General features: G+C 43.9%; 47 protein-coding genes (1 of these 47 only partly in view). 8 read left to right on the top strand and 39 right to left on the bottom strand.

The genetic code is table 11. The features are described 5' to 3' along the window. Positions 1-1308, top strand: partial view of an MDR family MFS transporter gene (locus tag AC58UU_RS31590; RefSeq protein ID WP_497321473.1) — the 3' portion only. 222 nt of this gene lie to the left of the window's left edge; the window shows 1308 of its 1530 coding nt (coding positions 223-1530); the start codon falls outside the window, past its left edge; its stop codon occupies positions 1306-1308. A 67-nt stretch (positions 1309-1375) separates the two neighbouring features. Here the strand turns inward: AC58UU_RS31590 and lacZ are convergent, their stop codons facing one another. Continuing rightward, a complete protein-coding gene (lacZ, locus tag AC58UU_RS31585; RefSeq protein ID WP_497321465.1) occupies positions 1376-4519 on the bottom strand; it encodes a beta-galactosidase, LacZ type in 3144 nt (1047 codons plus the stop codon). A gap of 112 nt (positions 4520-4631) precedes the next feature. Between lacZ and AC58UU_RS31580 the strand changes: the two genes are divergently transcribed. Further along, positions 4632-5516, top strand: coding sequence for a helix-turn-helix domain-containing protein (locus AC58UU_RS31580; RefSeq protein ID WP_497321464.1), 885 nt, complete (start codon positions 4632-4634; stop codon positions 5514-5516). Positions 5517-5599: 83 nt separating this feature from the next. Further along, positions 5600-7516: a PAS domain S-box protein gene (locus AC58UU_RS31575; RefSeq protein WP_497321463.1), complete on the top strand. Its 1917-nt coding sequence runs from the start codon at positions 5600-5602 to the stop codon at positions 7514-7516. Between the two features lie 689 nt (positions 7517-8205). On the opposite strand, the gene AC58UU_RS31570 is transcribed toward AC58UU_RS31575, so the two are convergent. From AC58UU_RS31570 to AC58UU_RS31550, 5 genes are all read right to left on the bottom strand, one after another. Continuing rightward, positions 8206-9339, bottom strand: coding sequence for a response regulator (locus AC58UU_RS31570; protein ID WP_497321462.1), 1134 nt, complete (start codon positions 9337-9339; stop codon positions 8206-8208). 10 nt (positions 9340-9349) lie between these two features. After that, positions 9350-9943, bottom strand: a complete 594-nt coding sequence (locus tag AC58UU_RS31565; protein WP_497321460.1) for a chemotaxis protein CheB — start codon at positions 9941-9943, stop codon at positions 9350-9352. Positions 9944-9970: 27 nt separating this feature from the next. Beyond that, a complete protein-coding gene (locus AC58UU_RS31560) occupies positions 9971-10801 on the bottom strand; it encodes a CheR family methyltransferase (protein ID WP_497321459.1) in 831 nt (276 codons plus the stop codon). A 3-nt stretch (positions 10802-10804) separates the two neighbouring features. Continuing rightward, a complete protein-coding gene (locus AC58UU_RS31555; RefSeq protein ID WP_497321457.1) occupies positions 10805-14953 on the bottom strand; it encodes a response regulator in 4149 nt (1382 codons plus the stop codon). Positions 14954-15137: 184 nt separating this feature from the next. After that, positions 15138-15431: a hypothetical protein gene (locus AC58UU_RS31550; RefSeq protein ID WP_047673785.1), complete on the bottom strand. Its 294-nt coding sequence runs from the start codon at positions 15429-15431 to the stop codon at positions 15138-15140. Positions 15432-15594: 163 nt separating this feature from the next. Between AC58UU_RS31550 and AC58UU_RS31545 the strand changes: the two genes are divergently transcribed. Further along, positions 15595-16194: a 50S ribosomal protein L25 gene (locus AC58UU_RS31545; RefSeq protein WP_497321455.1), complete on the top strand. Its 600-nt coding sequence runs from the start codon at positions 15595-15597 to the stop codon at positions 16192-16194. An 82-nt stretch (positions 16195-16276) separates the two neighbouring features. Here the strand turns inward: AC58UU_RS31545 and AC58UU_RS31540 are convergent, their stop codons facing one another. The 3 genes from AC58UU_RS31540 to AC58UU_RS31530 form a co-directional block, all read right to left on the bottom strand. Further along, complete coding sequence (locus tag AC58UU_RS31540) at positions 16277-17686, bottom strand: PAS domain S-box protein (RefSeq protein ID WP_497321453.1); 1410 nt, start codon at positions 17684-17686, stop codon at positions 16277-16279. Positions 17687-17797: 111 nt separating this feature from the next. Continuing rightward, positions 17798-18355, bottom strand: a complete 558-nt coding sequence (locus AC58UU_RS31535; protein WP_497321452.1) for a class I SAM-dependent methyltransferase — start codon at positions 18353-18355, stop codon at positions 17798-17800. A gap of 28 nt (positions 18356-18383) precedes the next feature. Further along, positions 18384-18716 carry a hypothetical protein gene (locus AC58UU_RS31530; RefSeq protein ID WP_497321451.1) on the bottom strand — a complete coding sequence of 111 codons (333 nt, stop codon included), beginning with the start codon at positions 18714-18716 and terminating at the stop codon, positions 18384-18386. 241 nt (positions 18717-18957) lie between these two features. Between AC58UU_RS31530 and AC58UU_RS31525 the strand changes: the two genes are divergently transcribed. The 3 genes from AC58UU_RS31525 to AC58UU_RS31515 all read left to right on the top strand — a co-directional run bounded on the left by AC58UU_RS31525 (position 18958) and on the right by AC58UU_RS31515 (position 21502). Further along, positions 18958-19836, top strand: coding sequence for a pentapeptide repeat-containing protein (locus AC58UU_RS31525; protein ID WP_497321449.1), 879 nt, complete (start codon positions 18958-18960; stop codon positions 19834-19836). Between the two features lie 262 nt (positions 19837-20098). Next, positions 20099-20500, top strand: coding sequence for an NUDIX hydrolase (locus tag AC58UU_RS31520; RefSeq protein WP_497321448.1), 402 nt, complete (start codon positions 20099-20101; stop codon positions 20498-20500). A 60-nt stretch (positions 20501-20560) separates the two neighbouring features. After that, positions 20561-21502 (top strand): alpha/beta hydrolase, encoded by a 942-nt coding sequence (locus AC58UU_RS31515; protein WP_497321446.1) that lies wholly within the window; start codon positions 20561-20563, stop codon positions 21500-21502. Positions 21503-21601: 99 nt separating this feature from the next. On the opposite strand, the gene AC58UU_RS31510 is transcribed toward AC58UU_RS31515, so the two are convergent. The 20 genes from AC58UU_RS31510 to AC58UU_RS31415 all read right to left on the bottom strand — a co-directional run bounded on the left by AC58UU_RS31510 (position 21602) and on the right by AC58UU_RS31415 (position 45927). Then, complete coding sequence (locus AC58UU_RS31510; protein ID WP_497321445.1) at positions 21602-22102, bottom strand: hypothetical protein; 501 nt, start codon at positions 22100-22102, stop codon at positions 21602-21604. A 691-nt stretch (positions 22103-22793) separates the two neighbouring features. After that, a complete protein-coding gene (locus tag AC58UU_RS31505; RefSeq protein ID WP_497321443.1) occupies positions 22794-25421 on the bottom strand; it encodes a discoidin domain-containing protein in 2628 nt (875 codons plus the stop codon). A 19-nt stretch (positions 25422-25440) separates the two neighbouring features. Beyond that, entirely contained in the window at positions 25441-26940 is a 1500-nt protein-coding gene (locus AC58UU_RS31500; protein ID WP_497321442.1) for a glycosyl hydrolase, read from the bottom strand. Positions 26941-27162: 222 nt separating this feature from the next. Beyond that, the gene (locus AC58UU_RS31495) at positions 27163-28533 is read right to left on the bottom strand and encodes a sugar phosphate nucleotidyltransferase (protein WP_497321441.1); all 1371 of its coding nucleotides are present in this window, start codon (positions 28531-28533) and stop codon (positions 27163-27165) included. A gap of 32 nt (positions 28534-28565) precedes the next feature. Further along, a complete protein-coding gene (locus tag AC58UU_RS31490) occupies positions 28566-29897 on the bottom strand; it encodes a UDP-glucose dehydrogenase family protein (protein WP_497321440.1) in 1332 nt (443 codons plus the stop codon). A gap of 4 nt (positions 29898-29901) precedes the next feature. Further along, complete coding sequence (locus tag AC58UU_RS31485; protein ID WP_497321438.1) at positions 29902-31002, bottom strand: glycosyltransferase; 1101 nt, start codon at positions 31000-31002, stop codon at positions 29902-29904. 30 nt (positions 31003-31032) lie between these two features. Next, on the bottom strand, positions 31033-32175 hold the full coding sequence (locus AC58UU_RS31480; protein ID WP_497321437.1) for a glycosyltransferase family 4 protein: 1143 nt from the start codon (positions 32173-32175) through the stop codon (positions 31033-31035). Further along, positions 32144-33406, bottom strand: a complete 1263-nt coding sequence (locus tag AC58UU_RS31475) for a glycosyltransferase family 4 protein (protein ID WP_497321435.1) — start codon at positions 33404-33406, stop codon at positions 32144-32146. Before AC58UU_RS31475 ends, AC58UU_RS31480 begins: the two co-directional genes overlap by 32 nt. Next, positions 33390-34223: a glycosyltransferase family 2 protein gene (locus AC58UU_RS31470; RefSeq protein ID WP_497321434.1), complete on the bottom strand. Its 834-nt coding sequence runs from the start codon at positions 34221-34223 to the stop codon at positions 33390-33392. The genes AC58UU_RS31475 and AC58UU_RS31470 overlap by 17 nt, the downstream gene beginning before the upstream one ends. Positions 34224-34254: 31 nt before the next feature. Next, the gene (locus AC58UU_RS31465) at positions 34255-35622 is read right to left on the bottom strand and encodes a lipopolysaccharide biosynthesis protein (protein WP_497321432.1); all 1368 of its coding nucleotides are present in this window, start codon (positions 35620-35622) and stop codon (positions 34255-34257) included. Next, positions 35564-37057: an O-antigen ligase family protein gene (locus tag AC58UU_RS31460; protein WP_497321431.1), complete on the bottom strand. Its 1494-nt coding sequence runs from the start codon at positions 37055-37057 to the stop codon at positions 35564-35566. The genes AC58UU_RS31465 and AC58UU_RS31460 overlap by 59 nt, the downstream gene beginning before the upstream one ends. A 10-nt stretch (positions 37058-37067) precedes the next feature. Continuing rightward, complete coding sequence (locus tag AC58UU_RS31455) at positions 37068-37853, bottom strand: WecB/TagA/CpsF family glycosyltransferase (protein ID WP_497321430.1); 786 nt, start codon at positions 37851-37853, stop codon at positions 37068-37070. Further along, positions 37853-39202: an O-antigen ligase family protein gene (locus AC58UU_RS31450; protein WP_497321429.1), complete on the bottom strand. Its 1350-nt coding sequence runs from the start codon at positions 39200-39202 to the stop codon at positions 37853-37855. The genes AC58UU_RS31455 and AC58UU_RS31450 overlap by 1 nt, the downstream gene beginning before the upstream one ends. Continuing rightward, a complete protein-coding gene (locus AC58UU_RS31445) occupies positions 39199-40131 on the bottom strand; it encodes a glycosyltransferase (RefSeq protein WP_497321428.1) in 933 nt (310 codons plus the stop codon). The genes AC58UU_RS31450 and AC58UU_RS31445 overlap by 4 nt, the downstream gene beginning before the upstream one ends. Positions 40132-40160: 29 nt before the next feature. Continuing rightward, a complete protein-coding gene (locus tag AC58UU_RS31440; RefSeq protein ID WP_497321427.1) occupies positions 40161-40877 on the bottom strand; it encodes a sugar transferase in 717 nt (238 codons plus the stop codon). After that, positions 40846-41784: a UTP--glucose-1-phosphate uridylyltransferase GalU gene (gene galU / locus AC58UU_RS31435; protein ID WP_497321426.1), complete on the bottom strand. Its 939-nt coding sequence runs from the start codon at positions 41782-41784 to the stop codon at positions 40846-40848. The genes AC58UU_RS31440 and galU overlap by 32 nt, the downstream gene beginning before the upstream one ends. A 51-nt stretch (positions 41785-41835) precedes the next feature. Next, positions 41836-42471: a CpsD/CapB family tyrosine-protein kinase gene (locus AC58UU_RS31430; RefSeq protein WP_497321425.1), complete on the bottom strand. Its 636-nt coding sequence runs from the start codon at positions 42469-42471 to the stop codon at positions 41836-41838. Beyond that, complete coding sequence (locus AC58UU_RS31425; protein WP_497321424.1) at positions 42455-43198, bottom strand: YveK family protein; 744 nt, start codon at positions 43196-43198, stop codon at positions 42455-42457. Before AC58UU_RS31425 ends, AC58UU_RS31430 begins: the two co-directional genes overlap by 17 nt. A gap of 393 nt (positions 43199-43591) precedes the next feature. After that, the gene (locus tag AC58UU_RS31420) at positions 43592-44251 is read right to left on the bottom strand and encodes a response regulator (protein ID WP_312880255.1); all 660 of its coding nucleotides are present in this window, start codon (positions 44249-44251) and stop codon (positions 43592-43594) included. An 8-nt stretch (positions 44252-44259) separates the two neighbouring features. After that, positions 44260-45927: a sensor histidine kinase gene (locus tag AC58UU_RS31415; protein ID WP_497321422.1), complete on the bottom strand. Its 1668-nt coding sequence runs from the start codon at positions 45925-45927 to the stop codon at positions 44260-44262. A gap of 843 nt (positions 45928-46770) precedes the next feature. Here AC58UU_RS31415 and AC58UU_RS31410 point away from each other — a divergent pair. Beyond that, entirely contained in the window at positions 46771-46893 is a 123-nt protein-coding gene (locus AC58UU_RS31410) for a hypothetical protein (protein ID WP_497321421.1), read from the top strand. 243 nt (positions 46894-47136) lie between these two features. Here AC58UU_RS31410 and AC58UU_RS31405 read toward each other — a convergent pair whose 3' ends face one another. The 10 genes from AC58UU_RS31405 to AC58UU_RS31360 all read right to left on the bottom strand — a co-directional run bounded on the left by AC58UU_RS31405 (position 47137) and on the right by AC58UU_RS31360 (position 57595). Continuing rightward, entirely contained in the window at positions 47137-48006 is an 870-nt protein-coding gene (locus AC58UU_RS31405) for a sugar phosphate isomerase/epimerase family protein (RefSeq protein ID WP_497321419.1), read from the bottom strand. Positions 48007-48046: 40 nt separating this feature from the next. Further along, entirely contained in the window at positions 48047-48907 is an 861-nt protein-coding gene (locus AC58UU_RS31400; RefSeq protein ID WP_497321418.1) for a sugar phosphate isomerase/epimerase family protein, read from the bottom strand. Between the two features lie 29 nt (positions 48908-48936). Continuing rightward, a complete protein-coding gene (locus tag AC58UU_RS31395) occupies positions 48937-49995 on the bottom strand; it encodes a Gfo/Idh/MocA family protein (RefSeq protein ID WP_497321472.1) in 1059 nt (352 codons plus the stop codon). Between the two features lie 117 nt (positions 49996-50112). After that, positions 50113-51357, bottom strand: a complete 1245-nt coding sequence (locus AC58UU_RS31390) for an MDR family MFS transporter (protein WP_497321417.1) — start codon at positions 51355-51357, stop codon at positions 50113-50115. Positions 51358-51485: 128 nt separating this feature from the next. Beyond that, entirely contained in the window at positions 51486-52454 is a 969-nt protein-coding gene (locus AC58UU_RS31385) for a quinone oxidoreductase family protein (RefSeq protein WP_497321416.1), read from the bottom strand. A gap of 107 nt (positions 52455-52561) precedes the next feature. Then, positions 52562-54202 (bottom strand): sensor domain-containing protein, encoded by a 1641-nt coding sequence (locus tag AC58UU_RS31380; protein WP_497321415.1) that lies wholly within the window; start codon positions 54200-54202, stop codon positions 52562-52564. Positions 54203-54313: 111 nt separating this feature from the next. Further along, positions 54314-55066 (bottom strand): amino acid ABC transporter ATP-binding protein, encoded by a 753-nt coding sequence (locus tag AC58UU_RS31375; protein ID WP_497321414.1) that lies wholly within the window; start codon positions 55064-55066, stop codon positions 54314-54316. A gap of 12 nt (positions 55067-55078) precedes the next feature. After that, on the bottom strand, positions 55079-55759 hold the full coding sequence (locus AC58UU_RS31370; protein ID WP_497321413.1) for an amino acid ABC transporter permease: 681 nt from the start codon (positions 55757-55759) through the stop codon (positions 55079-55081). 12 nt (positions 55760-55771) lie between these two features. Then, entirely contained in the window at positions 55772-56554 is a 783-nt protein-coding gene (locus tag AC58UU_RS31365) for an amino acid ABC transporter substrate-binding protein (protein ID WP_497321412.1), read from the bottom strand. 291 nt (positions 56555-56845) lie between these two features. Next, a complete protein-coding gene (locus AC58UU_RS31360) occupies positions 56846-57595 on the bottom strand; it encodes a LamG domain-containing protein (RefSeq protein ID WP_497321410.1) in 750 nt (249 codons plus the stop codon). Positions 57596-57671 lie beyond the last annotated feature (76 nt).

Here is a 57671-nt window from a genome sequence, read left to right as displayed (position 1 = left end):
CGCAAAAAGTTTTTCATCTTTGGTGTTATCGTGTTCATGCTTGGATCCATCCTATGTGGAACAGCAAATTCGATTATAGAGCTCAGTGTCTATCGCGCTATTCAAGGTATCGGCGGCGGTGCCATGTTACCGGTTGCTTTCACGATTATGTTCGATGCCGTTCCGATAGAGAGCCGCGGTAAACTAGGTGGATTGTTCGGTGCTGTGTTCGGCATGTCTAGCATTTTCGGACCACTGCTTGGCGCTTATATTACAGATTATGTGAACTGGAAATGGGTATTTTACATTAACCTGCCTCTTGGTTTGATCTCACTTGTTTTTGTGGCCTTCTTCTATCGCGAATCCGTTGAGCATTCTAAACAAAGAATCGACTGGTGGGGCGCATTTACACTTGTTGGTGCCATCGTCTCCCTCATGTTCGCTCTTGAATTAGGCGGCAAGGAATACGCTTGGGATTCAGCATTTATCCTTGGTTTATTCGCTCTATTTGCGGTGTTAACAATCATCTTCGTCTTCGTGGAGCGTCGTGCTGCTGAACCTATTATTTCTTTTGCGATGTTCAAAAATCGTTTGTATGCATCAAGTAATGCCGTTGCCATTTTTAGCGGCGCAGCTTTTATCACAGCATCCGTCTATATCCCGATTTTCATTCAAGGTGTATTAGGCGGAACCGCTACCAATTCCGGCTTAGTTCTTCTTCCTATGATGTTAGGCTCCGTTGTAACGGCAACAGGCGGCGGTTTCTTAATGAATAAAATGAGTTATCGAGCGATTATGATTCCAACGACCTTCCTGCTTATTGTCGGAACAGCTCTCTTGACTACTTTATCGCCAGAATCACCTCGTTGGCTTGTCACGATCTACATGATTATTATAGGACTCGGCATCGGTGCTTCCTTCTCTGTATTAAGTAATGCAGCCATTCATCTGTTCGAAGTACGGCAGCGTGGTTCAGCCTCTTCAACACTGAACTTCCTCCGTTCCTTGGGGATGACGCTGGGTATCACCGTATTCGGAATTGTTCAAAGTCATGCTTTAACACGAAAATTGACGGATGTATTTGCAGGTCAAGGTCAAACCGGAACTGCAATACCAACCGGGGACTCGCATACGCTGCTTGATCCCGCGAAACGAATGGAGATTACTGCACCTGTTCTCGAGAAAATCACAACCGCATTATCGTCTTCCATCGTTCTCACTTTCGCTTGGACTATACTTCCTGCTGTCCTAGCCTTCGTTTGTGCCATCGCGATGAGTAAAGAAAAGCTGGATCCAACCCAAGAAACCGAATCAGCTATTTCTCATTAAAATAAAAAGAGTGCCACTCCAACTACAGCAATCTGTAGATGAAGCGGCACTTTTCATTTCCAATTCTTTAAATTCCTTTAAACGTGAATGAGTAGGCATAGGTACGATTGGCATACAGCGTGAACTCTGGGTGTGTTCTTGCACCCCAGCTGTCATCACCGCCGACGCCCATCTGCTTATAATTCACCCGCAGCACGACTTTATCGCTAGCTGGGAGCTTATACGTATGGTCATGAGCTTCCAACTCGGAAGGTAAATAAGGCAGAGCGTTCAATTCAACGGTAGGAAGTCCTGTAATGCGGAGTCCACGCCCGTTCGCATCTGTCAACGTCGCCCAGCGCACATCCGTTTTATTGCCGCATTCCTGAGGGCGTAAATATGGCACGAACTGCTCTTCAACGGTACCGCTGTGCAAAGCTAGTCTGGCTCCGGCAGCACGGTCCCAATAGTTCTCGTGTGGACCACGGCCGTACCAGCTCAATTGCTGGAAGGAGCTATCTAATTGGAAGAGTACGCCAATCTCCGGAATTTCAGGTAAATGAGCTCCAGGCACAAGCTCCATACGTACTTCTACTTCCCCGCTAGGCGATACCGTGTAAACCAATTGCACCTCAGAAGTTGGCTTTGTCGCTAATTCAAAGCGAACCTGCACCTCAGCGCGGCCATCTCCAATCGATTTAGCTGTCAAAGATTGCAGCGTTCTTCCACTGCCTGCCTCTTGCCATGGCGCGCAGCGAATGTGATGCTGGTTGCCGCGATCATTATCGGTATAAGCACGCCAGAAATTAGGTGTAGGACCTGTCAAGAACAGTTCACTTCCCTCGTACATGTAGGAAGTGATATCACCAGTTGCAGCATTAAATTGAAGAGAGAAGTTGCCTCCCTTAAGGCTAATTATTTCCTTAGTTGAAGCAATTTGTACAGCTTCTATAGTAGACAAGGTCGCCGCGGATTCTAGGGCTGCCTGTTCAGAATTAGACCAAGCAGCTTTACGAACTGGAAGCAAGAACTGCTCCCAAGCGATTTCATGTCCCTTCTGCGCCCAATTCGTATCTTCTTTCAGCTGTAGACTGATCGTCAGTACAAACTCATCTTTTGGCAAAATGGATTCCATATGATCTAGAGCCAACTCAATAACAGCTGTTTCTCCTGGCTTTACAGTGAATTGTCCACGCTTGGCTTCACCCACAGGCTCACCATTACGTGCGATGGACCATGTCCAATCAAACTCACTCAGATCCGTAAATAAATAGTGATTCGTCACCTTCACTTGGCCATTAGCAAGATCGAGCGCTTCGAACTTCACATTCTGGTAGCACTTCTTCACTTCATAGATCTTCGGTGATGGCGTACGATCAGCGAAAATTAATCCATTACCGCAGAAGTTGCCATCGTTCGGTGTATCTCCGAAATCGCCGCCGTAGGCTTGGTAGGTAACACCCTCTGGAGTTGTTGTTCTTATCGATTGATCAATCCAGTCCCAAATAAATCCACCTTGGAGAACCGGATACTTGTCAAACAACTCCCAGTACTTAAATAAATTGCCGCATGAATTCCCCATCGCATGGCTGTATTCACACAGAATAAACGGTTTCTTCGGCTTATTTCTCGCGTATTCTTCGATTTTCTCAATTTTGGTGTACATTTGACTTTCAATGTCCGACGCCGCATCTGATGCGCGGAAGTGGAAAACTCCTTCGTAATGTACAACTCTTGACGGATCGGCTTCACGTAAGAAGTCGTGCATTTTAATAAAGTTATCGCCACCGAACGCCTCATTACCTAGCGACCAAATCACAATTGAAGGATGGTTCTTATCTCTTTGCATCATCGAATTCGCCCGGTCCAGCACAGCTCCCGTCCATTCTGGCTTACTTCCCGGTACAGCGTCTCCTTCAACGTCCGATCCATAGGCCCATGAGCCATGTGTCTCGAGGTTCGTTTCATCAATCACATACAGCCCATATTGGTCACATAGTTCATACCAGTGCGGGTCGTTTGGATAGTGCGAGGTCCGTACAGCATTGATATTGTGTTGTTTCATGAGCAAAATATCAGCAAGCATGCTTGCCCGATCAACAGAACGGCCGCGATCCGTATCGAATTCATGCCGATTAACACCTTTGAACACAATACGCTCACCATTGATCTTCATCAAACCGTCTTGGATTTCGAATTTACGGAATCCAACCTTGCAGCTTTCCGTTTCCAGAAGCGAGCCATCTTCATCTCTTAAGCTCAAAACAAGTGTATAAAGATTCGGCTTCTCCGCGCTCCATTTTGCAGGCCGATCCACTTGGACGGAGAGCTCTACTTCCTGATTAGCAGCACCACTTACATTTACTTCTACGGAAAGAGGCTCCTTCCATAGCGGCTTCAACTCACTATCATATAAGACAGCTTCTACACGGCGTGTACCGCTGCTAAGTCCATCGTAATTCGTGACTTTTGCTTGAATACGCAGTTCTGCATTCTCGAAGGAATCGTCCAGATTCGTCAGCACCTTGAAATCTGAAATATGCGTTGTTGGCGTGCTATACATATACACATCGCGGAAAATACCGCTTAACCGCCAGAAATCTTGATCCTCCAGCCAGCTCGCATCACTCCAACGGTAAACCTCGACGTCAAGCTTATTCTCGCCATCTACCAAGTAAGGTGTAATATCAAAATCCGCAGGTGTAAACGAATCCTGACTAAAGCCCACCAAATCGCCGTTAACCCACACATAAAAAGCCGATTCAACCCCTTGAAAGCTCAGGTATACGGGTTGATCTTCCCATGCTGCCGGGACCGTAAAGCTGCGGGAATATGAGCCCACAGGGTTATACTTTACCGGAGCAAATGGAGGCTTCAAATCTTCATGGCCCACCCAAGGATAGATGATATTCGTATATTGTGGAAAGTCGAAGCCTTGCAGCTGCCAATGGGAAGGCACGGCGATGTCCGCCCAACTGCTGCAATCGTAGTCACTCTTGTAAAACTCTTGCGGACGGCCTTGCGCATTCTCAGCAAAATGAAACTTCCAAGTTCCATTCAATGATTGGTAATAATCGGACGCTTCACGAACTCCCGCTAGTGCCTCATCTTCGGACTTATAAGGCATTAATGTGGCATGAGCTTCCATGCGGTTTAATTGAAAAATCTGAGGATTATTATTCCATTCCGGGTATCCATTTACGGGCGGTGTATATACGAATTTTTTAGCCATTTCTTGAATTCCTCACTTCTATAGGGTGTATAAATTTCTTCAACTATCTTCTTATTGTACAAGACAATAATTTCTTTTAAAATATAAGATAATACGCATACCATATTAAAAAATGAAAGAGTTGAACCTCAGATCGATGGTTACCGATTACAGGAAATTTTTCCTCATTACAGAAACGGATCGGAAGCTTCCTCTCATCCTGGAAACAGTCGGTTACGAAAATGAGCAGAAGTTCTACAAGCGAGAAGAAGGCTATCCTTGCTTTCATTGGCTACAAACGATTGAAGGCAGCGGTGAAATCATCCTTGAAAGCGGATCCATCAAGCTGAGTGAGAATCAAGGCATGCTCTTGCCTGCTGGCGTCCCGCATGAATATAACATCACTGCCGCCAAGTGGTCGACGTGGTATTTAACCTTCGATGGTGCGCTCGCTGCTTCCATTGTATATGCCTTAGAGATACCATTATCCACACCAATTAGCTGGGGCATGGAAACCCCTCTCGCTAATATTCATGAGTACTACTTCGAAAAGTACCGCTACAGTCATGACTTTACAGGCATGAATGGTTCACTTGAAATTTATCAATTCCTTACTCTGCTCAAAAAGCATGGCAACGTAAATAAAAGCGCATCCTTTTCCCAAAGTCACGAGCGCTTGCTGCCGCTTTTGTTGGAACTTGAGATTAGCTTCGCATCTTCCGACGTAGGACTTGGATGGATGTCTCAGCTGCTTGGCATAAGCTCTCAACATGTCAATACATTGTTCCGCAAAGCGTTTGGCCTCTCTCCTTACCAATACTTACTGCAGCTTCGCCTACAGAAATCCAAGGAATTGCTAATCGCACAGCCTAATCAAACGGTGAAACAGATCGCCGAAGCGACTGGCTTCCTCGACGCTTCGCATTTCATCTCGACATTTCGCAAATCCGTCGGTTTGACGCCCGAAGTTTTCAGAAATCAATACAACAAAAAGAACCAATCGGAAGATTTCCGTTAGTTCGAACACCTAGCCCAAAGTCGTTTTCGTTTCAAAAAAAGCTTATGATGGTTATATATGGGTAAAATGATTGGGGGCTAATGATGAGCAGCTTACAACACGATAACCATCGTTTCTTCGAGCAGATGGTTCAGTTCTCTCCTCATGGGATGGCCTGTTTATCCTTAAACGGGTCCCTACTGAAAGTTAATCCAGCATATTGCTCGATTCTTGGATATTCGGAAGATGAGCTCGAGAAGCTTAATATACGTGAAATCACCTTTCCTGATGATTGGCTGTCCTACACGGATCAAGTTCAAAACTTGTTAGCTCGTGCGGCTTCTTCTTTTAACATGGATATCCGTTATTTGCACAAAAATGGTGACATCATATGGACATCCGTCCAACTTACTTTCGTTTGCGATACTCAAACCGGGCCGCCTCTATATGGTATCGTTCATATGACGGATATTTCACAGCTCAGGTCCATTGAACAAAAGCTTCAAGAGTCCATTGATCGGTATACCCCTCTGAAAATGCATACACATGATGCGCTCATTTCACTTGATTTGGACGGAGTTATTGTCAATGGCAATACGCGGGCACAAGAGTTATTAGGATTCTACAACAATGAATTCGTTGGAATGCCTTTTTCCAGATTTGTAGGCAAAAACAATGTGAAACAAATCCTTACCGATTCCCTACACGATGCTTCCATGGAGAAGAAAATTGATCATATTCGTCAAATCAATGGTCATATTGTTGAAGTACTGACGACCATCGCTCCCATCATCATGAACGAAATGAATGTTGGGTACTATATCATTGCCAAGGACATGACCGAACAGAAGAAATTAATGATTGAGAAGGAAACCGCTGAGAATACGAATAAAGCGAAGAGTGAATTTCTGGCGATAATGAGCCATGAAATTCGGACGCCGATGAATGGCGTTATCGGAATGACAGACCTTTTGCTACAAACGACAACGTTAGACGAAGAACAAAAAGAGTACGTAGAGATTATTCATAAGAGCGGTGAAACGCTGCTTCGTATCATTAATGACATTTTAGACTTCTCCAAAATTGAATCCGGTAAAACAGAATTACATGAAATCCCTTTCGATATACGAGACACGATATCTGAAACGTTTAATATTTTATCGACCAAAGCGGATGAAAAGCAGTTATCCACGACATTTACAATAGATCCCAACGTCCCTCACTCAGTAGTGGGTGATTCAGAACGTCTGAAGCAGGTACTTATTAATTTGGTTGGCAATGCCATCAAGTTTACGCCATTCGGTGGAATCTCCGTACATGTCAATAAACGCGTACAAGAAGATCACATCATACAACTCGAATTCATTGTAAAAGATAGCGGAATCGGCATTCCAGCTGATAAAAGGAGCTATATCTTCGAGCCTTTCAATCAAGTCGATCATGTGATGACACGCAAATACGAGGGTACTGGGCTTGGCTTAGCTATTACGAAAAAACTGGTCCGACTAATGGGCGGCGATATTTGGGTAGAACCTGCCGACGATCCAGGGACTACGATCATCTTCACCATTTGTCTCAAAGAGGATCATCATTCAGATGAATACCAAAGTAATACAAATGAAGGTATCGCGCATGCTTCCCTACACATACTTATCGCTGAAGACAATGTCATTAATCAATTCGTTTTAATTAAAATGCTAGAGAAACAGGGACATATCGTTACAGTTGCTGCTAACGGGGAAGAAGCAGTGAAATTCGCCTTAAGAGACCGGTTTGATATCATATTTATGGATCTCCAAATGCCGATCATTAACGGATTAGATGCAACCGCAATGATTAAACAAACACTCCCGCCAGAACGATGTCCCATGATCGTCGCTGTAACTGCGAACGCCTTAAAAGAAGATCGCGAAATCTGCCTCGCTGCGGGCATGGACGATTATTTGAGCAAACCGATCAAAAATAAATCCCTTCTCGATATTATCGAGACATATATGGAGAATAAACACCATTCGGGCTAACCCGCTTGGGGGAAACTTACTCACCCGTGTTTTGTTGTACGTTGTACAACTCCAAACGTATAACAAAATAAGGCATCTACGTTCCGTGAAAATCTAGTGATATCAAGTGCGGATTGAATTTCGGATGCAGATAGAAGAACTAAGGGTGCGGCCTGCCTGTGATTGGGCCATGCGACGTGCTCTGTTATCGGGGTGTTTAGCAGAAAGTTTGGTGCGAGGGCAGGTAGATAGAAATCTGTTCAAATACAGATAAACATCTGGTCAAATCCATGGATTATAGGTCGGCTAAAAAGCGAGACTCAGTGGAGTGATTTCGGCATATAAGCGGCTAATCTGAGAATCACGTGGAACGAGGAGCCGCTATTTCGGTGGTTATGCCGCTGCAGGGCCCGTACGCGGAACGAGGGGGCGTTATTTTGGTGTTTTACCGGTTTTTACACCTCGAAAGCGGGAAATAGAGGCTCCTCGTTCCGCGAAAACGTGAAATACGCGTTTTTGAGCAAAATAAGGCATCTACGTTCCGCTAATCGACATGAAATGGACGGTTGAGCGGTTTACGGGAACCGAAAACTCATACTTTCTTATGTGGACAAAAAACCGCCGCGGCGGTTTGGAGTTTCCTCATATAATAGCCATTGGAACCCCCCTGGGTTAAACCAATGCTCTCACATGATTCTTTGCATTTTGTTTTAAAAACCTTGATATATTGGCAGATGCACACGAAAAGTTGATCTTTCACCGAGAATACTTTCCACTTCCATGAGGCCATAGTGTCGCTCAATGATTTTCTGCACCGTGGCAAGCCCTAGACCGGTACCCTCGTAGGCTTTGGCATTGTCCAGTCGTTTGAAGGGAGTGAAAATAGACGGGATGTCCTCTTTTTTCATACCAATGCCATTATCTTCGATTTGAATGACAAAGGTATCCGGTTCATTTCCTTCCAATAAGGAAATCTGAATAATCGGGGATTGTTCCTTCCTACGATACTTCAGCCCGTTTGCGATAATATTCTGAAATAGTTGATACATTTGTGTTGCATCCGCTTGAATAATTGGAAGCCTGTCTTGAATGATAATCTGTCCTTCATTATGTTCAATTGTGCTGCTTAGGTCCGATATCACATTCATCACGACTTCATTCAAATCAACATTTCCGAAAGTAACCGATTTCGCGTTTAACTGGGCATAGGAGAGCAAATCGGTGATTAAGTGGTTCATCCGATCAGCAGTCGCTGAAATTTGGTTCATATATTCTTTACCTTTTGGCGTCATATCCGCACTATGTCTAGCTATAAGTAGCTCGCTCAACCCTGTAATTACATTCAGCGGATTTTTCAAATCATGCGAAACGACCTGTGCGAACTCCCTTAAGCTCTCGTTACTGCGCTCAAGCTCCGATTGAATGGCCACCAGCTCTTTATTTCTTCGATTGAGTTCTAGAAATATTTTCACTTTGCTGAGCAGAATATCGGCATTGACAGGCTTGAACAAGTAATCCACAGCACCGCTCTCATATCCTTTAAATACGCTCTGATCCTCTTTATTACTGGCTGTTACAAAAATGATGGGAATATGCTTCGTTTCCTCGTTACTTCGCAGCAGCTCCGCTAGCTCAAAGCCATCCATTTCCGGCATATTCACATCAAGTAAAATAAGCGCAAAGTCATGGCGCAGGGTATAGGATAAGGCTTCGTTGCCTGATTGGACGACATACACATCACAATGGAGCACTTGTAAAATTTTCTGCATAGCGAATAAATTTTCTTTACGATCATCAACGACTAAAATTTTTGGCGCCTGATGCCTATTTTTCTGAGTATCCATATAGGCCCTCCTAACTCTTAGAATGATGGATTCTTTCGGGAACATGTAATTGTCTCAGAAACTTTCCTATGTCTTCTAAGGACAAAATATAATCAACCTTTACAGTGTCAATTGCTGCTTGTGGCATTACAGGGAACTCCGCCGTTTCAGGGTCCTGCACAATCGTTAAGCCACCACTCTCCTTGATCGTCCTGAGTCCAGCGCTTCCATCTCGATTGGCTCCCGTTAAGACAACGCCTACACACCCCTCTTGGAAGGCAAACGCTGCACTATCAAACAAGACGTCAATCGAAGGCCGAGAATAATTGACTTTAGGATCAATGGATAGGCTTAACGAGCGATCATCTTCAATGAGCAAATGATATCCAGGTGGAGCGAGATAAACGTGATAAGGTTGAATGGTCTCTTTATCTATAGCTTCTTTGACGTGTATAGCAACTTGTGTATTTAAATATTCAGCTAAATAGCTGTCACTGCTCTCCAAAATATGCTGTACGATGATAATCGGTAGGCTGTAGTCAGACGGGAGATAGGATAACAGACGCGAGAGTGCCTTAAGCCCGCCTGCCGATACCCCCACAACAACGGCTTCCAATGGGCGCATGGGCTCACTCCCTCTCTATAACCTTTCTTACAATGGCAGCTGCTTCCTAAAAATTCTCCACTTAGAGGAGAGTGCTTCATACTGAGACTGGATCTCTGAAAACTCGATAGATTCCTTACTGCCAAGGCACAGGAAACCGCGTGGAACGAGACTTTGGTTGAAAAGCTGATAGACTTGATTTTGCAATTGCTTATCAAAGTAAATGAGCACATTCCTACAAATAATGAGATGCATTTCACCAAAGGCGTTGTCCGTTGCCAAATTATGCTGTGAGAATACGATGTTTCTTTTCAAAGCTTCCTTCATTTTGCCCATCTGATATTTAGCATGATAGTAATCCGCGAAGGAGGACTTGCCTCCGCTTTTTTGATAATTTTTAGTGAAATTCCGGATACTTTCTAACGGGTAAATGCCTTCTTCCGCAGTAGTTAGTGACTCTTGATTCATATCCGTCGCGTAAATCTGAACACGATCATAGAAGCCTTCTTCTTCCAGTAAAACAGCCATCGAGTAAACTTCTTCCCCTGTCGCACATCCGGCATGCCATATTTTCACAAATGGATACGTCTTTAGCAAAGGAATCACGATACTGCGCAGCTCAACAAAAAACTCAGGGTCCCGAAACATTTCGGTGACGGTTACCGATATATCCAGCAGCAATTGATTGGCAAACGCTTCATCATAGAGTACCAACGGAATCATATCAGATAGTCGTTCAAGACTTGATTTCTGCCTGACATAGTGCAATCTTCTCATTAAAGATGAACGGGCATAGTTACGGAAATCATACCCATGCCGCTTATAAATAGCTTCTAATACAAGATCGACTTCAATCTTTTCTGCTAGTTTTTCTGGCATTTCTTATCGTAAGAGCCAAACCCTGATTAATGATAACAATTTATCGGTATCTACCGGTTTCGTCATATAATCATTGGCTCCCCTCTCTATACATTTTTCACGGTCACCCGTCATGGCCTTTGCGGTTAAAGCGATAATCGGGAGGGACTGGAACCTCGGCATGGTGCGGATATGACCTATGGCTTCATAACCGTCCATCACTGGCATCATAATATCCATAATGACTAGCTCGATCCCGGTTTCACTTTCCAGTTTATCCAAAGCCAGCTTCCCATTATCTGCCATCACGACATCCAAGCCGTGTTTTCTTAATATTTTGGATAAGGCGAACGTGTTGCGAAGGTCATCATCCACCAGCAATATTTTGCGTCCCTTTAAGGATTCATCGGAATTACGCACCATACGAATCATTTCTTTCTGTGCTTGTGGTAGTGATTTATGAACGCTGTGAAGGAATAGAGAAACCTCATCCAGCAAGCGATCCGGTGAATTCGCACCTTTAATCACAATGCTGTCCGTAAACTGGTTTAGTTCCTTATACTCATCCTGTGTGAGCTCTTTTCCTGTATTAATAATGATCGGTGGAATGGAGCCCTCTGAATCAACAACTAACTGCTGCAGCAGTTCAAAGCCTGTCATATCCGGCAATGTTAAATCCAGAATCACACAATCAAAGGGTTGTGATCGCATAAGCTGCAGACCTTCTTTACCCGTAGAAACACTATGGATGTCAACCTTCTTATGCTTGAGCAGTTCATGAATAGCCTTTTGATTATTCAAATCATCCTCAACCACTAAGACCTGTTGGATGCGCTCTTGCAGCTTATGTTCAATTTTGTTAAAAACAGCTTCAATATCTTCCGCTTGAATCGGTTTGGATAAATAGCCGATGGCCCCGCGCTGTAAGGAGTCTGAGCTTCTATCTCGACCTGAAATGATGTGCACAGGAATGTGACGTGTTTCATTATGATATTTCAAATGATCAAGGACCTTCAGGCCGTCCATATCTGGAAGCCCCAAATCCAAAAGAATCGCGCTTGGAATATACTGCTTGGCTAATTGAAGGGCACTGAAGCCATCTCCTGCCGCAAGGCACTTGAATCCCTTTTTGTAAGACATGTCCATAAGAATTTTGGCGAATGCCGGATCGTCTTCCACAATCAAAATAACTTTGTCTTGCACGCTATTCTTTAAGTGTTCGCGATCATCAGGCAAGAACGTTTTCGCTGGTTGAGCCGCTAAAAGATGATCTTCAACCGTGCTTGCAATCAACAATTCACTTGAAATTTGCAGTGTATCGACTGCTGCAGGAACTTTTATCGATGCTATTTTTGGCTCCATCATTTCGGCGTCAGCTGCTCCTCCGAGCGGGAGATAAAGCGTAAAGCTGCTGCCTTCCCCATCGGTACTTCGCATATGAATTTCGCCGCCCAATAACTTAGCCAACTCTCTAGAAATGGTTAAACCAAGGCCCGTTCCTCCATATTTGCGACTCGTCGTACCATCCGCCTGCTGAAAAGCTTCGAATATAGCTTGCTGTTTACTAGCATGAATACCTATCCCCGTATCGGTTACAGTCAAAGCTATAGCTCCATTTTCTTCCAGATGGTTATTTTGGTAAGCCGTTCCTGTTCCAGCACGCGCGATCTCAACCGTAACACTTCCAGAAGCCGTAAACTTAAATGCATTGGATAAAAGGTTTTTCAGGATTTGTTCGGTACGCTGACCATCAGTCGTCACGATTTCCGGGATTTGATCGTCAAGATTTAAAATAAACGAAAGGCCCTTTTCTTTGGCAACTGGATTAAATTGGTAACGGAGTGACTGAAGTAAATCGTCCAGCCTCACTTCTTCCATTTGAATGTCTAATTTGCCTGCTTCCACTTTGGACAAATCCAAAATGTCGTTAATTAAAGTCAATAAATCCAAGCCGCCGCTATGGATAATCTTAGCCGACTCGATTTGATCTTCATTTAAATTACCATCTTCATTAGAGGATAATGATTTAGATAAAATCAGTAGACTGTTAAGTGGCGTCCGGAGTTCATGCGACATATTGGCCAAAAACTCCGATTTGTACTGACTCGCTTGCTCCAACTCTTTCGCTTTTTCTTCTAAGTCCTGCTTCGATAATTGAATAAAGGCATTTTGCTTTTCGATGTCGGCTTTTTGTACTTCCAAATAGTTGGTTTTTTCTTCTAGCTCCTCATTAATTGCCTGAAGTTCCTCACTTTGGATTCGCATCTTTTCTTCGGATTGCTTCAGCATCAGCGTCTGCTCTTCCAATTCTTCATTCGCCGTGCGCAATTCTTCCTGCTGTGTTTGTAGCTCTTCCGTTAACAGTTGTGATTCACGCAATAAAGCTTCCGTTTTCTGACGGCTGTTAGCGGCTTGAATGACAACGCCCAGTGTATCGGATAATTGCTCCAATAAATCGTGCTCTATACCTGTAAATGGTTTAAAAGCGGCAAGCTCTATAACGGCCAACACTTCCTCCTCGAAGAGGATAGGAAGAACGACGATTTGGAACGGTTTCGATTCCCCGAGACCTGATTGTATGTGTATATAATCGCCAGGTACATTCGATAACAAGATAGGCTTTTTCTCAAGAATACATTGACCCACTAGACCTTCCCCAGGTCGAACCCGATTGGCTACGTTCTTTCTTTCTTTAAAAGCATAACTGCCTAAGAGTACAAATTCATTGGAATGATTCTGACTGGAATGAGTCTCCTTCAAATACATAATGCCTTGACCTGCTCCGACAAGACGAGAAATTTCAGATATAAGCATACCCACTAGCTGTTGTACACTTGCAACGCCTTGCGCAAGCCCTGTCAGGCGAGCTAACTGCGTTTTCAACCAGAATTGCCGCTCATTTTCAGCTGTTGTTTCTTTTAAAGAGGTCAGCATTCGAATTAATGCCACACTCAGTTGATCTCGATCTGAACGAGGAACAATCGTCTGCTCATATTCTCCTAATGAGATGCGATCTGCTTGTGTAATGACTTCTTTAAAGCTAGCTACCATGTGATTGAAGGCTTCCATCAGCTCGCCAAATTCATCCTTCGATTGTACATCCAGATGAATATCTGTAATGCCTGTCAGAATGAGTTCCGTAGATCTCTTAAGCAGCCGGATTTGAGATAGAAGCATTCTGGAAATCAAAACGATGACCAAAAATGAGAGGATTAGAATAATGACGTTAAATATGGCCACACCAATCAACGATTGCATAGTACTCTTTTTGATTATTTCCATGCTTTGAATTAATTCTGTCGAAAGTCCATCCTCAACCTCTTTAAGAAGATCTACTTCTTGTGTCGCCACGTTGTACCATTGCTGAGAATCCATTCCTAGGGCTTTCCCAGGTTCCGCTTTTAGGACTAGTTGTACGAGACGATCGACCTCGGTAACCGCTTGTCCTTTCATCGTCTTCTGATAGAGTTGCTGTGCTGCCTCTGATGCGAGTAAATTGGATTCCTTATAATAAAGCAATTGTTCGTTCTCTAACACACCGATCTGTTCAATATCATTTAAATCAGCACGATTCGCGGAAAAAACATGAAATAATAATGCGCGCTCCCTACTCACTGCAACCTTACTTTTGGAAAATAGAATATAGGAATTAAGCATGTTTGAAATTTGCTTATTCGAGCTTATTTCGTTTGTGTTTTGCATCATATCAAAGAGACTGTTTATCGTTTCCATATAAAAGGAAAGTGTCTCATTCTCATTGGCTTTCCCTTGATCAAGTTGTGTCCTAAGAATCACCATTTGGTCTAGCTTGCTTACCGCATTATTTGCATTTTTCTTAAACTTATCACCCAAAACGGATGTGTTTAGTGACTTTAATTGCTCACGAAAAGCACTTGACTTATCTTCAGTAAACATACGTTGATCAATTAGTTGACGCGTAACCGTCTTATCTTCAAAGTAACCTGATAATAGGCTCCGCTCTTTCTGAACCTCATGAATCAGATCATTGATGTAGATTTCCGTTGTAACCAGTGTCTGCAGCCTGTTCAGATCTGACAGATCTTTCACTTTTTCATAGATGGCATTGGAGGAGAAATATAACAACCCCAACATAGGCAGTACAATCATAAGTATCAGCTTGTAATTTATTTTAGCGTTCCGAATCCATTGCATGTGGCAAGCCCTCTCTTTGGTTGAGACTATGTATCACGTTTAGTGTATATATTCTACAAATTACGACAAACCCCCTCTTTTTTGAGCGCAAAAGGAACAATAATGTGCTTGCTAAAGCATATACAAAAAGGACAGAACGATTGGGATCGTCTGTCCTTGGTAGATTCAACTATTACCGAAGAAACTAGTGGTTCGGAATAAATTCACTATGAATTTCGATCAGCTTTTGGACGAATATCTCAAAATCATTTTTACTAGAAGAAAATTTGAAATCGGTTACACCTGTGTTGAAATCAATAACCGTTAAAGCAACACGATTGAGTGGATATTCTGGAATAGGCTCAGAGGCAAGAGAAATATTTTTGAAAGGGTAAATGGATGTTTCACCGTAGAAACGAAGCACAGTTAAATGATCATCTCTTAACTCTAACGAAATTTGTTGATCTGAATCAGTGAAACTCTTCAGTGTACTCATCATTTATCAATCCTCCTCTTGTCCTCTATTTTACTATCAAATGAGGAGATAAAGAAGCCCAAAACGAAAAATTTTCCTAACTCCACCCTGTTTCAATGCACAATTTATCGGGTAAATGAGTATTAGGGCTGAAAGCCGCTCTACAAATACTATGGAGGTGCAACACATGTCTACAACGATTTTACTATCCGAAAGATCAGGTCCTGTAAAGAAGCTGCGAGCTGGGGGGCATATTCCTGCTGTGGTGTATAGCTCACGTATGGATTCCGAACATGTCACTGTCCCGGAAAAAGAAATCCGCGCATCACTGAAACGCAATCCTCGTGCCATCCTAAATGTTACCCTGCCGTCCAAAACCAAACACCCTGTAATTATCCATCAAGTCCAGAAGGATTGCTTGACGGGTCAATTGCTCCATATTGATTTTCTTCAAATTAATATGAAAGAACAGCTTGATACATCGATTGCCGTCCATTTCTCGGGGGAAGCTAAGGGCACCAAGGAAGGCGGCATTCTCCAAATAGAAACTCATGAGGTCATGATCCGCTGTATGCCGAACAAGCTCCCGGAACATCTCGCCGTTGATATTAGTAAGCTAAGTATCGGCGAACATATAACCATCGCTGATCTTAAGGTTCCCAAGCATGTTGAAGTGTTAAGTGATCCAGAAACCATTCTGGTCACTATACTTGGCATGCAGAAGCTTGACGAGGCGGTTGAACCAGTTGCAGAACAGGCAGAGGAAGCTGTCGAGTCTAAAGCATAAAGTGATTGCCATGTTGACACAGGAATAAGAAAACCGGCTCTTTACGCAGCTTATGCGGAAGAGTCGGTTTTTAGTTCTTGAACTATTTTTTACAAGGCAATTCGATTTCCACAGCAGTACCCTGATTAATTTTACTCTGAATTAACAATTGGCCTCCATGTCCTTCGATTATCCGTTTGCAAACCATAAGCCCTAAACCAGTGCCATTCACTTTTGTCGTATAAAACGGCTCCCCTAACTGGGATAACCTCTCTCCAGAAATGCCTACACCTTGATCTTCGATGCGGATCACCACACCTTGATTGATTAGATTTCGGATAGAAATTTGAATTAATCCCCCATTAGGCATAGATTCGATAGCATTTTTTAAAATATTAATTAACACCTGTTTGATTTGATCTGGATTACAATAAATGGCTGGTATGTCTGGATCCATGTCTATATGTATTTGAACGTTATAGAGATGAGCATGAGGCTGCAGAAAACCAACCACACTTTTGACAAGTCCTAGGGACGTACTCTCCATGTAACAATTCAGATGTGGTTTAGCCAGAGTCATAAATTCATTAACAACATAATTAATATGTTCTAATTCTTCTAACATGACATCAACGTAGTCGGCATTTTTCGCCTTTAGTAATTTCACAAAACCTTTCAAGGACGTTAAAGGATTACGTATATCATGTGCGATCCCAGCTGCCAATTGACCAATGAGCGACAGTTTTTCTGATCTAATAATGGCTTCTTCAGACTTTTTGCGCTCAGTGAGATCACGTATCACGGTCTGTACGACAGGAAACCCCATGTTTTTGTAGACATAAATGGAGGATATTTCGGCATCAAAAAATGTTCCATCTAATTTTTGCAGCTTTATCTCCATAAATTCCGTATAAGAATCAGACTGCATCACATACTGAAGCCGCTCCAAAATGAAATCCTTGTCACTTACACAGAAAAAATCATAGATTGATTTTCCCTTGAAGTCATCTGAAGAAACACCACCAAACAGCATACAACAGGCATCATTCACAAACTGGATCGAACCATCGTTATGCAGAGCAATAGGTTCTGGATTAAGTTTAATCAACCTTCTAAATTGTTTTTCTCTTTCTAAAAGCTCCTCATCGGCTCTTTTCTTTTCACTAATATCCCTTTCCACACCAATAAACCCAATAACAACTCCTTCGTTATCTTTCATTGGTGAGACCGTAACATTCGCATAAAAAGTAGAACCATCTTTTCTTAGTTTTAACGCTTCGAAATCCGAACTTTGCCCCCCATCTATTAAAGACTGGTATAGCCGAAGAGCATCTTCCTTATATTTATCTGGAGTCATCGGCAATACTTTCCCGATCACTTCTTCTCTTGTCCAGCCATGTAATTCTTCAAACTTCTTATTCACCTCTAACACTTTTCCATTAACATCAACGACGACAATGCCGTCTGAGGTTAAATTCATAAAGGAATCGATTAGATGTTCTTTCAATTTCAAGAGTAAACATCCCCTTACTTCAAACAAGTGATTGTAGCTAATTCGTCCCTAATGGAAAAAAACCTTTATTAATGTTGGGATATTCAAAAAATTATTAATATAAATCCATAATTATTTCCTTTTTTTTCTAGCTTCAACGGATATAAAAGTGTTTCCTAAATGTTTATTTATTTCAATTATTTCTATATCTTCTTGTCTCAGTAAGCGAAGTGTATCTCTATTCAAATGACACCCATCACAAGCTCGCTTCCAAATCGGTGATAGGAGATCTTGTAACTTCCCCACTATTTTATTTTCATGTCGAACATGCTCAAATAATAGAATTGTTCCAGTAGGCTTACAAACTCTACTAATTTCTCTAATCGCTTCTACTGGATTTGGAATCGTACATAAAACTAGTGTCCCAACCACAGTATCAAACGAATGATCTGCAAATGGTAATTGCTCAGCATTACCTTCAATGACATGGATAGGCGTTTTAGCTTCGGAAGCCCGCTCATACGAGGTCTTCCTTAGTACTGGATTCGGTTCAATTGCTATTACAGTTACGTCCTTATAGAAGCTGAAATTAATTCCTGTTCCGCATCCGATTTCCAAAACTTCTCCCTTTGCTTTTTTAATTAACTCGGAGCGAATATCTATAAATCTTTTAGTCTCCAAGGGTTTCATTAATCTATCATAATTATTAACGAACCAATTACTGCGGATAGATATCTACTCCTTCTTTTTCTTTCTTTAAATAACTTAATGACAATAAACCTATAGCAAAACAAACCATACTGACAGCCCACATTAAACCTATCGCAGCGATAGTCAGAGAGTTATACATGGAACTGGTAAAAGCCCTAGTTTCAAGTATTCTTATCCAGGTTAATGCACCAAAAGTGAACAATATCAAATGACTCAAAAACCAGCCATACCCATGTTTCTTAAATTTAATCATCAAACTAATTACTAGTACTACTACTGGAATCATAACAAATATCAAACCTACTCTTAGTAATACAGTAACCTCTTCTTCCATAAGCAAAACAAATTTCACTCCTTCTTTGAGAGCGACGCTGGCCGGGCGGCTAGTTTGCCGCTTTAGGCGCGGTTTTCGCGCTTGTCATAGACATAGATTGACAGAAAAAATATTCAGTAATACTATAATAAGATTGAAGAAATTACTCATTTTTCATACATAAAAAAAACATTCTATGACCATCCCATAGCTTTGCTGATTAAAATAGACAAGTATGAGAATATGGTGTAGCGGAAGGAGGACAACATTGTCTGAGAATCACGAATATGCAGAAACTTTAAACGGCAGGAATCCCCTCAGTCTGCAATCTGACTGCGAGAATTGCTTCGGCTTGTGCTGTGTCGCACTGCCCTATGCAGCTTCGTCTGACTTCGCGATGGATAAAGACGCTGGCCAGCCCTGCCCCAACCTGCAATCGGACTTCCGCTGCGGCGTTCACACTAACCTCAGGCAGCTTGGCTTTCGAGGTTGTACGGTTTATGACTGCTTCGGTGCGGGGCAAAAGGTTTCCCATATCACCTTCGGCGGAAACGACTGGCGTCAAGTCCCAAGTTCCGCAAAGCAAATGTTCGAGGTGTTCCCGATCATGCGTCAACTCCATGAGCTGCTCTGGTATCTGACCGAAGCGCTAACATTGCAACCGGCCAGCCCTATCCACGGTGAACTCAGCTTAGCATTCGACGAAACGGAACGCCTCACTCACCTTAGTGCCGACTCTCTCATGGAACTGGACGTGGCAGCACACCGAGCTGATGTCAATGTTCTGCTTCTACGGACGAGCGAGCTCGTGCGAGCCGAAGCCCTGCGCAAGCAGAAGAAACCCGCTGGGCGCCAGAAGGCCTACGGTCGAGGTGCCGACCTTATCGGGGCCAATCTCAAAGGTGCCGATCTCAGAGGAGCTAATTTGAGAGGGGCCTACCTTATTGCAGCTAATCTCAGAGGTGCCGACCTGAGAGTGGCTGACCTCATCGGGGCTGATTTCCGGGACGCTGATCTTAGCGGCGCCAACCTTACCGAGAGTATCTTTCTCACCCAAGCCCAACTCAACGCGGCGAAGGGCGATGGCGACACCAAGTTGCCACCGTCGCTCACTCGCCCAGCTCACTGGTCTACTTTCAAAGCATAGAGTATTATTTTATGAGGTCAGCCAGATTTTACTGGTTGACCTTATTTTAGTTAGCCATAAAGTATGGCAATCGTTAGCCCATTTCCTTGCCCATCTTACAATATGTTCTATTTCGGTATAATCAGTTGAAATTCCTTTTTCATAACTAATCTCCCGCTACTTCAATTATAGCCAACTGCCCACCGCAGCCGCCTGATCAATAAGTACACTCTTGGATTCCGTTATGCTATAATTTCAGAAAAATAAGATAAGGGAGAACTGGATGACTGCAATAATTGATAAGATTGCATGGATTTACGTGGTTAATGGTCAAATATTAAGCGCTCGTTCCAAAGGAAAAGAAACCTATTATTTACCGGGAGGAAAAAGGGAGCCCGATGAAACCGATATCGATACTCTTTTACGAGAAATAGAAGAGGAATTATCCGTTCGTATAAAGCCAGATACCGTCTTACATTTTGGAACGTTCGAAGCTCAAGCCCATGGTAAATCGGAAGGTACGCAAGTAAAAATGACATGTTATACGGCGGATTTTGATGGAGATCTGAGTCCAGCTTCTGAGATAGATGAATTAGTTTGGTTAACCTATAATGACCGGGATCGCGTATCTCCTGTTTGCCAAATCATTTTCGACAAATTAAAAGAGATGAAGTTGCTTTCATAATCCACACTTAATCTGCGTTGATTTGATTCGGTAACATGTAATACGAAAGGGTGTTTGTTGTTGATTTTGTTGTTGATCGTAGCTATAGTGGCACTGGTCTTTCTTATCCTCGTTTCCGCAAGCTTTTATTTCTATCGCGTTGCCATTGCCCGCGCCAACAAGAGCTTTTTGAACAACAATACCGATTTAGCCGTTACCACAAGCGTCGAGAATCCGTTCAGTGGCAACGAAAACTGGTGGAGAGAGCAAACAGTTGCAGAATGGAGCATAACGGCCAACGATGGATTAAAGCTCTATGCTTACTATATGACCGCTGATCGGCCGACCGATAGAACCGTCATTCTCGCGCACGGATATGCTGGACAAGCTATGCAGATGGGTAATCTAGCGCAAATGTATAAGGACACATTAGGCTTTAACGTCCTCCTCCCTGACGCCCGCGGGCATGGCCGAAGTGAAGGCCATTTTATCGGATTCGGTTGGCCCGAACGCAAGGATTACGTCCAATGGATCGATAAAGTTATCGAACATACGGGTGAGCAGTCGAAGATCGTCCTTCACGGTGTGTCTATGGGCGGAGCGACGGTAATGATGACTAGCGGCGAAGCTTTGCCGCCCAACGTCAAAGCCATCGTGGAGGATTGCGGCTATACTTCTGTCAAGGAGCAACTTGCTTACCAGCTGAAGAGAATGTATCGGCTTCCGATATTTCCGCTCCTTCATATAACCAGTCTGTTGACCAAACTTCGTGCCGGATACTTTTTCGGTGAAGCTTCTGCCCTAGACCAACTCCAGAAGTCCAAAACGCCGATGCTATTCATCCACGGTGACGCTGATTTGTTTGTGCCGACCGAGATGGTATACGAATTGTTCAAGAACGGTCCCTCGGTGAAACAATTATTAATCGTACCCGGTGCCGGACATGGCCTGGCTCGACATTCGGATCCGGTAAGGTATGACCGCGAATTAGCTCAATTTATCCGTGCGTATGTGAAGGAATAACGGGAATTCTCCAATTGGGTAATCAATAAGCAATATTGGCCACATGTTCGCGAAAAAGTAAGGAGCTGCCCGCGACAGCTCCTTACTCGTTTTGTCTCATCAGTGTACAATCTTTTTTAATAGATCTTCTACTTTTGCTTGCATGGATTGTATGGTTGTTTTTCTATATTGAATACCAAGCCGGAGTACCTTCAATTGCTGTCTTCGAGAAAGCATTCGAAAGCGGGGCTCCCTTTTCAGAAAAGTACGAATGATAGACCAGCTGTTAACTGCAATCTTATCGCGTGTGATGTAAGGAACCTCATAAGGTAGTTGTCGTTTCCTGAAACGATTAATAAGTGTACCTACACTTGCAGAAATCTTTCCTTCATCTACAAGACATACAGCAGAACTTTTTTTTGTATGCTTTTTGAGGAAATCGAAATGATGATGTCCGCCCAGGATGACGTAACCACCTTCTTTTCTGCTTTTACGCACAATCAACAGCTGCATTAGATCTTGTGCAACTTTTTTAAACTCCTTATTTCTTAGCGAGGTCTTAGCAGCGATACTTTCCGGCTTAATCTTACTTAGAGGTAGATATTGCACTGTATATCTCAACTGTACCCCTCCTCGTCACACCGTTGTTAAATGTAGTCTATTCTAAGTGTATTCTGTTAGTGCTGCGGTGTGAACTCCTGCTCATAAATGTCGCTCACTTTCTCTAGGACCTTACGTCCTTGATCGGCGCCCTCTTCGTCACATGTTGTTAAAGCTGAGCATCGCGGGGAACGAGGATCCGCTATTTCAGTAATTATGCCGTTGCAAGGCCTTTAAGCGGAACGTGGAGGCGCTATTTTGCCGTTTTCCCGGTTTTTACACCTCGAAATTGGGAAATAGCGGATCCTCGTTCCGCGAAAACGTGAAATACGCGTTTTTGAGCAAAATAAGACATCTACGTTCCGCTACAATCTGGTGATGCCAAGTGCGTGTTGAGTTTGGGATACAGCTAGAGGAACTATGGGTGCAGCTTGCCTGTGATTGAGCCATTAGATAGATGTACCCCTGTATTGGAGTATATTGTAGAAAGTTGAGTGCGAGGGCAGGTAGATAATCAAGAATATGTTCACATGTGGGTGAACATTAAATATTTGGCTACTTGGCGGAAGGAGCGGCTATACTGGAAAGTCGACACGAAATGGACGGTTGAGCGGTTTATGGGAACCGAAAACTTATACTTTCTTATGTGGCGACAAAAAAACAGCTCTCCTTCGGAGTAGCTGCCCTTCCTTCACTGTTATTCGTGATAAGCTTACGTCAAATCCGTTTTGTGACCGTAAATTTGCAGATCATGAATGGACCAATAATTCCCTGCTTTCACTGTCTGAACAATCTTTACGTATCGCGCATTTTGTGGATTGAAATTGATTTCTAGTACGCTTGTGCCAACACCCGATGCGACTGAAGTTCCCCAATTGAAGCCGTCAGTAGATACATATACCTCGTAATTCCTTGGGTAATCATTCGGTGAGTTCTCACTTCTCAGCACAATCTTGTTGATTGTGAACGAGTTCTTCATATCAATTTGATAAAATTGCCCGGGTGCTTGAGCTGTCCCTGTATCCCAGCGCGTATAGGGACTGCCATCAATCGCACCTTGAGGTTTGCCAGAACTGCTGGTTACTCCCCATTCTGCCCGGTTCAGGGCAGCTACATCGGTAGTCGTCGCCGTTGCCGCTTGCGAAACCTCTTTTGAGCCTGAAACTCTGATCTGATACGTGTATTTGTTTCCAACCAATGTATCCGTATCGGCAAAACTAGTTTCTGGCACTTGTTCAGCGATCACCTCGTAGCTGCCCTCAGCCGTACCTATTTTTCGTAAAACATCATAACTATGTGCTCCTTCTGATTCTTTCCAGCTAAGCTCAATCGCATGATTCTCAATAGGCTTTGCCTGAATCCACGCAGGTGCAATCGGTTTTACCCCATCAGTCCGCGTCAGGATATACTGCACAGCTTCACCCGGAAGCAGCGTTTCCTTGAATTCAAGCTCAGGGGCTGCTTGCAGTCCTGTCACATATGTACGAGCTGATTCATAGGTATCACCCGCTCCGAATCTTTCTCCTTCGTACAAAGCAGCTTCAGGCATAGTTACTTTGGCGTGTATTGTTTGCGTACTCGTCCCAAAATTTACGAAGTTAAGCAGAATTTTGTCCGACTTCGCTCCTGATCCTGGGAGTGCAGGCAATGTCGATGTATCCACGCCGCGGAAATAAACAAGCTTATCAGCCAACTCAGACTTGTTGGTAAGTTCGTAAACTAGCGGTTTCCCATGCGTGGCATAGGCTAGATTCAACCTTCGCATAATCCCAACCCGTGTATCTTTGTCCGTTAAGTTCTTATGAATCTTCATTTGCGCTGGGTTTTGATTATTCAAATCAATCCCCGACTCAAACAAGGAATATTGAGGATAAAAGGCAGCATGCTGCATAAACATATCAGCATAACCGATATGAGCCCTCATAATGCGATCGAAGACCGCCGATTGGGGCTGCGTAGCACCAAATTCTTTAGGATCCATATGACTATCCGAAGTTCCATACTCCGTATTCAACATTAGCTTCTTAAGACCATCCTCTGCACCTCCGAATGTTTGCAGATTTTCTAAGAAGCTTCCATCCTTATTATCGGAATACGAATTTCCGTAAGCATGCCCATTCGTTAAATCTGTCAACTCTTCTAGCTCCATTCGCTGCTCCGAATCATCTTCCCATCCGTCGGGATCTCCACATTTGAACATGCCAGACGAGGTTTGATTTCTACATGATCTAATGTTGTACTTAGGTGCATATGCCCAGCCGGGAGCCACTGTTTTCACATGAGGAGCAAGCTCAGGAAGATGGGTTTTTAACCACTTCGCAATGGCTAGATTCACCCCTTTGGAGCGATTGAACAAGCCTGGTTCATTATCAATCTCATAGTATTGAAACATGGACCCATACTGTTTCACATAATCCAATAATTTATTCTCTGCATCTGCAGGTAGTGTGCCATCTTCTTTCAGCTTAATATTTCCTGTATGCAGATGAAGAGCTACTGCTTCAGTATTGTAATCGCGTAGGGTTTCGTAATAAGATTTGATCGACGAACACCCCATCTTCACATCTGTCGCACAATCTACCCTCATCACATTGCCGCTGTAGGCGATTCCTAACCATTTCAATACATAAGGAAGGTGCCTTACTGCTCCCTGATCATAGTAGAATGACAGATTGCTTACCTTCGTACCGGATTCCACATATCTCCCATGAATCGGTTCTTCAGCAGGTGAAGATAGCGCATCAAGTGCTAGGTAATCCCATTTCCACCAAAGAAATTTATTCTCATCTGCCGTACAATACAAACAGCCTAAGGCTGACAGCTTCAATTCGTTATTTCCCAGCTGCAGCTGCTCCTTAGGAATATAAAGCTCATATAATTTCTTATACGGGTAAGAGCTTGTTGTCCCCCCGACTCCAGCAATCTGAACGATGCCAGAAAGCATCTTGTTGGAGAAAACTGCCATCTGAGGAATGGCTTTATGAGCATCCAGAATTCGAACTCGGAAATGAACACCATATTCAGGTATTTCAGCTAACGAGAAGTTGATCGCAAAGGTAGGATTCAAGGATTTATTAAGACCTTGAGGCACCGTGTCCCAAGCATCCGCATGCTTCAAGTTGGGCGTTACGGTGTAACTGCTCTGTCCCGCGCTATCGTTTCCAAATTCAAAATAGGAATCGTTCTGATTGCCCAACATCCATATTTGATTGCCAATCTGATTGGAAGCTGTCATCTCGTTTACAAAATCTGTTTTTGCCGATGCATTGTAGTTATTCGAAGCCGAGGTCAGGATCAGTAAGATCAACAAGGCAGTTGGTACAATTACATATCTCATCATGTTAGATACCTCTCAACCATCAAGGAAGTAATAGGACACTCGCGGGAATAATTTCTTTCAATTGGGACGGGCTCGTCCACATGACTTTAGCAACAGCACCATTCGTATTATCATAATATTCGACTTTCAAATCAACAGGCACGCCAGCGGTTAGTGCTATGGTTCCGGATCGTTCCACCCAGCTTTGATTAAACCAACTATCAATTACCAACACGCCATCCACCCAAACTCGGATGCCATCGTCACTTAAGGTTGAAATCTTATAGGTTTCCGTATATTTGGGCTTAAGTTTACCCGTCCATCTCACGGAAAACGTATCTGCTTGCATAGAAGGAAATGGAGCCGCTGTGGACCAATTGAAATCAATCTTGGCATCTTCCTTCGTTTCCTTCAGCGCGGTCAAATCCTTATTATCGTAATATTGCGCTCGCAACCCGTATCTCTCATCCTGTAAGACAGGTTGTTGTGAGATAGGTGCTTTTATAGGTTGTAGAGATTCTCTTGTCAGTAATTTGGAATTCGTATAGAAGGATTCAATTTCTTGTAGGTTATTATTTTCGGCCAGCATTTTGCCCCATGTCATCAGATAGGCCCATTTGGGCTGCTCATTCAAAATAGTGCTACTAGGCAGCTCGCCATTTTCCCCCACGGCTACAGGCTTACCATTAGCCAATTCAACAATTTTGGTGTAATAATCCGAATGGTAATCATTGTCATAGATATCAACGGCGAGTACATCCACCTTATTTTCTCCAGGATAAGTGGCTGTATACGAGTCAGACCATGCATTCGGTGCATTCGGACTCCACACCCAAAGCAAGTTATTCAACTTATGCACATTAACGAAGCGATCGTACATGATATTCCATAATGCAGGGAAGTTGCTCTTCTTGCCCCACCAGAACCAATTACCATTCATTTCATGATAGGGGCGCCATAAGACAGGAACACCTGCATCCCTAAGTTTCCCTAAGTACACGGCAGCTTTATCGAGATCTGCAAGCAATTGCGCATACTGGGGAGTACCTGGCGTAACGTACTTATCAAAATCGGCTTGGCTCATTTCCTTCTTTACATTCGACCAGCAAAAGCATGTTCCAGGAATGCTTTCATGAAATGATATCGTTACCAGACCGCCAGCCTGGTTCCACGCAATCGCACTATTAACCACCTTTTGTCTTTGATCTGCCAATTGACTTTCTGATTGATCCATAATAGCACCGAATTCATAACCATGAAGACCCGGATATTTACCAGTCAAGCCTTTAACTTGATTCGTCCATTCATCCGGGCTTTCTAGGTAATCATGCTGTCCGCTAATCATGCTTACACCCGAAATAGCATACAAATGCTGCAGTACTGCCTTAGCTTCGTACGTTGCTTGTGAGTTGATAGGAACAACTGACGCATTCGTTACGTTCGGGTTAAGCAAGAAATTCGGTGCTAGCAAAGAGAGTAGAAACAATAAGGAAACCACCTTCTTACGCACACCCACCTTTCCAAAAAAATCGATCATCATCTTTCCTCCGGTATCGTAGATTGACACAATGAACCCTGATTTACGTTCCATTCACGCGTGTTCATCATGCTTAATCTACCATACAGGTCATATATTAGATTTGTATAAGCATTATATTAATGTTTTGAAAGTTTTTCCAATTTTAGTTATGCTTTCAAACAAGGAATCGCCTTCCATTCGCCAAAGTCGAATAGAAGGCGGTTCGTTGTTTCAAAACAAATCTTAAATAAATTGGTGAAGGGGGATATCCTTCCATGCCATACAAATACGAACCGTGTCTTCTTCAACTAATTCGGATCCGCTTTGGACCTCGATAAATTCAACATCCGTTATGGCTCGAATGCTGTGCCTAGTTCCATCTGGAATTCGAACGACATCACCAGGCTTCACTTGATAGAGCTTGTCATTAATGACAATATCCGCAACGCCGCTTATGATCGTCCACACTTCACTGCGTTTATAATGCAGCTGATAGCTTATATTTTTACCTGCATGGACGAGAATCCGTTTGGTCAGCACCTCATTATCTTCCGCATATTTGACATAGTCAATCACGCGATAACGTCCCCACCTGCGCTCCTCATACATCGGACGGTGTTCAATTTTATTCATAACTTCCTTAATGCGAGGACTTTCCGACTTACTCGTTACTAGAATGCCATCAGGACTGACAGCAATGACGGCGTCCTTAATCCCAATCACCGTAACTGGAATGTCTAGCTCATTAATCAAATGGGTATTCTCGGAATCCTCAGTCACGATGCCCGTTCCGATTTGGGATCGACTCATTTCCTCTGTCAGTGTATTCCAAGTGCCAAGGTCTTTCCAATAGCCGTCGTAAGGTACGACAACACAGTTAGCTTCCTTCTCTACAACTTCGTAGTCAAAGCTAATTTTCGTTAATCTATAATAGTTTTTAAGCATTTCTTCATACTGAATCGGGATGCCCTTCTCCACCATGACTTCGATGAGATAGCCTAGTCGGAAAGCGAAGACACCGCAGTTCCAAAGCGCCTTCTGTTCAATCAAGGCAGCTGCTTGTTCACGATTCGGCTTTTCAGCAAAATGGTTAACGTGAAGTGCTTCTGACCCTTCTCTACGTTTGTCAGAGGGAACGATATACCCGTATTTCTCAGACGGAACCGTTGGAACAACGCCCATTAGTGCCAAATTCGCATCCGTTTCGTGCAGAACATACTCTAGCTGTTTGATTTTCTGAAAGAAAGCCTCATCGACATACGGATCTACAGGTAACACCGTAATCACAGTGTTCAGGGGCAAACTTTCGACATCATACATATAAGCAGCAGCAAGCGCGATTGCAGGGAAGGTATCTCTTCTCTCAGGCTCGACAATAAGTGGTGCATCGCCACCCAATTGACTAATGATCATCTCTACCTGGGAGCGGTTCGTCGCTAAGTAAGCATCATCGCCGAGGCCCGTATTCTGCAGTTGTCTCCATACACGTTGAACCATGGATTCGCTTCTGCCTTCAGCATCTTCAAGTACCCTTAAGAATTGCTTAGATCTGGAATCATTGGACAATGGCCACAGTCGTTTACCCGACCCGCCGGAAAGAAGAACCAATTTCATGAATACCACGCTCCACTCGGTTTATTTGACAATTATCTAGCCAGCGCTTTTGGACGGGATGCCCCGATCAAATCAGGTCTTCCTACGGAATAATATTTGAGTCCAGTTCCCTGAACCTGCTCTTTGCTAAACACATTGCGACCATCAATAAGAATTGGCTGCTCCATGACAAAAATGAGCTGTGACAATGGGACCACTTTGAATTCTTCCCAATCCGTAAGTAAACAAATGGCATCGGACCCCGTGGCTGCCTCCAGGGCATTCTCACACCACTGAATCGCCGGATGGTCGATGCGTTCCTTAAATTTCTCCATCGCAATCGGATCATACAGCTTCAGGCGCGCTCCAGCACGAATCAGGGTTTCAACGATTTCGATGGAAGGCGCATATCGAATGTCATCCGTGTTCGGTTTAAAAGACAATCCCCAGATGCCAACAGATTTGCCGCTAAGCTGACCGAGGGACGCCTCCAGCTTGGAAATCACCTTATAACGCTGCGATTTATTCACCTCGACAACCGACTTTAACAATTGAAACTCATAGTCGACGTTACCAGCAATTTGAATCAACGCGTCTGTATCCTTGGGAAAACAAGAACCCCCGTAGCCGATACCCGCACTCAGGAAGGAAGAGCCAATTCGCTTATCTTGCCCCATTCCTTTGGCTACCTCGGTGACATCTGCGCCAACTTTCTCACAAATGTTCGATATTTCATTAATAAAGGAAATTTTGGTCGCTAGAAAAGCATTAGAAGCGTACTTGATCATTTCCGCGCTGCGAATACTTGTAACGAAGATTTGATCAGTAAATGAACGGTGCAGCTCCGTGAGAGGTGCGGCTAAGTTTGGATTTTCAATCCCGAGAACAATCCGATCCGGATGAAGGGTATCGTCGATCGCCGAGCCTTCACGCAGAAACTCTGGAATCGATACGACATCGAAAGACTGCAACGTATTCATGGCAATAATCATTTGAATATGCTCGTTCGTACCAACAGGAACGGTGCTTTTCGTTGCAATGATTTTATAGCTATTCATCGCCTTCCCGATTTCCATGGCCGCTTGCTCGATATACGCCAGATTAGCCTCTCCATTTAGTAAGGAAGGTGTGCCTACCGCAATGATAATGAGTTCGGATTGGCTGATGGCTTGTGCCAAATCAGTGGTAAAGGCCAACCGACCGGCATTGAGATTCTTCTCCATCAGTTGTTCAATACCAGGTTCATAGATTGGAGATATCAGGTTTTGCAGCTTTTCAATTTTCTGTTCATCGTAATCCACACAGATTACGTTATTGCCCACTTCAGCGAAGCATACCCCGGAAACTAACCCCACATACCCCGTCCCGATTACTGCAATATCCATACGATTAATGCCCCTCTCTGAATTGTTGGTAGGCCTTACCCATGTAGTCTTTTAATTTATCCATGAATGTTTTCTCATCAAATTTCTGCGCGTGCTGCACGATTTGCCTTACATCCCATGCATGGTTTTCCACTTCCTGAATCGCAAGCAGCAGATCTTCTACCTCTTGCCGTTTGAAGAACACACCATTCACATGAGGCACAATTGTATCTAGCGCACCTCCTGCCTGATAGGCAACAACGGGTCTTCCAGCAGCATTTGCTTCCAGCGGTGTAATGCCGAAATCCTCCTCACCAGGAAAGATTAACGCTCGGCACTGCGCCATCATTTGAGTGACCGAACCGTCATCCAGCCTTCCAAGGAAACGGATATTCCCTTTGGCCATTGCCTTTAGCCTCACCATGTCGGGTCCTTCTCCAACGATGTATAAAGGCAGTCCATTTCGATTAAATGCTTCTACCGCCAGATCAATTCGCTTGTACGAAACAAGTCTCGATACAATTAAATAATAATCATCAATGGAAGATGAGCTGTGGAATCGCGACGTATTAATCGGCGGAAAAATAACATCGGAATCACGTTGGTAATAATTACGAATGCGATTTTTTACGACGGAGGAATTAGCTATAAACTGATTCACGTTAGCCGACGTTTTTTGATCCCATTGCTTAAGCCTATCGATATAGATCTTCAAGAGTCGCTTCATCACACTTGAATTGGTTTGGCGTTCCATATACGTGTCATAATCCCAAGCGAATCGCATCGGCGTATGGCAATAACATAGATGAAACGTTTCCTTCGGAACCTGAATACTTTTCATGAAAGCGCTGCTTGAGCTAAGCACGATATCGAATTCTCGGAAATCAAAATCCTTAATCGCAAACGGGTATAGGGGGAGCATTTCTTTAAAATGACTTTTCCCACCGGGCATTTTTTGCAACCAGGAGGCCCGTATATCCGCATCTCTTAGCTCATCTAGCAGCCGATTATTGCTAAACATGGTCGTATAGATGGGAGCACTCGGGTACATTTGGTGAAAGACCTCAACCACTCTTTCGGCCCCGCCCATTTGAACCAAATAATCATGCGCGATTGCTATTTTCATTTGATCCATCCTTTATTTACTAGCGGATAATTACGAGTTAGCAATTAAACCTGCATAGTAATGAGTGATTTGGGTAACAGTTCGTTCGATGACAAAATGTTGTTCCACGCGTTTTATGCCATTCTCACTCATTCTGCGCCGTACCTCTGGATTCTCCAGCAGGTAGCGAATGGAATCGGCAAGCAAAGCGGGGTCACCGGGCGTAATGAGAAGTCCCGTTTCGCCATTTACAACCGTTTCTGTCGGACCGCCTTCATTAGAAGCAATTACGGGTAAGCCAGCCGCCATACCTTCTACAATGACCTGACCAAACGGCTCAGGGGTTATTGAAGTATGAACCAGAAGGTCCGCTTGCTGCATTAATGTTTGAATGTCATCCACATGTCCCAATAAGGTGACATTGTACAGCTTGTCATCTGCCATTTGCTGTAGCAGCTGCTGCTTATACGCGTCTTCCCCGAACAAGGCATCCCCGGCTAACCAGAACTGAACCTGCTGATCGGGTAGAAACGACTTGGCCGCTTCAAGTAAAATATGTTGGCCTTTCCACTCCGCCAGCCTGCCAACTAGCAAAACAACGTAGGGCTTCATCCACTTTTTCTCTACAGCAATCCCTGAATTCTTCGTTTTAGCGAAAGCTGAGTAGACAACTAACGTTTTTTTCGATTTCGGCAAATGCAGAGCATTCAAGGTTGAATTAGAATTCGCTATGACGCCGTTTGGCAGCAAGCGGGACATCCATCGTATCGCCTGAGCGACGATCGGTTTCAGGTACGGAACTCCGATATGGTCCCGGATATGCCAGATGAGAGGAATACCTGCCAATTTAGCAGCTACAGCTCCATAAAAAGCAGATTTCAACGAATTGGTATGTACACAGACGACTTGTTCTGCTTTCAATAATTTGGAGAGCCTCTTCCCATAGGTGAGAAGCTCAAAAGCGGCCGATACAGCTTGCAAATTAACTGCATTCCGATTGCGATTGCGTACCTTATCACTTAAAGGCAAAACGCGAACGTCGATACCTTTGTCTCTTAACCGGTCTACGAGCATACCCTCCTCGGCCACAATGACTAGTGGGTCTACTTCGTTTCCTAGATGGGTAATAATGTTATACAGTGCGACTTCTCCTCCGCTCCATCTAGCGGTATGATCCAAATAAGCTACCCTCATCCTGTTCACGTCCTCCTTTCTTCCCAGTCGTTACCTGACGATTGCCGCCGTAAGTAACCATATGTTGATCGATTACGTGATTAAATACACTATCTACCTGTTTGGATACACGATCCCAGGTATAATTCTCCAACACATGGCTTCTACATTGCTCTGCGGTAGGCCACATTTCACGGTGCCGCAATAAGCGAATTAAACCAGAAGCCATATCTTGGCTGCTTTTACCTGCAAACAGCATATCTGGTCGGTATTTCTGAAGAATTTCACGATTGCCTCCAATCGGTGTTGCCATGACTGGAACCCCTGCAGCCATTGCTTCTACGGTAATTAATCCGAAGCCTTCCAATGCTTGGGAAGGTACAACGAACAGATCAGCAGCCTGATAATAATCAGCAAGCTCGCCATCGGGGATGTAGCCCAGCATTCGGACGCGAGACTGGAGACCATATTCAGCAATTCGGCTTTCCAGCTCTCCCTGAAGCGGCCCTTTGCCACCGATGAACAGCACGGCATCCGGAACCGTTCTCGCAACCTCTTTCCAAGCTTCCAGTAATTGAAGAAGACCCATACGGTTGACTAATCTTCTTAAGGTCAACACCGCAGTCGTCCCTTCCTCCAGCTGCAATTTCCTTCTTATCGCCGTACGATCCGCAGCCGGCTTGAACCGGGCAACATCAGCACCGCCTGGTATGATGTGAATCTTTGAAAGCGGGACACCGTACTGGTGATGAAGAATATCACGGAAGGTTTCACTTAATACAATGAATGCATCCGCCAGCCGATAAGCCTTCATCTCCCAGCTCTTGGCAATCATTGTTTTGATTCGATGCTTCAATCCCTTGCCTTCGAGCCTGATTTCCTCACTCCAAGGACCATGAAACGTCATCACCACCGGAATATTTCTCGCTTTGGCTTCCATGGCAACTCCTATACTATAGGGAGCAAAGTGGGAATAAACGATATCGATGTCCTGCCCATTCATCAGTTCAGCTGCGTGCTTCCGAAAGGCATCTCGTCTTTTACTTAACTTCAAATCGGTGACGGCTACGTTCGTGACGCGGAGGTCATCTTGAACGACCGGCTTATTCGCACTGCATACCAGCGCCTCCAGCTCATGACGGGTAGCTAAGCTTTCGCAAATATGTTTGAAATAAGTGTTTAGTCCTCCAGGCTGTGCAGATGGCCAACCCATTCCGGTACACAGGATCCGCAAACTATTGCAGTGTAGCATAAGCTTTCCCCTCCTTAATTGGCTCTTGGGACTGTTTCACTCTTTTCCGAGCAAGCCCAAGCTCATACTGTTTCATACATACTAGGAATTCGTATATTCCCCAGAAGAGGGCTACCGCAAGTCCCGGAATACCCTTCTTATACAAGCCATGAACGATATATTTCTGTACAAATCGCAAGGGAGGGCGAACGAACATTCGCAGCAAGCTAAATCGTTTCCCCGCAGCAACAGCGCCTTCGGCTTCCAGATCGGTATACTTATTAAACCGCTGAATATGATCATGAATACTGCGGAAACCATAATGCCATAGAACACCTGGCACATACTCGATATTCTCACTTGCAACATCCGGTGTTTCATGAACAAGACTTTCCCGGTACTGAATTTCGGTACGGTTATATAGACGTACAAGCTTCTCGCCCTTGCCCATCCAACGTCCTAGAAAGTCACCAATACGCAAGACAGCATAGGCTTTGCTCGGATCGGACAAGTCACTTTTCAACTTCATAATCGAAGCTGCTAGCGGTTCACTAACAACCTCATCGGTATCAATAACGAAAATCCAATCATAGGTAGCATGATCACTGCCATAAATACGCTGCTTTGCATAACCAGGCCAAGCGTTCACATATACCTTGCAGCCCAACTGCTCTGATACACGGACTGTTCCGTCTTTGCTCCCGCCATCAATTACAACAATTTCGTCTGCAAAAGGCTTGCAGGAGGCAATCGCATTGGCTATTCTCGTTTCATCGTCTTGCGCAATGATGACAACAGAAATCCGATTCTCTCCCACAGCGTCACTATAGTGACTCATTTCGTTCGCCCCTCCCCCAGTTTCAAACAAATTATTTGGCTTTATATTCTGATATTGCTGAAAGTAACCAACGCACATCATCTTTATTAATCAATAATTTAGGAAGTTTCGTCTTCAAGGTGAATTTGACATTAAATAGAATAAAGACGAATCGCAGTAAACCCGATGATAATATGGCCATTCCCGCACCGAACAATCCGAACTTCGGAATCAGTACCGTTAGTAACGGGATGACGATTAGCAGCCCAATCCCTTGCAGAATCGTAACAATCTTGGGCTTTCCTAATGCCATGAACGCTTGAGCCAAAACCATGGTTCCGCCGGAGATGGAAACTTCGAGGAGCAGCATTCGAAAAACACTGATCGCTTCCTTAAAATCAGGGCCATACAGTAAAGGCATTACGAAAGGTGCAACCAACATAATCATCATGGAGCAAAGTAAAGCGACACAAGTGCTGATCCTGTAAACACGGAATGTCATCTCAACGACTTTATCCTTAGGTAAACCCGATGCTTTCGGGAACAACACCACGATAATGGATGTAGAGAAAATATTGACTACACGGGAGAGGCTTACTGCCACCGCATACAGTCCAAGCTCCGTTGGATTAAGGAGACCGATAATAACAATTTGATCGATATAATAGGAGACATTGCCCATTAAATCATTGCCATAAGATCCAATACCGTACCGGATTAATGTCTTAAAGGAGTGAAAAGCATCCTTTATCACGAATTTGTATTGATTAAGTAAGCGCACTGTCGTCCATATGTAAAAGGGAACCGCCGGAGCGAGATAAGCCACGGCTGACGTGTAAGGATTCATTGTTCTTGTTAGGATTAGCAGCCCTAAGCCGATGAGCGTACTTAGCGGAACAAGAAAGCGCAGACGGTTGAACAGCTTATATTCGCCTCTCACCTGCATCATCGCATTATTAATCTGAGATAATACAATGAGAGGTACGAGCACCATGGACCATTGGGAGAAAAGGACCACGCTGTCTGAATACGTACGGAGCCAATAGGGTAAAACCAGTATCCCCAAGCTCATCGCAAGCATGCCTGCTGTCAAACCCATGAGAACAGCGGTCGAATAAAGCTTGGCGGAATCCTTCATGTTCTTTTTCACGTTGTAAATAATGGCGGAAGGCAGACCGAAAGTGAAACTAAAGGCTAGGAACTGAGACCATAAGACCATAGCCGCTTGCTCTCCTCGGCCTGATGGTCCTAGAAATCGTGCTGTCAAAATACCTGTAAGCATATTAATCACTAAGATTAGTACACTGAAAAACATTGTTCTGATGGAAGCCGAGATATGACTCTTGCTTGAAAAGAATGCTTTAATGAAGCCGAATAGAGGCTTTATGCGGACTATTTTCAAGTTGACTGGTTGCTGCATCCGAAACTTGCCTCCTCTCTTGAACGATCGTTTGATGCGCCATAATTCCAACTCCTACGACCATCCATAGTAGAAAGCCTTTCAAACCTGTATACCCATTTTCGAACACTAGGCAAATGATACTTCCTAGCAAAGCGGAGAGCGCGATTTTACTGTAAAGGTTCAAACCGTCCGTTTGATTTTTTTGAGATAAGAGGAATTTAGTGACAACCCATAGCGCCCAGAAGAACAGCAAGCCTCCGAGGATACCAAAGGTTAGAAACACAGCAACAAATCCATTATCGAAGATGCCATATTCGCCAAGTGCTCCCCCGTTACTCAGCTTGGTGCCGACACCGATACTGCCTAGACCTAACCCTTGCGGTTTAGCAAATAACATGGGGAAAACCGTATGGAAGAAATCAAGTCTTTCATTATACGAATGATCGTCTTGTATAGCTGTCATTGTGCCCAAACGATCCACAAGCCCTTGTGCACCGGGAAGCTTTGGAATAATGACATACATGGCTCCAATTACAGCTGTTAATTGAGCAATTAATTTCCATTTTTGTCTACCAGCTGAAACTGCTGTGTAAATGACAATATCGATGAACAACATAACCCAGGCAGAGCGCACTAATGTGATAAGCAGTCCCACCGTTACGAGAATAACACCAAGCCAACCCAGCGAACCCCGCCACCTCTTATCTAGAATCATCGGTGCAAGTGCAGATGCTAGATACGTCCCTGCCGGTCCTGGGGAATTCAGCGTAGAGAACACTCGGATCTCCAAGGGAAGCGGTTTTCCAATGGAAGTCATCTCCACATGATTCATCCAGAAAGCATCCCATGGCGGCACCATCACATATTGGATAATGCCATAAACAGCAATCAAGATCGCGGTATCAGACAATGCTATAAGTAAGCGATCTAGAGCTTTACTATCAAATTTAGACAGGGCTGCATAAGGGATTAACAGTATTGGAATAAAATAATTAGATAAATCGTATAAAGCTCCGCTGCCATTTTTCGTTATACCATATAAACTTCCGTATAACAGCACAATGGCTAGATAAATCAGCGATTTGTTAATTCGAGAATCCATTTGATGTAACTTGGAGATGACCGGTATTATCACTACCGCACTCGTTAGCAGTGGCGCAATACTCAACAAGGAGACAGAATGGTACGTACCTTCCATCCAATCCTGGATTCTCCGGATCTCCGGGCATATGACCCAAACGAGCAGAATATAAGGAATCAATCGACGCGAATCTATCAGGGCCATCACAAAAGCGGGAAACAGCAGCATCAACAAGATTGTGATCTGTATACTAAGTTCAGGATCCAGGGTTGCACTAGAATAACCAATGAGTAAAGAGACGAACAAAGCCATTCCAACCAACAGGATTGTCATCCGACTAGCCTGCGTCGTGATAAAAGGGGGCTTAATCATTTTGCTTATTTCATCCACTGTTGATTCCCGTCCCCTCCCGTTTCATCTTGAATTGCTTAACAACTTCCCGCCATAGCAAGACAGCAAACATAGCATCGTGAACCAAGTAACGCTTCCATAACCTTCGCGGTTCTTGGGCAAGACGCCAGAACCATTCGAATCCTGTTTTCTGCATAATGTGCGGTGCTCTCTTCACTGTGCCCGAAATGAAATCGAATGTTGCGCCTACGCCAATAGAGATCGGGACTTTGTACTGAAGATAGTTCTGGTAAATCCACTTCTCCTGCTTCGGAGCGCCAACGCCAACAAACACAATGTCAGGCTGCGTATCAATTAGCATCTGAATAATTTGCTCATTCTCCTCTTTTTTCTTCTCGAAACCATAGGAGGGTGAATAACAGCCAACGATATTCAGATTTGGAAATACGAGCTTCAGATTCTTTACCGCTTGCTCCGGAATACCGACAGCTGATCCTAAGAAAAATAGTTTGTATTGTCTGCTTGCAAAAGCTTCACCTAACTTTGTGAACAAGTCGGATCCGGATACCTTCTGTTTGAGCGGTTTACGGAGCATCTTCGATGCCCATATGATCGGCATACCATCTGCAACAATGGCACCTGCACCTGAATACACCTTCTGAAACTCAGCATCCTTTCTGAGCTTGATTAAATGATCGACATTACAGGTCAAAATGTAAGAATGACTTTTCTGGCGTATGACCTCATCCATATAGGCAAGCAAGTCCAGAAAATCATAATTATCAAAATTAACATCGAACATAGTCACTCTACTCATCAGATCACTTCTTCTTTTTTCGAATTTGTCGTTGACAGGATATACAAGCTATTCAAATACCAGCAAAAAGGAATGATGAATTGAACAGTCGATAAGGTGTTATCCGACAAGGAATATAGAAAGAACGCCAGGATGAACGCCACGTAGTAAATCTTAATTCTCTGCGGGATTACTCGATAGATCATTCCAAATAAGACTAGTAACGATAGAAACAACAGGCTGCATCCGATATAACCAGCATCATAATAAAAGCGGATGTACTCGTTATGGGGAACCACAAAACCTTCATATAAACTTCCGTCATTCGCGACGGTAACCGCACCTAGCCCTCTACCTGTCAGGGGGGAATCTTTCACCCCTTTTAAGAAGTAGCTCCATGCTTCTGTTCTTCCAGACAAGTCAATTCCTGTACCTGTCTGGCGTTCGAACGAACGCTTTGTCATATTGTCCCACTGCACATAGACGGCTCCACCGATCAAGGCCAAGGAACATAGCAGCGGGATTATTAAGATTAGCTTCCCTTTGATATACTGCTTAACCATATCGAAGAAATAGTAAGCAGCCATGGCCAGCATGGCGAGGATAGGTCCTCTAGTTCCCGTAGCGATCAGAATCGCAAAGTTAGCAGCCAATGTACAATAATAAAACTTGGCTTGCAGTGGATTGCGTTTGGTCTCTATTAAGGCAACCGTAATGCCTAGAAAAGCTAGCATCGCCAAATGGGGTGCGATATTCGCCCCTTGTACCCGAATCGCTCCCGTGAACTCCACATTGAGAAACGAATACAGATGAGCCAATTGAAGGAGCGCCCCAGTTCCAACACTTACCAATGGCAGTAGACAAATAATCCGGATATGCCTTTGAGCCGTCCCTTTATTCCATTTAATCATGAGAAAAAAGAAGGGAAGCGTCAGTCCGATAAATGCTTTCAAGGTGAGTGATAACGTCAACCTTGGATGCCAATCTGAGAAGAAGATGGTAAGGAATAACATGCTGGCGATAGCTGCTATGGGATAGATGAACTTCCATCGAAGTCCGTTTTGCAGCATACAGGGAACTAACAGAATTAATATTCCAAGTTTATAAAGAGAAATAATCTCTAGACCAGGTACATTCGCTTCGACGATGTAGTTAATCGATATGGCGGTCGATAAAAGGACTAGATAACTCATTTTCTCCGGCTGGTAGATGGCATAAACGAATGAGAAAAGCACGCCCAGCCCCAAGATACTGAACAGAGGCTGATAAGCAGCAGCTACGCCCACCATGACTGCAAGAAGTACATAGACTGCACCATAGTACATCGGTTTTTTGAGCATTGGAATATCCGGCGTCATCAGTATCCTCACCCTGTTAAGCGCATTTTTCCACGTCTACTGAGCGTGTCTAGCGTGCCTTTTATGCTTTGTATTCGGCATGTAATCAACAGTTTTCTGCCTTCGGTACGCGCGAACAAGGCATCTACGGCAATGTAGAGCACTTTGCTGGCAACCTTTCCGAGAAGAACAAGCTTGCTGATTTGACTTCTATGCATCGAGCCATTCGTAACACCTTGATAATAATAGCGCTGCTTGATCCAATCCTTCGTCAAGCGGCTATCCGGGATGAAGTGATCAACCACCATGGAAGGCTGATAAAGAATAGCCTTCCCTTCTTTCTTCATCTGCTCAAATATCCAGGATTCCTCCCCAGACAGCAGCAGTGTCCCCTTCCTCCCTAAGTCGGTTGGGAACAAGTACTTGTCATGAAAGGATTTGCGAATCGCCATATTCGCGCCAAATGGATGCCTGTTCATCGGGTATTCATGCACAGTTGCTCCCATGTCAACGATCGTATAGGGCAGCTCCAGAGCTTCGATCAGCCATTTCGGCCGTTCACTTTCGAAACGAGGTCGAATCACACCTCCCATCGCATACACATCTTGCCGAGTATCCAAGGTGTCTATGATGGTGCGAATCCATTCCATGCAAGGAACTGCATCATCATCGAGAAAGGCGACAATATCACCCTTAGCTTCTTGAATACCTCTATTTCGCGCAGCCGAAAGCCCTTGGGTTTGTTCAAATAGATAATGAACGTCCGTGCCACCTGCTTGACGCTGAATAAACGATTGTGAGATCTCACGCGTATGATCTGTGGAATTGTTATCCACAATGAGAATCTCAGCTTTGTCTATAGCCTTCAAAGCAGGTAACGAGTTCAAGGTGATTTGAAGCAAATCCGCACGATTATAAGTACAGATGACAATGGATACCCTTGGTTTAGGATGAATTAGCACGATGGTGTTACTCCTTTCCCTTCTGTTCTCTAAAAGGCATCTTTGGAGCCTAGAAGGACCGAAACTGTTTTCAAGATGATTTTCAAATCATAGAAAATGCTTCGTTCTCTGATGTAAGTCAAATCGAGTTCAACCATTTGCTCGAAGCTTAAATTACTTCGTCCGCTGACTTGCCATAAACCCGTGCAGCCAGGTGTAACGGCCAAACGCTTCTTCTCGTATGGCGTATACTCACTAACTTCATTCGGCAAAGCTGGTCTTGGTCCGACCAAGCTCATGTCACCGACGAGTACGTTCCACAATTGCGGCAACTCATCTATACTTGTTTTGCGCAGTAATCGTCCGACGCGTGTAACGCGAGGATCATTCTTCATCTTAAACATCGCGCCTTCAACTTCATTCTGACTCATCAACTGCTGCTTCAGCTCTTCCGCATTGGACACCATCGAGCGAAACTTATACATCGGAAACAGTATTTCGTCTTTACCTACTCGATTTTGTTTGAAGAAAACAGAGCCTTTAGGATCTTCCACCTTAATCCAGATAGCAATGATGATAAATAACGGTGTCAGGAAGAGAATGCCCATGATGGACAGCATAATATCGAGCATACGCTTTACAAACAAATAGGAAGCAGCGCTTTTCCCTTCTTGTGGTCTAGGAGTAGTAGCCGTGTAGTAGCTCTTCTGTGGAATTTTCTGAGGTCCCAGATACTCATAATCCTCCTGCAGTTCGCGCAAGCTCATGGTCTACACCTCCCAGATGCTCTAGAATTGGTGCATATTGCTCCTTGATAAGGATGGCAGCCATCGCTTCAAGTACATCGAGCCGAAGATCTTTACTCTCCAAGGCGAACGCCATTGTCGTGAGAATGTAACCAAGACGTTCACCCACATCATAACGGATTCCGTCAAAATGATACGCCAGCACTCGTTCTATTTGATTAAGCTTCTGAATCGCGTCTGTCAGCTGAATTTCTCCACCAGCGCCTTTCTCCTGAAGCTCCAAAAATTCAAAGATTTTAGGGGAGAACACATATCTACCCATAATGGCAAGATTGGAAGGGGCTGTGCCTAATTTTGGTTTCTCAACCAAGTCTTTCACTTGATACAGGCGGTTATTTTGCTCACCTGGGTCAATGACGCCGTAACGATTGGTAAGCTCTGGCGGTACGGTTTGTACGCCAATAACTGAATTTTCTGATAATTCATATTGCTGAATGAGCTGTTTTAAGCAGGGCACCTTCCCTGTGACAATATCATCGCCTAGCAGCACAGCGAATGGTTCATTCCCGATGAACCTTCTTGCACACCAGACCGCATGTCCAAGACCTTTGGGTTCTTTTTGACGAATGTAATGAATCTCTACCTTGGATGAGCGCTGAACTTCCTTGAGAAGCTCCAGCTTCCCTGTTTCCAACAGCTTGTTTTCTAACTCGAAAGCATTATCGAAGTGATCTTCGATTGCCCTCTTCCCTTTGCCTGTAACAATAATAATATCTTCGATTCCGGATTCGATGGCTTCTTCCACGATGTATTGAATAGTCGGCTTGTTGATGATCGGGAGCATCTCTTTGGGCATCGCTTTCGTAGCAGGCAGGAATCTCGTTCCTAATCCTGCGGCCGGAATAATTGCTTTTTTCACCTTTTTCATCTCTCTCATCCTCCTACCGATTATGGAAAGTCTAGCCGTTACTGTATTCAATTATTGGTTGAAAACAATGCCAAGCATTCTGGCTCCAGACTGCTCTAACTGTGTTCTCGCTTGTTTCGCCCATTCTCGCTTCGTCTTACCATTTTTGGCAACTAGCATCACACCGTCACTATACTCAGAAAGTAAACAAGCATCTGTATAGTCAAGCGTTGATGGCGAATCGATGAGAATGACTTCATATCGCTTCCTGAGCCCGTTCATCAAGGCATCCATATTGGCTGAGCCTAACAGCTCGGATGGATTCAGCGGTTGACCACCGCTGGCGATGAGATCAAGCCCGATGATTCCTGTCGGTGTAATGACTTCTTCAATGGCTAGCCCCTTAGTTAAAAAGTGGACCAGGCCTTTCGAATTCTTAGCACCAAACATCTCATGCAGGGTTGGTTGCCGTAAATTACAATCAAGGACCACGACAGACTTGCCTTCCTGAGCATAGGTAATAGCCAAATTAGCAAGGGTCGTCGTCTTGCCTTCTTGCGCCTTGGGAGATGCAACCATAAGAACCATTCCTTGACCTGCTGGTACAACCTTTTTGTAGCGTACCGCTGTACGCAAGGAGCGATAAGCTTCGGAGACCGACGAAATCGGATCCAATTCAGCCACAAGAACATTACTTAGCTGTGACATATGCCTTTTCCCCTACCTCTCTGCTTTTTGCACGCGAAGGTTTAGCTGCTTTACCCTTTTTAATCGTTCCTATGGAAGAGAGTACTGGCAGCCCAACGATATGCTCGGCTTCTTTTTCAGAACGAATCGTGTCATTGATATTTTCAAAGAAGAAGAATACACCAATAGCTGCCATCGCCGATAAAATGAAGCTCAAAGCAAGATTGATTACTACACTGGAATTCACAGGCAACGGCTTCACAGCAACATCAGAACTAGAAAGAATCTTAACATTATTCATATTCATCAAGCTTGGTACTTCACTAATGAACGTATCTGCAAGTGTCTTGGTAATCACAACCGCTTTTTCATAGCTATGATCCTCAAGCTCAATTTTGATAATTTGTGTTTTATCCGTGGAGCTCACCTTCAGATTCTTCAGCAGTTCCTTCTGGGTCATACCGAATTCGGGGTGACTCTGCAGCATCATTTGAATGGTATGATCCGACTTGATGATTTCCTTGTAACTCTCAATTAAATTCAAGTTCATCGATACATCGTTAAGATCTATCGCCTCTTCACTCTTAAACGTGCTGCTAACCAGCACTTGTGTGTTCGCCTTGTAAACAGGCTCAACGAATGTCTTGCTGACATAGAACGTTGTCAGACACGAGAGAATAACGAACAGCGCAATCATCCACAGCTTTTTGCGAATGAGTACAAAGTAATCTAAGATCGATTTCTCCATGGTACCCTCCCGAAAAAAAAATAGTTTAAAATCGATGAATACAGTCTTGCTTTTCCTTAAAAATTGAGCTATGATATTTGCAATGAAAGCGTTTTATTTACCTGTACCCCCCACTATCAAACCGACATTCAATCACTCCTTTAGCCAGAGCATTCAACAATCTCTTTTCGACAGAGTTAGCTAGTCCGTAGCTTAGGTGAAGCACTCTACGATCAAAAGGAATGAAGAATGCCGCTTTTTGTCAGTTAGTTGGTTATACACAAATACTATATGAATTCCCAGAATTATGATATTACCCGATATTATAATTTTTAGGGTCTATTTCGTGTATCCCCCAATGGCTATATGTAATAAAGCGATGGTATACTTTCGGACCATGTATGCTTAAATGGCTTACTGAAAACTGCTGACTAGTCCTTTGGATTGCGCTAACAAAGCCGCTTGCGTACGATCGTTGACGCATAGCTTGTTTAGAATTTGGCTTACATGCTTCTTGACTGTGAACTCGGTTACCATCAGTTTCTTGGCCATTCCTTGATTGGACAAGCCCTCTCCAAGACCAATTAACACTTCCCGCTCCTTCGGCGTAAGCTTACTGAAGCTGTCTTCTTCCTCTTTCTTGAACAACATTTCCATTAAACCTGGATCGTAATACTTTTTCCCTTTGAAAATCAATTTAATGGCAAGCAGCAATTCTTCTGGCAGCGCTTCTTTGAGTACATAACCATCCGCACCCACAGCCTCTGCCCTTCTTACATCCTGCTCCATGGTCGATGAAGTCAGAATGATACTTCGGCATGGCGAATCTTTAATCATCTCAACCACTTCGAGTCCAGAACGATTCCCCAGCTTAAGATCCACGATAGCCAGATCCGGTTTCGTTTCCTTGATTAACTGGAGTGCGTGCTCCACCGTTTCCGATTCGCCAGAAATTTCGATGTTAGCTTCAAGCTTTAGCACAGCTGACAATCCTTTTCTCACCAACGGATGATCATCTACGATAACAACTTTCAAAGTACCACCAGCTTTCGTTAGAATGGGAATAGCCTTCATGACCTTGTTTAGCCCATCATCTGAAGTTCATTCAGTTCCTTTTTATCCTGATGCCCAGATGGGAGGGTCACTTGAATATGTGTACCTTTTCCTTTCGTGCTCTGAATGTTAATCGTTCCGCCAAAAGACTGAACAAGCAGCTCCATGTTGTTCACGCCAAGCCCAGATACCTTAGGATCAGACAGACGTTCTGCTACACTGAATCCACTTCCGTTATCCAAGACCGAAAGCTTCACCTCATCTGACTTCATACTGAGATCTACCTTAATGTGACTGCTTCGGCCATGACGAATGGCGTTTCCAGTTGCTTCCGATATGATTCTGAACAAAGCCTTTTGATAATTGACCTGTAGACCATGATCATCACCAGTCACATTTAATGTTACTTTCACAGCGTGGAGCTTGGACAAGCTGTCTAGATGAGATTTGACGGTTGTGATCCAAAAAGCACCGCCGTTTTTCCGAGAGCTAAGACTATAAATGGTTGAACGAAGCTCTTGAGATGCCGCTACAGATGACTCTTGGATAATTTGCAGCTGCTCCTTGATCTGATCTGTTGAAATGTCTTTCCATTTGCGACTGAGAGAATGTACAGCATATACAATTCCGAAAATGTACTGCGAGACGCTGTCGTGCATCTCATCGGCAATTCGATTCTGTTCCTCGATAATCATTAGCTGGTTCTCGATACGCTCGAGTTGGTGCCTCTCCAAAATGACGGCACACAGCTCAGATAGAAAATACAGCTGTTTTACGAACCAATGTCTACCCTCCTCATAGCTGGAGCGTTCAACCTTAACCCCCATCACTCCCCAGAATCGGGTCGACGACTTAATGGGAATCACAAGAAAATCACCATACTCAGGAAGACCCATCACCATACAACTATCTAGCTGTCTGAGTTCGGCCGCATGAATTTCAATAGCTGTTGACAGGGCAGCTTCTACACCAACGGGCGTGACACCCTGGATAATCAGATGATCGTGCCCGCCATTCCCACTGCCATTGACATCCCAGAAAAAGGACATCTTGAGCTTGGTCAGCTTTAGAGCAAATTCAGCAAAAATAATTTTCAAATTCTCCGATTCGCTATGCGTAGCTGCTTCCACAATTTGATACAGCGACTTCATATGCTCCATCGTCTCCGTGGTTCGAGCGCTTGCAATCTCAAGCCTACTTTTGACGCCAGCTAATAGTTGAATAGAGAGGGTCATGAATAATAGCATCAGGTAAAAGCGATTTTCATTTAGTAACATATCAACTAGCGTTTGCGTCTGGTCATTGGCAAAAAAGTAGGTAAATGCGGTGACGAATAAGAAGTAACTCAGCATCATAAACCAGCAGTAAACAGAGGAGAGGTAGCTGGCAGCCATCCATGCGGGATTGAATACGCACCAGAGGAACGGACTGTCCATACCGCCGCTTAGAAGATGCAGGATCATCATCCCTGTCATTTCCAAGCCTACGGTTATTTTAATTGTGCGAGAGGCTTGGCCACTTTGGGTATACATGTCCGTAATCCACTTGGCAAAGATGAATAGCACCAAGATGATGCCTATTTTTAAAATTAACGGGGGGCCACGATCCTCGATGGCATACACTAACGAAGTTCCTGCAAGCGAAATATACCGGTACAAGTAAAAGACTTTACTTTCACCAGAGAACATCTTCCTCATCTGTGTAATCATCCTTTAACCGATATTTTTATTTGGTTCCTTAAACAATACCCAAGTTTACCATTATCATAACAGTTAAATTTTTACAGTCAAAAGGGCTTAATATGACTATATACTTCGTATTATTTGTAGTTTTGTGTCTCATTAAATGGAAAATAGTGAATTTCAGGAGTAAAGGTCTAGACGGTTTGATTACATAGACCTAACCTTTTGGCGAATAAAAAACTGAAAGGGATTCCAATGCTATAAAAAAATTCATCCTTTTGTACCATAAATTTCCTGCGAAAAATTATACTTTAGTTCACATAGACTCGTTTTGAGCTCACTTTGAGAAGCTTTTAAACAGGGATTGACATAATTCTGGCTTTAATATGGTTTTCATTTTGAGTTAGGCTCGGATTTCGTTGCTAGCTCGGTCAGGGCTTACGTTAGCTCCGTTTCAGAGTTTATCTCGGTCAACTCCATGCAACACATCTCCAACCGCCCTCCTAAAGGAACAAATAAGCGCGGAAAACGCGCTTACAGCGAGAGCTTTGTGAGCAGAAACTCGCCGACAGAGTCTGAGAAGTCGAAAATCGACTTCTCAGCAGACCATCCTGCACGTTCGTTTTGAATAAGCGCGGAAAACGCGCTTATTCAGGAGCGCCCGAACAAATAAGCGCGAAAAACGCGCTTACAGCGTGAGCTTTGCGAGCAGAAGCTCGCCGACTGAGTCTGAGAAGTCGAAAATCGACTTCTCAGCAGACCATCCTGCACGTCCGTTCTGAATAAGCGCGGAAAACGCGCTTATTCAGGAGCGCCCGAACAAATAAGCGCGAAAACCGCGCTTACAGCGAGAGCTTTGTGAGCAGAAGCTCGCCGACAGAGTCTGAGAAGCCGAAAATCGACTTCTCAGCAGACCATCCTGCACGTTCGTTCCAAATAAGCGCGGAAAACGCGCTTATTCAGGAGCGCCCAAACAAATAAGCGCGAAAACCACGCTTACAGACCGGTATTCAGACCGAAATTCATACTTCCATTGGATTAATCCAATGGAGCAGCTGGTAGACTGCGACATTCACAAAGCGGGAGCTGAATTTTCAAATATGACTTTTGAGACAGCCCCACTCAAAACATATAATTATATGTAAAAAAAAGAACCCGCAAAAATTGCGAAGTTCTTTTCATTTCTGATGATTTCCTGATAATTTTCAGATAATATCCATTGATTTACTGATATTTCCTAATAAACGCAATCGCGTTGGCAATGTCTACCTCAGGTTTTTCCCCAACTTCACGCTCAATGGTCAAATAGCCCATGTATCCAATGTCACGTAGCGCTTGAAAGTAGCGATCGAAATCGACATGACCTTCACCTAACGCGAGTTCTCGATAATAGGGTCCTGATGTCGCTGCCTCGGCGATAAGCTCGTGACTCATCGGTTGATAACCCAGTGAACCGTAGACTTCACGAGGGTCTGCCTGACGCAGTCGGATACCATCCTTCACGTGCGTGTGGACAATATAATCCTTCAGCGTGATAACCCCTTGGACAGGATCATCGCCAGTCACCATCACCATATTCGCTGGATCAAAGTTAACAGAAACGCCTTTGGTGGACAACGAATCTAGAAAGCTTTTCAAGTGAACAGCTGTTTCTGGACCGGTTTCCACGGCAAAATAAGCGCCTAAGCTGCTTGCATACACGCCTAATTCCTCACACGCATGCAGCATCGTTTCATAGATAGGACCATTGGCCTGCTCAGGCACGACACCGATGTGAGTGGTTACGACCTTAGTACCCAGCTCAACCGCAAGGTCGAGAATACGCTTTGATTTCTCAATTTTGTCTGCATTCACCGACTGATCTTGGAAGCCATGACCGCCCAAATCCCCACATAAAGCAGAGATGTTAAGCCCTAATGACTCGATGTAAGCTTTCAATTCCTTACGCGCTTGAGGTGATAAGTTCGCTGGGTCCATCTCACCTGAAACTGCATATATTTGTACTCCATCTGCACCGAGCTCTTTGGCTTTCTTCAAACCATCTCGCAAACCTAGACGCAGACTATCAACCATTATGCCAATCGGATTCCCCATATTTCATCAACACACCTTTCGTATCGTTGAATTTTATTGCCTATTCCACATCTTCCCATAGTCTTCTAATATTTTGCAACCCAATCATCGTACCCATTTTGCATTCCTCCATGCCTTCGAATTCCAAGGAAATGAATCCGTCATAGCCGGAGCTTTTAATAACGCGCAATACTTCTTTCATATCAATATCACCATGGCCCACAATAGCACCGCGCAAATGATTGCCTTGCAGGGTCTGAAACCAACCCTTGCCTGGATTTTGATATGAAGGACGAAGGTAAAAATCTTTCACATGGACCATCGAAGCGAAGGGCAGATTATTTTTCACCGCAGCAACGGGATCTTCATCTACACACATGAAATTGCCCACATCAAGTGTAGTTCGGAAATTGGGACGGTCTACGGTTTGAATCAACGTTTGAACGCGGTCACTATGCTGTACAAAGTATCCGTGATTCTCAACGCTCGTTATGATGCCATATTGCGAAGCATAGTCAGCAATTTGTCGGCAGGCTTCCGCCATACGTTCAAGCTCTTTGTTAAAGTTTCCGATAGAACGATCTTCACTTTGTGCGACATCATGGCGCATTCTTTGTACACCAAGCCTTGCAGCGAGATCAACTTCCCCTTTGACCCGTTTAATTTCCTGTTCATAGGCCTCTTGAGAATCTGTTAGAAAGTTTGCCCCAATCGCATAATTAGATATTTCGATACCCCGTGACTGAGCCTTTAGGCGAATCTCATCTGCAAGCTCCAAATTACCAGTTAAATCATAGCCAAGGGGTACAATCTCAACATGTTCGCCACCCTGATCAGCAATCCAGTCAATAACACCAAAAATGTCCATTTCTCCAGACTTCAGAGCTTGAAATAAACTATACGTACTAACGCCAACTTTCATATTCGTTCCTCCATTTCTGTTCCTAGTTGCTATAATCTGATTTCCTGACCTTTGGCAGCTGATTCATAAATACCACAAAGGATTTTCATCATAGTAAGCCCATCTTCTACAGGACTAATCGGTGAATTCCCAGTTCGACAACAAGTTAGAAAATGACTGATCTCCTGATTAAAAGCTTCAGTTATATTAATAGATATGCTATCTGTCTGCGGCGCTACATTTAAAATGGTATCCAGCATTTCAGTGACGAGGACAAGCTCAGGCTCCAATTCCACTCCGCCCTTATCTCCGTACAACTTGACCGCGATTTCATCCTTTTTGGCATGAAGAGTAAAGCTAACATCAACCATGAGGGATGCCCCATTTTCAAACCGAATTAAAGCATTAGCCATATCTTCAACCGTATTCAAATCAACATTATAATCGGCAGCTTTATAAAAGGAAAGATTGCGTACATTCGCCCGATTCCCAAGCTTGTTATACGTATGACCACTGACAGATACAGGCTTCGGTCTCCCCATTAAGTACCAGCATAAGTCAATCACATGTACACCAATATCGATTAAAGGTCCACCGCCAGATCGTTCCGAGTCAGCAAACCAGCCTCCTGGATTACCTAATCGACGTAGACACGATGCTTTGGCATAGTACAATTCTCCCAAATCGCCATTATCGATAAAGCGCTTTACGAGCTGAGCATTGGTATCATATCTTCGTACAAAACCGACCTGCAAAATTTTCCCCGTTTCACGAACGGCCTCTTGAATGCGCTCAGCTTCTTCCACTGTTTTGCAAAGTGGTTTCTCTACAAGAACATGCTTGCCAGCACGCAAAGCTGCAATGCTGATCTCAGCATGTGTATTATTCCATGTACAAATACTTACAGCATCCACCTCTGAATTGGCCAGAAGCTCCCGATAATCGGTGTAAATATGCTCAACATTATACTTGGCGGCTTTATCCTCTGCTCTTTGACGATTCAAATCACATACGGCAACCAATTCTGCGTCTGCTTGCTTCACATAGGACTCAAAGTGCATATCGGATATTGATCCTGCTCCGATTACACCAATTTTCATTTTGTTTATGCTCATTGTAAATACTTGCCTCCTTCGTGTCATATGCAATCAGGATAGCATGATTTTAGCTGAGGTAGAATGCATAGGATGAGCATATCCATGGATTATATGGTCAAAAAAAGGCTTTCATTTTGAAGATGACCTGTGTTCCTTGAGCATAAACCAAATATTAACTAGCCCAACTATAAAGAAGCTATACCAAGGTAGAGCACCCCAACCGAGCATGCTCCCCAAGTCGTACAAATAACCACCGCCAACATTACCAATCATAGCGCCGATGGATAAAGCAAAACTATTAAAGCCAAAATAACTGGCTATACTTCCTGCCCCAGCGAATTCAGACACCATTGTATTCATCATTGGCTGCCAAAACACTTGCCCGAGCATCAATGAAATGACCCCTGCATAAATCCCCAACATCGAGCCCGACATCCCAATTGTAAACAGCCCCGCCGAAATGAGTAACGTACCTACTGATAACACGCCAAAGGGCTGCATTTTAGTCTGACTTAATTTAGAAAAAGGAACCTGCAATAGTACCATCACAATGGCTCCGCAGCTATAAATAAACCCGATATTGGCTCCTGCAGCAATCTGATTCACTCGAAATGGAACGGCAATGTATAGTTGTGCTACGAGCGACCAGGATATCATCGTAAACACCATGAATCGTAGAAAGCTGCGGTTCTGCAGCACTTTTTTCAGCTGTGGTAACATACCTTCGTAATCGGCTTTTGTTTGTTCAGTTTTAATCTGTGGCAAAAAGAAAAGACTTAACAAGAACGAGAACACAAAAATCAGCGTAGCCGTTATACTGACATATTGAAAATGAAAACCCATTAAAAAGGCGCCCAGTATCGGACCCACCACAAATCCAAGATTACTTAACATTTCACGTATCGAGTAAACCGTAATCCGATTTTCAGATGTAGAAAGCGCTGCGTAATAAGCATAACTGGCTGGTTGAAATAAAGCTGCGCCTAAACCCGAGAAGAAGCATGCTAGGATTAAACCCGGGATATGATCCACGAATCCGAATAGTCCGAAACCGAAAGAACGGATAAACAAACCAATCAATATCATTCGCTTATACCCAAATCTGTCGGCCAATGTGCCGCAGAAAACGGACAACCCTTGTTGACTGAAGCTGCGGATAGCCGATATGACGCCAACCATCGTGACAGTAAGCAATAGATCATGCAGTAAATACGAAGCAAGCAGCGGAATCATCATATAAAACCCAACCGCCATACTGAATGTATTCATAAACATAACCCAAAAAGGAAGTTTAATAGCTGTTAGCCTATTCATAGCTGATAACATGAGCATTTCCTCATTTCCTTGTACGATGCTATGTGTCAATTTTAACAAGATACATGATCCAGCAAGGATTGTATATGGACTTTCTTTATGTAGGCTTGGGTATATTATTGCTGTTTTATAACCCAAAAAGGCGGCACAATACGGTAGATACCGCATTGTGCCGCCTTTTCCCCATGTTAAGGGATTAATAAGATTTTCCCTGTGCTTTTCCTGCTCTCTAAGAGTCTGTGGGCTTCCGCGCCCTCCCTCAAAGGAAAGCATGTAAGGCTCTCTATTTGAATAGTCCCTCGCCGCAGCGCATCAAATAGTTCGTTTGAACGCTCGATTCGATTCTGCAAGGTGGTCACATGGTTCCACAAGTCGCCTCCCGTCAGCGTCTTTGATGTAACCATGAGCATTCGTGGGTCAATAGAAGGTGGATCTCCTCCAGCCATGCCATAGAAAATGACCGTCCCCTTCGTTTTGGCAGCAGCGAAACTATCCATTAACGTGGACCCAACTGAATCGTAAACAGCATCTACGCCCTGATGGTCGCTGGACCAAATCTTGACCCCATTTACCCAATCGCTGTCGTAACTTAGAACTTCATCTGCACCAGCCTTTAAGGCGATTTCCCTTTTGGCATCGGAAGAGGTCAAACCGATGACTCGTGCGCCTTTACTTTTACATAGCTGCGTCAAAATCTGTCCAACGCCACCTGCTGCGGCATGTACGACGATTTCGTCGCCCGATTTTACACGACAGCTGTCATTCACCAGATAATGCGCCGTCATACCCTGAAGCAAAATACCCGCGGCGTGTTCGAACGTGATATCCACAGGCAAAGGTATAGCTCGATCTATAGGCACAGCAACCAATTCCGCATTGGCAAAAGGAACATCCACGAAGGCAATTCGATCTCCGACCTTGATTCGGTGCACATTCGAAGCTACTCGCTCAACAATGCCGGCGCCCTCGTATCCTAGAATGAAGGGTGGTTTCCCAGCCAGATGATAGTTGCCTCGTCTCCTATATATGTCGGCGAAATTTAAGCCAATGGCTTCCGTTTTCACTAGGATATGTCCTGGTTCTAAGATGGGCTCAGGGATGTCCACATATTGTAGGACCTCTGGCCCACCAAACTGCTCAAAAATTAGTGCTTTCATGGACTACCTCCAACAGGCTAATCTTGCTAAAAAATTGTATCATATTCCTCATGTAAAGCAAAAAAAGATCAACATCACAGCGCGTACACTGGACGTTGAACTCTCATCTACTTTGTAACAACCACCTGTTTGGGTAATAAGGCAAATTGGGCAGGCTTGTTGATATAATAACCTTGAACTCCCCAACAATTCATTTCTTTTAACATCCTATATTGTTCATACGTCTCGATGCCTTCTGCGATTACTTGCAGGTTCAGTGCATGGGCCATGGCTAAAATCGCTGAAATTAGAGAGACATTCATTTCCCAAATGAAAGACCTATCAATCTTTAACTTATCTATCGGCAGTAAGGTTAACATGCTTAAAGAGGAATAGCCGGTTCCGAAATCATCTAAAGCAATGGTAAATCCTTCAGCACGCAATCTACGCAGCGTTTGTTGGACATCTTCCATGGAGTGAATCGTTGTGCTTTCCGTTATTTCTAATTCCACTACACGTGGATCTACATGCTCATCTTCTAATATTTGAAGCATTTGATCAACGAAAAGATGTTCGTTTAGTTGAACCCTTGAAATGTTGACCGAAATTTTAAATTGAGGACCATATTCTGCTTTTAAAAGATGCCAATCCTTACAAGCTTGCCTGATGACCCAGTATCCAATCGGAATAATCAATCCCGTTTCTTCGGCGATCGGAATAAAGTCACTGGGTTGGATCATTCCCATGTTGGCGGAGTTCCATCTAAGCAGAGCTTCTGCTCCAATGAATTCCTCCCGGACCGGATTGTAAATAAGCTGATAATGCAAATGCAATTCTTCTTTCTCAACCGCACTAGAGAGCGCAAGCTCATGAATGAAATTCTCAACATGGTCGTATTTAGATGAAGCTTCGAAAATATGAAATCTCTTTCTTCCCGCCCCTTTGGCCTTATACAAGGCAATATCCGCTTGCTTCAAAAGGGTTTGGATGGTTTCACTATTCACACTTTGAGCCACACCAATACTTACACTTAACTTCATTGGATGATCGTTTACCGTAAAGGGAGCCACAAAAAGTTGATTAATCTGGTCTGCAGTTTCCTCAGCTGGTCCAAGTTGCCCCATTGCTACGACGACAAATTCATCTCCACCTAATCTTATAAGTATATAATCCTTACCAAATTTCTCAACAAGACGATTAGCGACCTCTACGAGCACGATATCACCTACATCATGTCCGAAAATATCATTAATATTTTTGAAATAGTCCAAATCAAGCAAATAAATGTTCGCTGGATTGTGCACATGCTCAAGCAGGAATCTTCGATTATAAAGCTTGCTAAGATCGTCATGATAGGCGTAATGATAAAGCAAATTTTCGTGTTGTTTACGCTCGGTAATATCACGAGTAACAGTGACGATGTACTCCATGTCACCGCTTTCATTGAAAATAGGCGTAAGTAAACTTTCTCCGTTTAACTTACCGTTGGGCAGCACAACGCCATCCTCGTACTTAATGGTACGTCGTTCTGTAACCACTCTCGTATATTTCTTATGTAAATAGTTCGCCATCTGGCTCGTGTTTGTATCAAAAAAAGTTAGACCGACAGCATCCATCGTTATTCCACTGAATTTCGTAGCAGCATGATTTACATAATAGTATTTGATATCAGATCCATCAACACTCATGATGTAAATCGAGTCTTCCATATTATCCATCATGCTTTGGAGTGTCTTAACATCAAGTAATCTATTCGCAGGATTTATCATATAAACGACTCCTCTATACTCACAACAACCTTATAACTGTCTCTAAGTTGACTGGAATATAGCATTCGACAGAAAGCTTCATTTTCCTTCCAACGAGGATATCAATCCATCTTAATCTGTTTTCCGATTCACTTTTCTTAAAAATTGCAAGGTCCGCTCATTCGTTGATACGTCAAAAATGTCGGCTGGCGTTCCTCTCTCAACAATCGCGCCTTGATCCATAAAGACAACTTGGTCCGCCACTTCTTTGGCAAAGCCCATCTCATGTGTCACAATGACCATCGTCATTCCTTCGAAAGCAAGATCCTTCATTACCTTTAGCACTTCGCCTACCAATTCTGGGTCAAGTGCGGACGTTGGTTCATCGAATAACAGTACCTCAGGATTCATCGCCATTGCCCTAGCAATTCCTACCCTTTGTTGTTGTCCACCAGACAGCTGATGAGGATAATGATCGGCACGATCACGAAGTCCAACCTTTTCTAAGATGGATATAGCCTTATCCTTAGCTGTTTTCGAGGATTGTTTAAGGACAATAACAGGGCCTTCCATAATATTTTGCAAGACGGTTAAATGGGGAAATAAGTTATAGTTTTGGAATACCATACCCGTGTGTTTACGGATGGAACGGATGTCAGTCTTATTCAATTTGACTTCACCTGAAAATGTCATACTCGCTTTGGCAATTGAGAGGGTCCCCTGATCTGGAAAGTCCAATAATTTAAGACATCTTAATAGGGTCGTTTTGCCGGAACCGGAAGGTCCGATAACAACGGTCGTGCTCCCTTTTTCAACATCCAAATCAATATGGTTCAAGACGTGACGGTCATGAAAATATTTATGTATACCTTCCATTCTAATCATGCTGGGCCCCCCTTACTTGGCAATATTACGTTCATAGTGGATCTCAAGCTTGGACTGGAAATAGGAAAGAACGGTACTGAAAAGTAAATAAACGAAGGCTACCTCGATATAAAGCCATAATGGCTCATAAGTAACAGCCGCAATCTGCTGCCCTTTCTGAAACATTTCCGTAACCGTAATCGTGGCGGCCAAAGATGTGTCTTTGATTAAACTTATGAAGGAATTTCCTAATGGTGGAATAGCGACTCGCACAGCCTGGGGTAAAATGATGCGCCTCATTGCCTGCCATTTCGTCATATTGATCGAATAAGCTGCCTCAATTTGGCCTTTGGGAATCGACAATATCGCGGCACGAATGATCTCGGAGCTATAAGCTCCTTTGTTTAACGTAAACCCGATAATGGCTGTTGGAAAAGGATCCAGCGTTATTCCCAAACTTGGAAAACCATAAAAAAGAATAAACAACTGGACAAGCAATGGCGTGCCGCGGAAAACCCAAACATAGAATCTCGCTATCACTCGTAGTATGGCAAAATCCGATAATCGAGCAAGCGCCGTGATGAACGCTAAGCTAAGTCCCAGTGTAAAAGTGATTAAAGTAAGCGGAACTGTATACGCAAGCCCCGCCTTTATAATAGGAAGGAACGAATCGGACAGGATCCCTATAATTCGCTCAAGACGTTCATTTGTCATTAGGGTAGGTCCTTACTTCGTTACGTCGGCATTGAACCATTTTTGTGAAATTTGAACCAATGTACCGTCCGATTTCATGTCTGCCAGAGCTTTATTTACTTTACTAACTAAATCCGTGCTTCCTTTGCGGAATAAAAAGGCGTTGCTCGTTGCGGACGGCTCCTCATAAACCGTTTTGATCGGGAGTTCGGGACGCTGCTTTTTCAAATCCAAATAGGACAAACTATCGTTAAGCGTCGCATCGATCCTGCCCGAAGTCAGAAGATCAATCGCCTGATTAAAACCCTCCACAACTGTATTTACCGCACCGTGCTCTTCCGCTATCTTCCGATAATTACTATCGAGGGATTGTCCAACCTTCTTGCCTTTAAGGTCATCTAACGTTTTAATATTCGTATTATCCGCTTTCACCACAAGAACTGCGCGTGAAACAATATAAGGCGTCGACATATCATACTTCTCCAATCGATCCGGGCGTACAGCCACTTCGTTAGCCACCATGTCATACCGCTTCGCATCGAGTCCGGCAATCATGCCATCCCACTTGGTTTCAACAAAACGCGGCGTCATGCCAATCCTTTTACATACCTCTTCTGCCGTCTCAACATCAAATCCCGTAAGCTTGCCAGCCTTATCATGAAAAGTGAAAGGTGCATAAGTCCCTTCTGTGCCGATCGTAATTTCGGCCTTACTCGGCGAAGATGCTGACGGTGTTGCGTTAGGCTTAGTCGAACTACAACCTATCGAAGTTAGGAGCAATGCAGTAACTGCTGTTGTTGCGAGTAATTTTTTCATCCTTATAACCCCCTGTGAAATAACCCTTTTTGAGTTAAAGGTATTATTCCCCATGTGAAGGAATTTTAAGAAAAAAATGTAGTGTGAGAAAATGTGCAGTCTGAATTTGAAAAGATTTTTAATATACGCTCGGGGAGCTCTCGCTGTAAGCGCGGTTTTCGCGCCTATTTGTTCGGGGAAGCACGGTTAAGCGCGTTTTCCGAGCTTACCCAGCACGGACGCGCTGCACAGTATTCTGAGAAGTTATAATGTAAAAAAAAGACGGCCATATCCCCCGTCTTCTACGACTTATTATTTTATCGATAACCCACGAATCTCTTCGTCGGATAATGCTTCATTAAATACAGCAAGTCCACCCAATAATCCGGCATAGAAATTGCCCATCTCCCCGGAACGATTAACACCACCCACGGTGAAGTCAGCACCCGTAAGTCCCCCATCGAACAGACCTTTTTCATATAAGTAAGGGTTGTAGGTTTCCCTCTCGTCCAGCACGCCGTCCACATACACCTTGGCGTAGGTGCCATCATACGTGAACGCAACTGCGTACCACTTATCCTTAACCAGCGGTGTTGCTCCTATCGCCGTTGTCATGCACCACGGGTATCCCTGTGTCGGACCACCTTCAACGGAGACATGGCCTCCCACTTGATCGCCACTATCCCATATCCTCAGATTAAGAAACATGGCATATTGACGCTTCTTCTCTGTTTCGTTCCACATGCCGGCAATCGCTTCGCACTGCCTGTTTTCTCTGTTTTCGCGTTTTAGCCAAGCGAAGATGGTCAGCTTTGCTTCTGGTCCGTTGAAATCAAGTGCTGGGCAATCTTTACGGGGCAAGTTGAACCATTGGCCGTATTCTAATTTTGCCGCATAGGTCCCTAACACGCCGTCCTCAACTCTTTTAATCGGTCCAGACATTTCATCCAAAACATAAGGAAAAGGCCCTTTTGCCATTCGAGACTGGCCCTCAGCTTCTTGAAAGTCCCAGAAGGATAAGAGAGAGTCCTGCTGAAGAATCAATGCAGATTTACTCGCCATTCGAACCGCCTCCGATTACAACATGTATTCATGCAGGTGGGATGAAAGAGATCTACCATCAAAGGCAGATCTTTTA

The organism is Paenibacillus sp. JT22N1 (assembly GCF_059692155.1).
This window is presented reverse-complemented; position numbering and strand designations above follow the sequence as displayed.

Bases quoted from the DNA above. Each gene is read 5' to 3' on its own strand.
- AC58UU_RS31360 (WP_497321410.1), bottom strand. From the start codon at position 57,595: ATGGCGAGTAAATCTGCATTGATTCTTCAGCAGGACTCTCTCTTATCC.
- lacZ (WP_497321465.1), bottom strand. From the start codon at position 4,519: ATGGCTAAAAAATTCGTATATACACCGCCCGTAAATGGATACCCGGAA.
- AC58UU_RS31365 (WP_497321412.1), bottom strand. From the start codon at position 56,554: ATGAAAAAATTACTCGCAACAACAGCAGTTACTGCATTGCTCCTAACT.
- AC58UU_RS31460 (WP_497321431.1), bottom strand. From the start codon at position 37,057: ATGATTAAGCCCCCTTTTATCACGACGCAGGCTAGTCGGATGACAATC.
- AC58UU_RS31485 (WP_497321438.1), bottom strand. From the start codon at position 31,002: ATGAAAATAGCAATCGCGCATGATTATTTGGTTCAAATGGGCGGGGCC.
- AC58UU_RS31455 (WP_497321430.1), bottom strand. From the start codon at position 37,853: ATGAGTAGAGTGACTATGTTCGATGTTAATTTTGATAATTATGATTTT.
- AC58UU_RS31440 (WP_497321427.1), bottom strand. From the start codon at position 40,877: ATGAGCTTGCGCGAACTGCAGGAGGATTATGAGTATCTGGGACCTCAG.
- AC58UU_RS31380 (WP_497321415.1), bottom strand. From the start codon at position 54,202: ATGATAAATCCTGCGAATAGATTACTTGATGTTAAGACACTCCAAAGC.
- AC58UU_RS31500 (WP_497321442.1), bottom strand. From the start codon at position 26,940: ATGATGATCGATTTTTTTGGAAAGGTGGGTGTGCGTAAGAAGGTGGTT.
- AC58UU_RS31465 (WP_497321432.1), bottom strand. From the start codon at position 35,622: ATGCAGCAACCAGTCAACTTGAAAATAGTCCGCATAAAGCCTCTATTC.
- AC58UU_RS31415 (WP_497321422.1), bottom strand. From the start codon at position 45,927: ATGAGGAAGATGTTCTCTGGTGAAAGTAAAGTCTTTTACTTGTACCGG.
- AC58UU_RS31480 (WP_497321437.1), bottom strand. From the start codon at position 32,175: ATGAGGGTAGCTTATTTGGATCATACCGCTAGATGGAGCGGAGGAGAA.
- AC58UU_RS31430 (WP_497321425.1), bottom strand. From the start codon at position 42,471: ATGTCACAGCTAAGTAATGTTCTTGTGGCTGAATTGGATCCGATTTCG.
- AC58UU_RS31495 (WP_497321441.1), bottom strand. From the start codon at position 28,533: ATGAAATTGGTTCTTCTTTCCGGCGGGTCGGGTAAACGACTGTGGCCA.
- AC58UU_RS31550 (WP_047673785.1), bottom strand. From the start codon at position 15,431: ATGATGAGTACACTGAAGAGTTTCACTGATTCAGATCAACAAATTTCG.
- AC58UU_RS31490 (WP_497321440.1), bottom strand. From the start codon at position 29,897: ATGGATATTGCAGTAATCGGGACGGGGTATGTGGGGTTAGTTTCCGGG.
- AC58UU_RS31425 (WP_497321424.1), bottom strand. From the start codon at position 43,198: ATGGAGAAATCGATCTTAGATTACTTTGTACTCATTCGCAAAAAGCTG.
- AC58UU_RS31385 (WP_497321416.1), bottom strand. From the start codon at position 52,454: ATGAAAGCACTAATTTTTGAGCAGTTTGGTGGGCCAGAGGTCCTACAA.
- AC58UU_RS31470 (WP_497321434.1), bottom strand. From the start codon at position 34,223: ATGAGTCACTATAGTGACGCTGTGGGAGAGAATCGGATTTCTGTTGTC.
- AC58UU_RS31580 (WP_497321464.1), top strand. From the start codon at position 4,632: ATGAAAGAGTTGAACCTCAGATCGATGGTTACCGATTACAGGAAATTT.
- AC58UU_RS31400 (WP_497321418.1), bottom strand. From the start codon at position 48,907: ATGAAAGTTGGCGTTAGTACGTATAGTTTATTTCAAGCTCTGAAGTCT.
- AC58UU_RS31560 (WP_497321459.1), bottom strand. From the start codon at position 10,801: ATGCCAGAAAAACTAGCAGAAAAGATTGAAGTCGATCTTGTATTAGAA.
- AC58UU_RS31420 (WP_312880255.1), bottom strand. From the start codon at position 44,251: ATGAAGGCTATTCCCATTCTAACGAAAGCTGGTGGTACTTTGAAAGTT.
- AC58UU_RS31535 (WP_497321452.1), bottom strand. From the start codon at position 18,355: ATGAAACCCTTGGAGACTAAAAGATTTATAGATATTCGCTCCGAGTTA.
- AC58UU_RS31370 (WP_497321413.1), bottom strand. From the start codon at position 55,759: ATGACAAATGAACGTCTTGAGCGAATTATAGGGATCCTGTCCGATTCG.
- AC58UU_RS31575 (WP_497321463.1), top strand. From the start codon at position 5,600: ATGAGCAGCTTACAACACGATAACCATCGTTTCTTCGAGCAGATGGTT.
- AC58UU_RS31475 (WP_497321435.1), bottom strand. From the start codon at position 33,406: ATGCTACACTGCAATAGTTTGCGGATCCTGTGTACCGGAATGGGTTGG.
- AC58UU_RS31375 (WP_497321414.1), bottom strand. From the start codon at position 55,066: ATGATTAGAATGGAAGGTATACATAAATATTTTCATGACCGTCACGTC.
- AC58UU_RS31555 (WP_497321457.1), bottom strand. From the start codon at position 14,953: ATGCAATGGATTCGGAACGCTAAAATAAATTACAAGCTGATACTTATG.
- galU (WP_497321426.1), bottom strand. From the start codon at position 41,784: ATGAAAAAGGTGAAAAAAGCAATTATTCCGGCCGCAGGATTAGGAACG.
- AC58UU_RS31505 (WP_497321443.1), bottom strand. From the start codon at position 25,421: ATGATGAGATATGTAATTGTACCAACTGCCTTGTTGATCTTACTGATC.
- AC58UU_RS31405 (WP_497321419.1), bottom strand. From the start codon at position 48,006: ATGGGGAATCCGATTGGCATAATGGTTGATAGTCTGCGTCTAGGTTTG.
- AC58UU_RS31520 (WP_497321448.1), top strand. From the start codon at position 20,099: ATGACTGCAATAATTGATAAGATTGCATGGATTTACGTGGTTAATGGT.
- AC58UU_RS31570 (WP_497321462.1), bottom strand. From the start codon at position 9,339: ATGGATACTCAGAAAAATAGGCATCAGGCGCCAAAAATTTTAGTCGTT.
- AC58UU_RS31565 (WP_497321460.1), bottom strand. From the start codon at position 9,943: ATGCGCCCATTGGAAGCCGTTGTTGTGGGGGTATCGGCAGGCGGGCTT.
- AC58UU_RS31545 (WP_497321455.1), top strand. From the start codon at position 15,595: ATGTCTACAACGATTTTACTATCCGAAAGATCAGGTCCTGTAAAGAAG.